General features: G+C 40.6%; 62 protein-coding genes and 1 riboswitch (1 of these 63 only partly in view). Of the genes, 40 read left to right on the top strand and 22 right to left on the bottom strand.

What is annotated here, in order from left to right; all coding sequences use genetic code 11:
• Positions 1-1081, bottom strand: partial view of a sulfate permease gene (gene sulP / locus ABJF11_RS02480; protein ID WP_348117830.1) — the 5' portion only. The gene continues 617 nt to the left of window position 1, outside the view; the window shows 1081 of its 1698 coding nt (coding positions 1-1081); its start codon is at positions 1079-1081; its stop codon lies beyond the left edge, outside the window.
• Positions 1082-1374: 293 nt separating this feature from the next.
• Here sulP and ABJF11_RS02475 point away from each other — a divergent pair, with 293 nt between their 5' ends.
• The 7 genes from ABJF11_RS02475 to ABJF11_RS02445 all read left to right on the top strand — a co-directional run bounded on the left by ABJF11_RS02475 (position 1375) and on the right by ABJF11_RS02445 (position 6671).
• Positions 1375-1917 (top strand): DUF177 domain-containing protein, encoded by a 543-nt coding sequence (locus ABJF11_RS02475; protein ID WP_348117829.1) that lies wholly within the window; start codon positions 1375-1377, stop codon positions 1915-1917.
• Positions 1918-1928: 11 nt separating this feature from the next.
• Positions 1929-2120, top strand: coding sequence for a 50S ribosomal protein L32 (gene rpmF, locus ABJF11_RS02470; RefSeq protein ID WP_348117827.1), 192 nt, complete (start codon positions 1929-1931; stop codon positions 2118-2120).
• A 192-nt stretch (positions 2121-2312) separates the two neighbouring features.
• Positions 2313-3311, top strand: a complete 999-nt coding sequence (locus tag ABJF11_RS02465) for a beta-ketoacyl-ACP synthase III (RefSeq protein WP_348117825.1) — start codon at positions 2313-2315, stop codon at positions 3309-3311.
• Positions 3312-3333: 22 nt separating this feature from the next.
• A complete protein-coding gene (gene efp / locus ABJF11_RS02460; RefSeq protein WP_348117824.1) occupies positions 3334-3900 on the top strand; it encodes an elongation factor P in 567 nt (188 codons plus the stop codon).
• Positions 3901-4076: 176 nt separating this feature from the next.
• Entirely contained in the window at positions 4077-4544 is a 468-nt protein-coding gene (gene accB / locus ABJF11_RS02455) for an acetyl-CoA carboxylase biotin carboxyl carrier protein (protein WP_348117822.1), read from the top strand.
• A 29-nt stretch (positions 4545-4573) separates the two neighbouring features.
• Positions 4574-5923, top strand: a complete 1350-nt coding sequence (accC, locus tag ABJF11_RS02450; RefSeq protein ID WP_348117821.1) for an acetyl-CoA carboxylase biotin carboxylase subunit — start codon at positions 4574-4576, stop codon at positions 5921-5923.
• Positions 5924-5993: 70 nt separating this feature from the next.
• Positions 5994-6671 (top strand): outer membrane beta-barrel protein, encoded by a 678-nt coding sequence (locus tag ABJF11_RS02445; RefSeq protein WP_348117820.1) that lies wholly within the window; start codon positions 5994-5996, stop codon positions 6669-6671.
• Positions 6672-6718: 47 nt separating this feature from the next.
• On the opposite strand, the gene ABJF11_RS02440 is transcribed toward ABJF11_RS02445, so the two are convergent.
• Complete coding sequence (locus tag ABJF11_RS02440; protein ID WP_348117819.1) at positions 6719-7060, bottom strand: hypothetical protein; 342 nt, start codon at positions 7058-7060, stop codon at positions 6719-6721.
• A 327-nt stretch (positions 7061-7387) separates the two neighbouring features.
• Here ABJF11_RS02440 and ABJF11_RS02435 point away from each other — a divergent pair, with 327 nt between their 5' ends.
• From ABJF11_RS02435 to ABJF11_RS02415, 5 genes are all read left to right on the top strand, one after another.
• Positions 7388-8629 carry a pitrilysin family protein gene (locus ABJF11_RS02435; protein WP_348117817.1) on the top strand — a complete coding sequence of 414 codons (1242 nt, stop codon included), beginning with the start codon at positions 7388-7390 and terminating at the stop codon, positions 8627-8629.
• A 60-nt stretch (positions 8630-8689) separates the two neighbouring features.
• Positions 8690-9097, top strand: coding sequence for an EVE domain-containing protein (locus ABJF11_RS02430; RefSeq protein ID WP_348117815.1), 408 nt, complete (start codon positions 8690-8692; stop codon positions 9095-9097).
• 58 nt (positions 9098-9155) lie between these two features.
• Entirely contained in the window at positions 9156-10724 is a 1569-nt protein-coding gene (locus ABJF11_RS02425; protein ID WP_348117814.1) for a hypothetical protein, read from the top strand.
• A 70-nt stretch (positions 10725-10794) separates the two neighbouring features.
• Positions 10795-11343, top strand: a complete 549-nt coding sequence (gene pyrR, locus ABJF11_RS02420; RefSeq protein WP_348117812.1) for a bifunctional pyr operon transcriptional regulator/uracil phosphoribosyltransferase PyrR — start codon at positions 10795-10797, stop codon at positions 11341-11343.
• On the top strand, positions 11340-12266 hold the full coding sequence (locus ABJF11_RS02415) for an aspartate carbamoyltransferase catalytic subunit (RefSeq protein ID WP_348117811.1): 927 nt from the start codon (positions 11340-11342) through the stop codon (positions 12264-12266). The genes pyrR and ABJF11_RS02415 overlap by 4 nt, the downstream gene beginning before the upstream one ends.
• A gap of 52 nt (positions 12267-12318) precedes the next feature.
• On the opposite strand, the gene ABJF11_RS02410 is transcribed toward ABJF11_RS02415, so the two are convergent.
• The 3 genes from ABJF11_RS02410 to ABJF11_RS02400 form a co-directional block, all read right to left on the bottom strand.
• Positions 12319-13239 (bottom strand): hypothetical protein, encoded by a 921-nt coding sequence (locus ABJF11_RS02410; protein WP_348117810.1) that lies wholly within the window; start codon positions 13237-13239, stop codon positions 12319-12321.
• A 124-nt stretch (positions 13240-13363) separates the two neighbouring features.
• Entirely contained in the window at positions 13364-14290 is a 927-nt protein-coding gene (locus ABJF11_RS02405; RefSeq protein ID WP_348117809.1) for a hypothetical protein, read from the bottom strand.
• 28 nt (positions 14291-14318) lie between these two features.
• Entirely contained in the window at positions 14319-15563 is a 1245-nt protein-coding gene (locus ABJF11_RS02400) for a CHASE2 domain-containing protein (protein ID WP_348117808.1), read from the bottom strand.
• A gap of 252 nt (positions 15564-15815) precedes the next feature.
• On the opposite strand from ABJF11_RS02400, the gene meaB reads away from it, so the two are divergent.
• Positions 15816-16805 (top strand): methylmalonyl Co-A mutase-associated GTPase MeaB, encoded by a 990-nt coding sequence (gene meaB / locus ABJF11_RS02395; RefSeq protein ID WP_348117807.1) that lies wholly within the window; start codon positions 15816-15818, stop codon positions 16803-16805.
• Here meaB and ABJF11_RS02390 read toward each other — a convergent pair.
• From ABJF11_RS02390 to ABJF11_RS02360, 7 genes are all read right to left on the bottom strand, one after another.
• Positions 16786-17508 carry a diphthine--ammonia ligase gene (locus ABJF11_RS02390; RefSeq protein ID WP_348117806.1) on the bottom strand — a complete coding sequence of 241 codons (723 nt, stop codon included), beginning with the start codon at positions 17506-17508 and terminating at the stop codon, positions 16786-16788. The two genes, meaB and ABJF11_RS02390, sit on opposite strands and share 20 nt — an antisense overlap.
• Positions 17505-18065, bottom strand: a complete 561-nt coding sequence (cobC, locus tag ABJF11_RS02385; protein WP_348117804.1) for an alpha-ribazole phosphatase family protein — start codon at positions 18063-18065, stop codon at positions 17505-17507. Before cobC ends, ABJF11_RS02390 begins: the two co-directional genes overlap by 4 nt.
• Complete coding sequence (locus ABJF11_RS02380) at positions 18050-18823, bottom strand: adenosylcobinamide-GDP ribazoletransferase (RefSeq protein ID WP_348117803.1); 774 nt, start codon at positions 18821-18823, stop codon at positions 18050-18052. The genes cobC and ABJF11_RS02380 overlap by 16 nt, the downstream gene beginning before the upstream one ends.
• Before the next feature lie 3 nt (positions 18824-18826).
• Positions 18827-19864, bottom strand: a complete 1038-nt coding sequence (gene cobT / locus ABJF11_RS02375) for a nicotinate-nucleotide--dimethylbenzimidazole phosphoribosyltransferase (protein WP_348117802.1) — start codon at positions 19862-19864, stop codon at positions 18827-18829.
• The gene (locus tag ABJF11_RS02370; RefSeq protein WP_348117801.1) at positions 19864-20367 is read right to left on the bottom strand and encodes a bifunctional adenosylcobinamide kinase/adenosylcobinamide-phosphate guanylyltransferase; all 504 of its coding nucleotides are present in this window, start codon (positions 20365-20367) and stop codon (positions 19864-19866) included. Before ABJF11_RS02370 ends, cobT begins: the two co-directional genes overlap by 1 nt.
• Complete coding sequence (locus ABJF11_RS02365; protein ID WP_348117800.1) at positions 20364-21014, bottom strand: diphthine--ammonia ligase; 651 nt, start codon at positions 21012-21014, stop codon at positions 20364-20366. The genes ABJF11_RS02370 and ABJF11_RS02365 overlap by 4 nt, the downstream gene beginning before the upstream one ends.
• A 63-nt stretch (positions 21015-21077) precedes the next feature.
• Positions 21078-22976: a TonB-dependent receptor gene (locus tag ABJF11_RS02360; RefSeq protein ID WP_348117799.1), complete on the bottom strand. Its 1899-nt coding sequence runs from the start codon at positions 22974-22976 to the stop codon at positions 21078-21080.
• 101 nt (positions 22977-23077) lie between these two features.
• A riboswitch (cobalamin riboswitch) is annotated at positions 23078-23301 on the bottom strand.
• 401 nt (positions 23302-23702) lie between these two features.
• Here ABJF11_RS02360 and ABJF11_RS02355 point away from each other — a divergent pair.
• From ABJF11_RS02355 to ABJF11_RS02330, 6 genes are all read left to right on the top strand, one after another.
• Positions 23703-24170, top strand: a complete 468-nt coding sequence (locus ABJF11_RS02355) for a hypothetical protein (RefSeq protein ID WP_348117798.1) — start codon at positions 23703-23705, stop codon at positions 24168-24170.
• A 135-nt stretch (positions 24171-24305) separates the two neighbouring features.
• Positions 24306-25349: an ABC transporter substrate-binding protein gene (locus ABJF11_RS02350; protein WP_348117797.1), complete on the top strand. Its 1044-nt coding sequence runs from the start codon at positions 24306-24308 to the stop codon at positions 25347-25349.
• A 43-nt stretch (positions 25350-25392) separates the two neighbouring features.
• On the top strand, positions 25393-26409 hold the full coding sequence (locus tag ABJF11_RS02345) for an iron ABC transporter permease (protein WP_348117795.1): 1017 nt from the start codon (positions 25393-25395) through the stop codon (positions 26407-26409).
• Positions 26410-26414: 5 nt separating this feature from the next.
• Positions 26415-27377 carry an ABC transporter ATP-binding protein gene (locus tag ABJF11_RS02340; protein ID WP_348117793.1) on the top strand — a complete coding sequence of 321 codons (963 nt, stop codon included), beginning with the start codon at positions 26415-26417 and terminating at the stop codon, positions 27375-27377.
• Complete coding sequence (locus ABJF11_RS02335; protein WP_348117791.1) at positions 27374-27718, top strand: hypothetical protein; 345 nt, start codon at positions 27374-27376, stop codon at positions 27716-27718. The genes ABJF11_RS02340 and ABJF11_RS02335 overlap by 4 nt, the downstream gene beginning before the upstream one ends.
• Before the next feature lie 99 nt (positions 27719-27817).
• Positions 27818-28489, top strand: coding sequence for an ABC transporter ATP-binding protein (locus ABJF11_RS02330; RefSeq protein ID WP_348117789.1), 672 nt, complete (start codon positions 27818-27820; stop codon positions 28487-28489).
• 53 nt (positions 28490-28542) lie between these two features.
• On the opposite strand, the gene ABJF11_RS02325 is transcribed toward ABJF11_RS02330, so the two are convergent.
• Complete coding sequence (locus ABJF11_RS02325; RefSeq protein ID WP_348117787.1) at positions 28543-29268, bottom strand: hypothetical protein; 726 nt, start codon at positions 29266-29268, stop codon at positions 28543-28545.
• 164 nt (positions 29269-29432) lie between these two features.
• Here ABJF11_RS02325 and ABJF11_RS02320 point away from each other — a divergent pair, with 164 nt between their 5' ends.
• The 4 genes from ABJF11_RS02320 (at position 29433) to ABJF11_RS02305 (ending at position 31751) form a co-directional block, all read left to right on the top strand.
• Positions 29433-30344 carry a hypothetical protein gene (locus ABJF11_RS02320; protein WP_348117786.1) on the top strand — a complete coding sequence of 304 codons (912 nt, stop codon included), beginning with the start codon at positions 29433-29435 and terminating at the stop codon, positions 30342-30344.
• A gap of 7 nt (positions 30345-30351) precedes the next feature.
• Positions 30352-30771 carry a response regulator transcription factor gene (locus tag ABJF11_RS02315; RefSeq protein ID WP_348117784.1) on the top strand — a complete coding sequence of 140 codons (420 nt, stop codon included), beginning with the start codon at positions 30352-30354 and terminating at the stop codon, positions 30769-30771.
• Positions 30772-30845: 74 nt separating this feature from the next.
• Positions 30846-31358, top strand: a complete 513-nt coding sequence (locus ABJF11_RS02310) for a DUF4199 domain-containing protein (RefSeq protein WP_348117782.1) — start codon at positions 30846-30848, stop codon at positions 31356-31358.
• A 21-nt stretch (positions 31359-31379) separates the two neighbouring features.
• Positions 31380-31751 (top strand): VOC family protein, encoded by a 372-nt coding sequence (locus ABJF11_RS02305; protein WP_348117781.1) that lies wholly within the window; start codon positions 31380-31382, stop codon positions 31749-31751.
• A 55-nt stretch (positions 31752-31806) separates the two neighbouring features.
• Here the strand turns inward: ABJF11_RS02305 and ABJF11_RS02300 are convergent, their stop codons facing one another.
• Entirely contained in the window at positions 31807-32220 is a 414-nt protein-coding gene (locus ABJF11_RS02300) for a DUF1573 domain-containing protein (RefSeq protein ID WP_348117780.1), read from the bottom strand.
• An 11-nt stretch (positions 32221-32231) separates the two neighbouring features.
• Positions 32232-33653, bottom strand: a complete 1422-nt coding sequence (locus tag ABJF11_RS02295) for an AAA family ATPase (RefSeq protein ID WP_348117778.1) — start codon at positions 33651-33653, stop codon at positions 32232-32234.
• Positions 33654-33695: 42 nt separating this feature from the next.
• Between ABJF11_RS02295 and ABJF11_RS02290 the strand changes: the two genes are divergently transcribed.
• The 4 genes from ABJF11_RS02290 (at position 33696) to coaD (ending at position 36216) form a co-directional block, all read left to right on the top strand.
• Positions 33696-34187 (top strand): NUDIX domain-containing protein, encoded by a 492-nt coding sequence (locus tag ABJF11_RS02290; RefSeq protein ID WP_348117776.1) that lies wholly within the window; start codon positions 33696-33698, stop codon positions 34185-34187.
• Positions 34188-34255: 68 nt separating this feature from the next.
• On the top strand, positions 34256-34846 hold the full coding sequence (locus tag ABJF11_RS02285; protein WP_348117775.1) for a hypothetical protein: 591 nt from the start codon (positions 34256-34258) through the stop codon (positions 34844-34846).
• Positions 34847-34854: 8 nt separating this feature from the next.
• The gene (locus ABJF11_RS02280) at positions 34855-35745 is read left to right on the top strand and encodes a DUF3822 family protein (protein WP_348117774.1); all 891 of its coding nucleotides are present in this window, start codon (positions 34855-34857) and stop codon (positions 35743-35745) included.
• A 12-nt stretch (positions 35746-35757) separates the two neighbouring features.
• Positions 35758-36216, top strand: a complete 459-nt coding sequence (gene coaD, locus ABJF11_RS02275) for a pantetheine-phosphate adenylyltransferase (protein ID WP_348117773.1) — start codon at positions 35758-35760, stop codon at positions 36214-36216.
• On the opposite strand, the gene ABJF11_RS02270 is transcribed toward coaD, so the two are convergent.
• Positions 36213-36902, bottom strand: a complete 690-nt coding sequence (locus tag ABJF11_RS02270; RefSeq protein ID WP_348117771.1) for an NUDIX domain-containing protein — start codon at positions 36900-36902, stop codon at positions 36213-36215. The two genes, coaD and ABJF11_RS02270, sit on opposite strands and share 4 nt — an antisense overlap.
• 133 nt (positions 36903-37035) lie before the next feature.
• Between ABJF11_RS02270 and pyrE the strand changes: the two genes are divergently transcribed.
• Entirely contained in the window at positions 37036-37686 is a 651-nt protein-coding gene (gene pyrE, locus ABJF11_RS02265) for an orotate phosphoribosyltransferase (protein ID WP_348117770.1), read from the top strand.
• 75 nt (positions 37687-37761) lie between these two features.
• Here pyrE and ABJF11_RS02260 read toward each other — a convergent pair whose 3' ends face one another.
• Genes ABJF11_RS02260 through ABJF11_RS02250 form a run of 3 tightly spaced genes read right to left on the bottom strand, consistent with a single transcriptional unit; the run spans position 37762 to position 40364 of the window.
• Positions 37762-38526 carry a TIGR02757 family protein gene (locus ABJF11_RS02260; protein WP_348117769.1) on the bottom strand — a complete coding sequence of 255 codons (765 nt, stop codon included), beginning with the start codon at positions 38524-38526 and terminating at the stop codon, positions 37762-37764.
• The gene (locus ABJF11_RS02255) at positions 38516-39589 is read right to left on the bottom strand and encodes a LysM peptidoglycan-binding domain-containing protein (protein ID WP_348117768.1); all 1074 of its coding nucleotides are present in this window, start codon (positions 39587-39589) and stop codon (positions 38516-38518) included. Before ABJF11_RS02255 ends, ABJF11_RS02260 begins: the two co-directional genes overlap by 11 nt.
• Positions 39579-40364 carry a hypothetical protein gene (locus ABJF11_RS02250; protein WP_348117767.1) on the bottom strand — a complete coding sequence of 262 codons (786 nt, stop codon included), beginning with the start codon at positions 40362-40364 and terminating at the stop codon, positions 39579-39581. The genes ABJF11_RS02255 and ABJF11_RS02250 overlap by 11 nt, the downstream gene beginning before the upstream one ends.
• Positions 40365-40434: 70 nt before the next feature.
• On the opposite strand from ABJF11_RS02250, the gene ABJF11_RS02245 reads away from it, so the two are divergent.
• The gene (locus tag ABJF11_RS02245; protein WP_348117766.1) at positions 40435-41784 is read left to right on the top strand and encodes an NfeD family protein; all 1350 of its coding nucleotides are present in this window, start codon (positions 40435-40437) and stop codon (positions 41782-41784) included.
• A 187-nt stretch (positions 41785-41971) separates the two neighbouring features.
• Positions 41972-42988, top strand: a complete 1017-nt coding sequence (locus ABJF11_RS02240) for a DUF3667 domain-containing protein (protein ID WP_348117765.1) — start codon at positions 41972-41974, stop codon at positions 42986-42988.
• Positions 42989-42993: 5 nt separating this feature from the next.
• Here the strand turns inward: ABJF11_RS02240 and ABJF11_RS02235 are convergent, their stop codons facing one another.
• Positions 42994-43713, bottom strand: a complete 720-nt coding sequence (locus ABJF11_RS02235; RefSeq protein WP_348117764.1) for a hypothetical protein — start codon at positions 43711-43713, stop codon at positions 42994-42996.
• An 8-nt stretch (positions 43714-43721) separates the two neighbouring features.
• Positions 43722-44354: a class I SAM-dependent methyltransferase gene (locus tag ABJF11_RS02230; protein WP_348117762.1), complete on the bottom strand. Its 633-nt coding sequence runs from the start codon at positions 44352-44354 to the stop codon at positions 43722-43724.
• A 300-nt stretch (positions 44355-44654) separates the two neighbouring features.
• On the opposite strand from ABJF11_RS02230, the gene ABJF11_RS02225 reads away from it, so the two are divergent.
• The 9 genes from ABJF11_RS02225 to ABJF11_RS02185 all read left to right on the top strand — a co-directional run bounded on the left by ABJF11_RS02225 (position 44655) and on the right by ABJF11_RS02185 (position 54151).
• A complete protein-coding gene (locus tag ABJF11_RS02225; RefSeq protein ID WP_348117761.1) occupies positions 44655-45227 on the top strand; it encodes an RNA polymerase sigma factor in 573 nt (190 codons plus the stop codon).
• Complete coding sequence (locus ABJF11_RS02220; protein ID WP_348117759.1) at positions 45227-45958, top strand: hypothetical protein; 732 nt, start codon at positions 45227-45229, stop codon at positions 45956-45958. The genes ABJF11_RS02225 and ABJF11_RS02220 overlap by 1 nt, the downstream gene beginning before the upstream one ends.
• An 88-nt stretch (positions 45959-46046) precedes the next feature.
• A complete protein-coding gene (locus tag ABJF11_RS02215) occupies positions 46047-46715 on the top strand; it encodes an HAD family phosphatase (RefSeq protein ID WP_348117758.1) in 669 nt (222 codons plus the stop codon).
• Between the two features lie 15 nt (positions 46716-46730).
• Complete coding sequence (gene pgi, locus ABJF11_RS02210; RefSeq protein WP_348117757.1) at positions 46731-48380, top strand: glucose-6-phosphate isomerase; 1650 nt, start codon at positions 46731-46733, stop codon at positions 48378-48380.
• Positions 48381-48443: 63 nt separating this feature from the next.
• Positions 48444-48809, top strand: coding sequence for a methylglyoxal synthase (locus ABJF11_RS02205; RefSeq protein ID WP_348117755.1), 366 nt, complete (start codon positions 48444-48446; stop codon positions 48807-48809).
• A gap of 107 nt (positions 48810-48916) precedes the next feature.
• Positions 48917-49579 (top strand): TIGR02594 family protein, encoded by a 663-nt coding sequence (locus ABJF11_RS02200; protein ID WP_348117754.1) that lies wholly within the window; start codon positions 48917-48919, stop codon positions 49577-49579.
• Positions 49580-49605: 26 nt separating this feature from the next.
• Positions 49606-50862, top strand: coding sequence for a hypothetical protein (locus ABJF11_RS02195; RefSeq protein ID WP_348117753.1), 1257 nt, complete (start codon positions 49606-49608; stop codon positions 50860-50862).
• Positions 50862-51893 carry a S8 family serine peptidase gene (locus ABJF11_RS02190; protein WP_348117751.1) on the top strand — a complete coding sequence of 344 codons (1032 nt, stop codon included), beginning with the start codon at positions 50862-50864 and terminating at the stop codon, positions 51891-51893. Before ABJF11_RS02195 ends, ABJF11_RS02190 begins: the two co-directional genes overlap by 1 nt.
• A complete protein-coding gene (locus ABJF11_RS02185; RefSeq protein WP_348117750.1) occupies positions 51890-54151 on the top strand; it encodes a hypothetical protein in 2262 nt (753 codons plus the stop codon). Before ABJF11_RS02190 ends, ABJF11_RS02185 begins: the two co-directional genes overlap by 4 nt.
• Positions 54152-54161: 10 nt before the next feature.
• On the opposite strand, the gene ABJF11_RS02180 is transcribed toward ABJF11_RS02185, so the two are convergent.
• Positions 54162-54839, bottom strand: coding sequence for a YggS family pyridoxal phosphate-dependent enzyme (locus ABJF11_RS02180; RefSeq protein ID WP_348117749.1), 678 nt, complete (start codon positions 54837-54839; stop codon positions 54162-54164).
• A 117-nt stretch (positions 54840-54956) separates the two neighbouring features.
• Here ABJF11_RS02180 and ABJF11_RS02175 point away from each other — a divergent pair, with 117 nt between their 5' ends.
• Positions 54957-56513 (top strand): GH3 auxin-responsive promoter family protein, encoded by a 1557-nt coding sequence (locus ABJF11_RS02175; RefSeq protein WP_348117748.1) that lies wholly within the window; start codon positions 54957-54959, stop codon positions 56511-56513.
• Positions 56514-56525 lie beyond the last annotated feature (12 nt).

Below are 56525 nucleotides of genomic sequence, written 5' to 3'. Positions count from 1 at the left end.
CCACAAATATGATTGCTCCAAGCAACGCTTGAGGCAAATAATAAAAGGCAGGCATTAGAAAGAGTAAAGTCATAATTACAACCAATACCGATACAAGCGCGGCCAAACCTGTTTGAGCTCCTGAGGCCTCATTTACGGCCGATCTACTGAACCCTGCCGTTGTCGGGAAACTTTTGAAAAAGGAACCCACTATATTTCCAGCCCCGATACCTATGAGCTCGCGGTTGGGATCAATTTCATACTCACCTTTGTGCTTTGACTGTAGCCTCTGCCCAATAGAATAAACTTCCACAAATCCCATCAGAGCTAGCGTAAATATCAAGGGTAATAATTGTCGAACAGGCAAAACTTCCCAATCAGGAATATCAAAAACCGGAAAGCCACTCGGCATACCACCGACTAGCTCAATTCCCAATTGTTCAAAATCAAATAAGAATGAGCTCAATGTGCCTAACAAAACCACAAGCAAACTCATCGGAATTCTGGGAAATATTTTCTTCCCAAAGAATAAAACCACAATGGACACAACAGACAACAGGAATGTGGACAGGTGAATCTCGTGAAAGTGAGTAAAATAAAATGCTAACTCACGAAATATGTTAGAAGCGTCCGCTTCGACCTTAATTAGGTATTTGATCTGCTTAATGGATATGAGCACGGCTGCCGCAAACGTAAATCCAAGGATAACAGGCTTAGAAAGGAAATTGGCAAGAAAGCCCATGCGTAGCAGGCCCATAGTCAGCTGGATAAGCCCTACAATTGTGGTAATAGCTACAGCCATAGCTATATACTGGTCAGAGCCTACAGCGGCTACAGCGCTGATACCAGCAAAAAGAATCAGCGAATCCATAGCTACGGGGCCAACTGATACGTGTCTTGATGATCCTAGAAATGTATAGATCAAAGAAGGAAAAATGGCCGCATATAATCCAAATACAGGAGGTAGACCAGCTATCATGGCGTAGGCCATGCCTTGAGGAATAAGCATCACGCCAACTACAAGTCCTGCAGCCAGGTCTTTGGTCAACTTGGCTCGATCATAGGACTTCATAGATGAGATGAAGGGAAATAGATTCTCCATTTATTATTTGAGATTTAGTAGCTCAATAGTAAAGTTTAAACTTTGATTGCAAAGTAACAATTGTTACACTCAAAGAATCTTTATCTCATTGATTTATACCTTCTGAATTGCCCTCTTTACTTTATTTCAGCAATTATTTTGGATTCTACTTTCGCTGATAATCGACCGAATAATTGAGTTGCAATATTCAACCCTCTTGATCATACATTAAAACCTCTCAAATTTCTCAGGAACATTTTAATTATTAATAATATATATCTAAATTTGCGCACTCATTTCCTATTTAAGGAAAAATGAAAGAAAACAGACAATACAGAATCGATATTTATGGACTCAAATTAGGAGTACACGATTTCGATTTTGAATTTGATAAAAAGCTCTTTGAAAATATTGAGGACAGTGTGATCGAGTCCGGCCATGGTCAATGTACCGTCAGGCTTGATAAAAAAGAAACACTAATCTCAATAGACTTTAAAATAGAAGGCGTAATTGAATTGATTTGTGACCGAAGTCTCGAATCGTTTGATTACTCTGTACAGATTGAAGAAAATCTTATCGTAAAATACGGTGAGGAGTTCGATGATAGCAGAGATGATCTATTGATTATCACTGATACACAGGAAAGCATAAACGTAGAATCTTTTATCTACGAATATCTAACACTGGCTGTACCAATGAAAAAAGTCCATCCTGATTTTTTGGATGATGACGAAGACGAAAATGAAATTGCGTTTGTTTACACCTCTGAAGATGAGGAGATAGAAGACGAAAAAGACAGTGAAGTGATAGATCCAAGATGGGCTGCACTTAAGAATATTAAGGATTTAAAGAAATAAAATAAAGAAAGATGGCACATCCTAAGCGTAAAACCTCGAAGCAAAGAAGAGACAAGAGAAGAACGCATTACAAAGCAGAAGCTAAAAACTATGTAGTTTGCGCTACCACTGGTGAATCACACTTGCCACATAGAGCTTACTGGCATGAAGGCAAATTGTATTACAAAGGTAAAGTTGTGATAGAAAAAGAGGTATTAGCTTAATAATTCTCTTGAAATTTATAAGATATACGGAGTCTGCTTTTCAAGCAGACTTTCTGTGTTTTATACGAGTTATGCACGCATACTATATTGATGCCTCCCAGAGGCCTACAAAGTCAATTAATTCATTAAATTGCCAACGCTTTTTGGCCTGCGCCATTAGGCTTGACCAGTACATAGATTAAACACTTCTAAATGACAAAAATAAGAGCAGCAATAACTGGTGTCCAAGGGTACGTTCCTGATTACGTACTATCTAATAAGGAATTGGAAACCATGGTAGATACCAGTGATGAGTGGATAGTTTCACGTACCGGCATCAAAGAAAGAAGAATTTTAAAAGGTGATGGACAAGGCACATCTGTAATAGGAATCAAGTCATCTAAAGCATTACTGGAGAAAACAAACACAGACCCTAAAGACATAGATCTTATAATATGTGCGACAGTAACTCCTGATATGCCGTTTCCGGCCACTGCCAATATCATTGCGGATCAGATCGGCGCAATCAATTCCTTCAGCTACGATATCTCTGCTGCATGTTCTGGATTTCTATATGCACTTACGACTGGATCTCAGTTTATTGAAACCGGGAAATACAAAAAAGTATTGGTGATCGGCGCAGACAAAATGTCTTCCATCATCAACTATAAAGATCGAACCACTTGCATCATTTTCGGTGACGGAGGTGGCGCTGTACTATTAGAACCCACCACAGAAGAAGTCGGTGTGATGGACTCAATACTAAGATCTGATGGATCAGGAGCTCAGTATCTCCAGATGCCAGGTGGCGGAAGCCGTATGCCGGCTACCGTAGAAAGTGTTCAGGCAGACAAGCACTACGCTATGCAGGAAGGATCAGCAGTATTTAAGTTCGCCGTGACCAACATGGCAGATGTAGCCGCTGAGATCATGACGAAAAACAACCTGACAGGTGATGACATTTCGTGGCTAGTACCACATCAGGCAAACAAAAGAATTATTGACGCAACAGCCAGAAGAATGGAGGTAGACGAAGATAAAGTGATGCTTAATATTGAAAAATATGGCAATACTACCAGTGGTACACTTCCGCTATGTCTTTGGGACTATGAAAAACAATTAAAAAAAGGTGATAATGTAATCCTCGCTGCATTTGGTGGTGGGTTCACCTGGGGTTCCATTTATTTGAAATGGGCATACGATTCTAAATAATACAACATTAAAAAGTAAGAAAATGGCTTCAACAGCTGACTTTAAAAATGGCATGTGTATCGAATACAACCATGGGTTGTATTTCATCATAGATTTTCAGCATGTAAAACCAGGTAAGGGCCCAGCCTTTGTCAGAACCAAGCTCAAAAACGTTAAAACTGGAAAAGTAATTGACAACACTTTTACTTCTGGACATAAAGTAACCACCGCGCGTATCGAGCGAAGAGATTATCAGTTTCTCTACAAAGATGACATGGGCTATCACTTTATGGATAGCAATACTTATGAGCAAATAAGTGTTGAGGAGGATCAGATCGACGCTCCACAATTTCTTAAAGACGGTCAGGAGGTTCAAATTATCTTCCATGCTGAAGAAGAATTAATTCTTGGTTGTGAATTGCCTAATCACGTAATCATGGAAATCACCTACACAGAGCCCGGCTTGAAAGGTGATACCGCAACCAACGCTTCCAAACCGGCCACCACTGAGACAGGAGCCACTATCCAGGTGCCGCTGTTTGTGAATGAAGGTGATGTCGTGAAAGTAGAAAGCAAAACAGGAAATTATGTAGAAAGAGTAAAGAAGTAATTCTTACTCTTTTTTTTATGGAGAGTTTTCAATTTTTAAATCAAGTGATTCTCCTTAATTTTGATTTTTAAATAATATTGGGAAATTGATATCCTAAACACCACTAACTAATAAATGAAGTCTGTTGAATGTCAGAATTTTTCAGACTAGCTTAACAACGAATAAACACTTAGCAGATGAAGGTAAAAGAAATAAGAGATTTGATTGACTTCTTATCAAGCTCAGGACTCGAAGAAGTAAACATAGAAACAGACGAATTTAAGATTAAGATCAAAAGAAGCAACGAGGCACAAGTAGTAGAAAGAATGGTAGCGGCTGCACCCGCAGCTCCTGCCGCACCTGCTGCTGCCCCGACTCCAGCACCTGCTGCTACGCCAGCTGCAGATAGTGCCCCTGCTGGCAATTATGTTGAGATCAAATCACCAATGATTGGGACATTCTACAGATCTGCAAACCCAGAGTCTCCCACTTTTGTAAATGTAGGTGACAAAGTATCAGCAGGTTCTACAGTATGTATCGTGGAAGCCATGAAACTATTCAACGAAATTGAATCTGAAATTTCAGGAACAATTGTGAAAGTTTTGGTGGACGATTCTCAGCCAGTAGAATACGATCAGCCATTATTTTTGGTTGACCCTTCTTAATTGATTTTTAGAAATTAAAGACTGACCACGTGTTTAAGAAAATACTAATCGCCAACAGAGGTGAAATCGCACTTAGAGTCATACGTACCTGTCGCGAGATGGGTATCAGTACGGTGGCCATCTATTCCACAGCGGATAAAGAAAGTTTGCATGTCAAATTTGCCGATGAGGCAGTTTGCATAGGCCCTGCACCAAGCAAGGACTCTTATCTCAACATGAAGGCAATAATCTCAGCAGCTGAGATCACGAATGCTGATGCTATCCATCCTGGATTCGGGTTTCTCTCAGAAAACGCCGAATTTTCAAAGATTTGCGAAGAATACAACATCAAATTTATTGGTGCCAGTGCTGATATGATCAACCAAATGGGTGACAAGGCCAGTGCAAAAGATACCATGAAAAAGGCCGGTGTCCCGACCATTCCGGGATCTGACGGGCTTGTAGAATCGGTGGCTGAAGGCAAGAAAATTGCGAAGCAAATCAAATACCCAGTCATCCTAAAGGCTACAGCTGGAGGTGGAGGTAGAGGTATGAGAATTGTGAAAGAAGAAAGCGGATTCCAAAAAGCCTGGGACGATGCCAGAACTGAATCTAAAGCTGCTTTCGGAAATGACGCCATGTATTTGGAAAAATTTATCGAAGACCCGCGTCACGTAGAAATCCAGATTGTAGGTGATAGCAACGGTAAGGCATGCCACCTTTCAGAAAGAGATTGCTCTATTCAAAGAAGACACCAAAAGTTGGCCGAAGAGACACCTTGCCCTGCTAAGGTCATGAACGATGATCTTCGGAATAGAATGGGAGAAGCCGCCATCAAAGGAGCTGAAGCCATCAAGTATGAAGGCGCCGGTACCGTAGAGTTCCTATTGGACAAGCATGGTGATTTCTACTTCATGGAAATGAATACTCGTATTCAGGTGGAGCATCCAATCACAGAAGAAGTAACAGACTTCGACTTGATCAAAGAACAAATCAAGGTAGCTGCAGGCATTAAGATTTCCGGTCAAAACTACTTTCCACAATTACACGCGATCGAATGTAGAATCAATGCCGAAGACCCTGAGAAGGATTTTCGTCCGTCGCCAGGGAAGATAACACATCTGCACATGCCGGGTGGCCACGGTGTACGAGTGGATAGTCACGTATATGCAGGCTATACGATTCCTCCGAACTATGATTCGATGATTGCCAAACTGATCGTATCTGCGCAGACCAGAGAAGAAGCGTTGGTCAGAATGAAACGTGCTTTGAGCGAATTTGTAATCGAGGGCATCAAAACGACCATTCCATTCCATATCAAATTGATGGATGACGAGGTTTTTAAATCTGGACAATTCACAACATCATTTATGGAAACGTTCGACTTGACTGACTTGTAATTATTTAATTCGATATACAATATTTATTTTAGTAACCACGCTATTCTAATGGCGTGGTTATTTTTTTGAAATGAAAAACATAGTATTCATTGCGGTCCTTCTTTTCTGCTTTTTAGAGAGTCAAGAAATTGTTGCTCAGGATTCGCTGAGTCAGAAAAGAAAAGAATTGCACTTAGGAATAGGCCCAGCCTCATACAGCGGTGATTTAGGTGGTAGCTACAGTAGCAGTTCTCTCCTCTTTAGTGCAGGACTAAAATTCAATAAGGATAAAAAATTCCACGGTAATGTAAGATTTTCATTGGGCACTGTGACTGGTCAGGAGTTGGATTACACTACTACAGACAATTCAGGTGTAACCGCAACCCCAAATACCTTTTTTGAGAGCTCTTTTTTTGCTATTAACTATGAGGCTCACTACAATATCGTGGACAAAAAACGTGTCAAAGTCTATATTTCTCAAGGAATTGGTCTCTTTAGGTTTACCCCGAAGGACGAATCTGGCAAGGGTCTGATAGACCAGCCAAGTACAAGGCCACTGGGCGAAAGCTATCGCAATCTCACGCTACAACTCCCTACTCAAATAGGAGCTAAATACTATCTATCCAATGATTTTGCGTTTGGTATCCAGTTTGGCCTGATCAATCCTATCACGGATCATCTCGACAATCTCGGCATATGGGGCAATAAAAATGGAAACGATAATATCCTAACTACCCAGTTTCAGCTTTTCGTGCCCGTTTCCTTCTAATTTGGGCCGATCTTATTCGATATAAACTCTGATGTCAGGCCAATATCCTATGGATTGAAGGAAAAGCGCAGTGTTCCAGAAATACCAAGTCCCACTCCTCCCGTCCAGTAGGAATTTTTACCCCTGCACCGTCCTCCACATAAGTTCCAGGTTACATGGGTCTTGGTAACAAAAAATATGGTGACCGTTCGGACAGTAATTGAATCGCCATCCACAAAACTTTCGCAGTTAGGGCAGTTGACTTCAAAACTAAAGCCATTAAGTGATACGCCTACACCAAGTGCGGCATCGGCGCTAAAACTATGATTGCGGCCATCCCACCCCTGGCTTATTCCGCCAGTACCTGCAATTATTGTGGTCGATGCGCCATTAAATGAAAATGTGCTCATGATAGGTTAGGTTTTAATTAGCTATATAAAAGTAAAAGCAATTAATTTGAATAGCAAAAAAGAAGTCCTAGTATAGATTTAACCTGAAATATGCAATAGATAATCTATTCCAATCATAAAGCACTTTGAAATAGACACTTAACATATATTTATTGAATCACCATAGCGGTGCTATGCCTCTTCAATATAAGTGCCTCTTTCTTTGCGCTTTATAGCTTTCATCACGATTCCTAATGCATAATCCAGCTTAAAAATAAGATTAGTTTCATCGAGAGCACAGTTTACAGTAGTCAAATTGTATAACTTTGTGACCTCGAATCACACTATATGATGGATTATGAATTGTGGGAATTGCCCAACGGTATTAGGGTAGTACACAGACAGGTTACAAATACTAAAATTGCCCATTGCGCTTTGATGCTGGATATCGGCAGCAGAGACGAAGGGCCACATCAACAAGGTATTGCGCACTTTTGGGAGCATATGGCGTTCAAAGGGACGCATCGTCGTAAAGCCTTTCATATCATCAACCGCCTCGAGTCGCTGGGTGGAGAGTTGAATGCATACACCACCAAAGAAAAAATTTGTTTTTATGCCACGGTTCTAGACAATCATCTAGACAAGGCAGTGGAATTGTTGACTGATATTACTTTCAATTCGGTGTTTCCTGATACGCAGATCAATAAAGAGCGTCAGGTGATTCTGGAAGAAATGTCGATGTACGCAGATAGCCCGGAAGACGCCATTCAGGATCATTTCGATGGTTTGGTTTTTAAAGACCATCAGTTAGGAAACAATATTCTAGGTACAGCCGATAGTGTCAAATCATTCACCCAAAGAGATTTCCTTGACTTCGTAAGTGAGAATTTAGATACTAATCGTATGGTACTCTCCTCAGTAGGAAACTATTCTCTAAAAAAACTAAAAAAGATCGTTGAGAAAAACCTTGGAGAGTTGGCATCTATCAGGTCTACAAGAAAGAGACTGCAAGTCAACGGATATACACCTCAATTTGATCATGCCAATCGAGACATCAGCCAGGCCCATGTGGCTATTGGATGTAGAGCATTCAATATATATTCAGATCAAAAAGTCCCATTTTTTGTGCTCAACAATATCTTAGGGGGAAATGCCATGAACTCCAGGCTAAATCTGACTTTGCGAGAAAACCATGGTATGGTTTATAATATAGATTCAAGTTTTCAAGCCTTCACTGACACAGGATTATTTTCTATTTTTTATGCTACTGAGCAGACAAATTTGGATAAATCTCTAAATCTGGTGAGAAAGGAAATCAAAAAACTAGCAGAAATGGAGCTTGGATCCAAACAGCTCCAAACTGCAAAAAATCAAATCATGGGACAGTTGGCTATGTCAGAAGAAAATAACCAGAATTTTATGCTCATGATGGCAAAAAGCATCCTGGATCATGGAATGATTGAAGGTCTCGATGTCGTGTTTGAAAAAGTAGACAAAGTTTCTAGATCACAGCTAAGGCAAATGGCCAACGAGCATCTGAACTTTGATGACATGTCTATATTAAAATATTTACCAACAGTCTCCAACTAGACCGTTTGTAAAAGCGTTTTTAATAATTATATTTCAATTGTGTAAATTGAAAGTATAAAGATGAACTACTGGCTAATCAAATCAGAACCTAATACCTATTCATGGGATGACTTCGTGAAACTGGGAAAAGACCATTGGGATGGAGTAAGAAATTATGCCGCTAGAATGCACATGATGAATATGAAGGTCGGAGATTTGGCTCTATTCTATCATAGCGTAAATGATAAATGTGTCGTCGGAGTAGCAAAAGTGGTCAAAGAGCACTATCCTGATCCTACCACAGATGACGATAGGTGGGTGGTAGTAGATCTGGTTCCGGAATTTAAGCTTGATAAAGAGGTAACTCTGGAACAAATTAAAAATGACCACCGTTTGACTGAAATGGTTTTGGTAAACAATACCAGGCTTTCAGTACAACCCGTTAAAAAGGAAGAGTTTGATATTGTTTTATCGCTTGGACAAAAATGAGCGGAATACAAGTAAGGGTTTTGTTGACTTCAGGCTTTTTTTAAGTAAGACAATTAATATGACAAGAATAGCTTACATCGCCGTATTACTTATTGTGGGATTACAGTCTCTGACGTATGGCCAGAAGAAAAAAAAGAATGCGGAGGTTGATACCACAGAGCAAGAATCATTTATAGTACAGCCTAAGCGAATTGAGTTTGAAGTAGGAAATCGAGACGAGGACTTTATAATCATCTCAGCCAAAGAGAATGGACTCCTGGTGGTGAAGGAGACTCGCAATAGAACCGAAAGCGGATTTGTCTGGGAATTGTATCTCGTAGATAGTCTGCTTAATGTGGTCTGGGAAAAAGCAATTTCAGTCAACTACGGAGCGATTTTTATGGGCTATGATTATAGTGATGAAGGTTTTTTTCTACTCTATGGCAAATCCCAATACAAACTTGATGATATGATAGTTTATCAGATGAACCTTCAAGGGGATGAAATCTATTCACACGCTGTATCACTTGCACTACCATTAGAACTGAGCCATTTTGAAGTGGTCTCCAATACATTGATCTTCGGTGGATACTCCAATATGCGTCCAGTCATCAGTGTCATCGATCTTGACGACCCTAAACCAAAGGTGATGCCGGGTATCTACAATAACAATAGCAGTATTATTGACGTGCGTACCGATAAGCGGACAAATAATTTCACTGTAGTGATGAGTGAGCGGGGACAAAACAAACAAGTGACGGTCTCACTAAAGACTTTTACGGAGAAAGGAGAGCTGGTACATACAGAAGGTATTACCACCGACTATGAAAAAAGCTTGCTCGATGGTGTTTCTACAAGTTTCGACAATGGAACCCAATATATCGCCGGGACCTACTCTAAGCGTAAGTCCGAATTTTCCAGAGGTTTGTATCTAGCTAAGTTGAATTTAGGGAAACAAGAATTTGTCAAATTCCATGAATATTCGGATTTGGATAATTTTTTCTCCTATATGAAGGCCAAGAGAGAAGAGAGGATAAAAGAGAAAATAGAACGAAAAAAGGTAAAAGGACAAAAGGCCAAATTCAATTATAGACTTTTAGTGAATGACATTATAGAGAGTGATGACGAATACATATTGATCGGAGAGGCCTACTATCCAAAATATTCCAACTATGGAAGTAGTAATTTTTATGCCTCCAATTCTTTTGGTGGTAATGATGGGTTTTCCAACCCAAATTTTATTGGTTACAAGTATACTCATGCGGTCGTGGTGGGGTTTAGTAAGTCAGGAGAACTATTGTGGGACAACAGTTTTGAAATTAATGATCTACTAAGCTATTCGCTGAAAGAAAATGTGCAGATAAGTGTAGAGAAAGATAGGATCGTATTGTTGTATGTCTATGAAAACGTCATTAGATCGAAAATTATCCAAAACGATGAGATCATCGAAGGAAAAAGCTTTGATCCGATAGAGTTGCATTTCAAATCTGATGAAGTGCGTGACAACAACAAAGAAATGGAGGGACTTGAAAAGTGGTTTAATGGCAATTTCTACACATTTGGTATCCAAAATATCAAAAACCTTAAGGATAAAGATGTCAAACTCAACCGAAGAGTCTTTTATATCAATAAGGTTCAGTATCAATAATCTGAAATCTTCTGGCAGATTACTTTTAATTATGAAAGGCTAGTTTCTATATTTGCATAATCAAAGACACATGCAAAAGAGACTCCTTCTTAATAGCCACCATCTCAGTATTACCATCTCTCGTCTTTGCTATCAATTAATAGAAAACCACAATAAGTTTGAAAATACCGTTCTACTCGGGCTTCAGCCTAAGGGTATCTATCTGGCAGAGCGCATCAAGGCTAAGCTGGAAGAAGTAGTGAAAAAGACCATTCCACTTGGGTATCTGGATATTACCTTCTATAGAGACGACTTTCGACGCAGAGATGAGCCATTGGCCCCTAATGAGACCAAGGTTCCATTTATCATAGAAGACAAAAATGTAGTATTGATCGACGATGTACTGTACACCGGGAGATCAGTAAAGTCCGCCATGGATGCTATGGGAGCATTTGGCAGACCGGCTAAAGTCGAATTTTTGGCACTCATAGATCGGTCGTATAGCCGAGACATACCTGTGGAGGCCAACTATATAGGCAAGCAGGTCAATACGGTGCTTTCGCAAAAAGTATTGGTAGAGCTAACAGAACAAGGAAAGAAAGAAGATAAAATTTGGTTGATAGATAACAATAAGAAATGAGTGAGTTGAGCAGCAAACATTTATTGGGTATCAAAGATCTCACTACAGAGGATATCCAGTTGATTTTTGAAACAGCCGACAATTTCAAAGATGTTATCAACCGACCGATCAAAAAAGTGCCCTCGCTGCGAGATATTACAATTGCTAATGTCTTCTTCGAAAATTCTACTAGAACCAAACTCTCGTTTGAACTTGCAGAAAAGAGACTTTCTGCTGACGTCATTAACTTTTCTTCCTCAGGTAGCTCAGTGAAGAAAGGGGAGACCCTCCTGGATACAGTCAACAACATCCTGGCGATGAAGGTAGATATGATAGTTATGAGGCATTCGTCTCCTGGTGCACCACACTTTTTGTCTCGTCATATCGATGCAAACATCGTAAATGCCGGCGACGGTACACATGAGCACCCCACACAGGCGCTATTGGATACATTCTCGATGAGAGAGAAATTGGGTGATTTGGCAGGCAAGAAAATTGCCATAATCGGAGATATTATTCATTCAAGGGTGGCCTTGTCCAATGTATTTGCCCTGCAGAAATTAGGAGCTGAGGTAATGATTTGTGGCCCGGCTACACTGGTGCCAAAATATATCACTTCATTAGGAGTCAAAGTAGTAACAGATATCCACGAAGCACTCAAATGGTGCGATGTAGCAAACATTCTTAGAATTCAGTTGGAAAGACAGCATATCAAGTATTTTCCTTCACTGCGAGAGTATTCCTTGCACTTTGGTGTAAACAAGCAGCTGCTGGATCAATTGGACAAAGAAATAATAATCATGCATCCAGGCCCTATAAACAGGGGAGTCGAAATCACTAGTGATGTTGCAGATTCACAACATTCTATCATCCTCAATCAGGTAGAAAACGGTGTAGCGGTCCGAATGGCCGTATTATACTTACTGGCAGGCGCCAGTAGATAAAAAAAAGCTCTGACATTCATCAGAGCTTTTCAATCTATAGTAATCTAAATCTTTACTCATCAACGGAACTCAATCCGTTTCTTAGGAGAAACTCTCCATAGAGCATTTTGAAGTCTTCAACATCAGGAGCCTGTTCTAGTATGTTTTCATATTGAGTTAGTGCATCCAGTATAAGACCATTGTCTTCAAAGTAGGATGCCAATACTAATTTGCCTAGCGGGGTGTCTCCTGAGACATCAGCTTTCAATTCTGTCAACTGAGCTTCCATTTCACTTTTTTCTTCATCACCCAATCTTTCGATGCCATAATCCGCCGAGAAGAGATCTGGATTGTCTTTCACTTTTATGTTAAGGATTATTAACCTTTCGTCCGCAAGATTTTCATCATCCAAATTGAGCTGAATATAAGGTTTGGTCGTTTCGGCTGATAACAGTTCCTCATCAAAAATATTCCTAACACTTACAATGTAGTAGGCATCATCTCCGACTGAATTCCAGCGGACAACATTTTGTGAATTTAGAACACTAACAGACGCAGGAAGCATAGCCGAAATACTTGAACCTACTGATCTCTCGACAGCACCTGTCGCCTTCATGTTAGCTCGATAGTTGTCATTTCCTTTGTCACTGCTCATCTTAGCTAAGACGTAGTTGGCGTACTTACTGGCTACAGAGCTTCTCGAATTGGCCAATTGCGTTTCCAAATCTGTGATTTTGGTTACACCTGAGGCTCTCAGCTCGATGGTTCTGCCAGAACGATGCATAAGTCCGATATATGCCCCGTTAGAGGCAATGATCTCATCATTTTGCATCAAAGTGATACCTGGACGTAAAATCACTTTATTACCATCACTGGCTTTTTTAACATGATTGACTCCCTTGCTTGCTAATACTCTAAAAACAAAAGAGCTACTATTCTGTGCAATAGACATATGTCCTAATGCTATCAATAGACCTGCAATTATTATTCTCATGGGGTATTTAATTAAGTATTAATTGTGTTAAGTGGACTAAGACGCCCACTTCAACTTGATAGTTATGAACTAAAAAGGTCATATCCTGACGACATGACCTTTTTTGTTTATAAAAATCTATTTCTTATTTCAATCCGTTGTTGATAAGGAAATCATCATAAAGAGTTTTGAAATCCTCTACATCCGGAGATGCTAATACTGCTTTTTCGTATTGAGTCATAGCATCCAGTATCAAATTGTTCTCCTCGTAGAAAGACGCGAAAATCAAATTGTTCAATGGACTGTCTTCAGAGATATCAGCTCTCAAAGCATCAAGGTTCTCATTGATTGAAGCTGCATCATCGCTAGACATTCTTTTGATACCGTAGTCACTTGACTTGATTTCATCGTTGTCTTTTACTTTTACATTTAAGATCACCAATCTTTCATTTGATAAATTATCATCATCGAAGTTGATGTTGATGCTAGTGTTACTGGTTTCTGCAGAGAAAATCTCTTCATCAAAAATGTTCTTGATACTTACGATATACGAAGCATTAGGCAATTCTTCTGAACCTTCCCATCTAACGATGGCTTCAGGATTCAAGACATCTACAGAGCTCGGAAGCAATACCTTCAGCGATGCGCTGGAAGTAGCTCTTTCTACCGCTCCGGTAGCTTTCATGTTTCTTCTATAGTTGGAAGCAAGATCGCCATCGTCGTCATTCATTTTATTCATTACGAATTTCGCGTATTTGTTGGCTACACTTGACTTGCTACTTGCTAGTTTAGTCTCCAGATCAGTGATCTTTGTGACACCAGGATTCCTTACCTCAATAGTTCTTCCTGTTTTGTGCATCAATCCAATGTATGCTCCTGAAGCAGCAATAAGCTCATCTCCAGACATTAAAGTTGCTCCTGTTTTCAAAGGCACGGTTTCACCATTTTGTGCTTTTTTTACCTGATTGGCTCCTTTACTTGCCAATACTCTAAAAACAAAACTTTGTCCGTAGCTGGTATTGATAAGAAAGAATATCAGAAGAGTAGATGTTATAAAAAATTTAGTTCTCATGATATATATAGATTTATAGATTACAAATTTACAATTTCTTTAGTTCACGCAGTTCTTTTCGACCCTCTTTTGTGAAAATATTGACAAATACGCCGAAGAATACTTCAAGTGCGTCACCTGCAATAAGTACCGCAACAATTGACAACGTAGTATCCACTTTATAGTTGAAATAGTTAAATACAACTAGGCCTATAGTAAATAACGCAGCAGCCTCTATTAATTGTATAAGTTTGGTCAAACCATCATACCACTTTGGCATGACTTTATAGATTACTGTAAAAAGAACGATATTTAGATATAGAATAATAACCGCAAGTAGGTACCCAATGTTTTCATCCATTTCGTTGATATATTCTTCCGACATGATCATGGAGAAAATATTGGCATGCACGACGCCTCCAAACATATCCGCATGAGTCTTACCCACATAATTCTTATTCAGCGGAGTGAAATACACATCATCGTTGGTTTTTCGGTCTCCAAGCTCACTTCCGAGATAGCAGAATATAACGGCCTTATCTTTAATTAAATCCGGCTCAAATTCCATATTTAATACCTGATACCAGTCCAGTGCAAAATATGCAATGGGTGAGGTCGTAGCACCATAATCAAAAATGCTACCTCTGTAGTTGATAGTTTCTACATTTTTGCCTCGAGCTAAGAATTTTTCAACATTCTCAGGAGCCATATATTGAGCGATTTTCACCGCAAATGCCAGTTGTTCTTTGCCGTTCACATATTCTCTGGTGGCAAATTGTCGACACATCTTTAAATCATCCTGATCTGCAGCGCCAGTAATGAAATTCACAAACGCTGTTTCACCATAGTTGAATAGAGGAGGGTAGGATACCTCAAGGGTATCAAAGTCGTCATCATCGTCTATGTTGATCAATTTGCTGTACATGACAAGATTTTCAACTCTTGAAAAAGCGTCTGCCAGGCTGAGATCGCCTAATGTATCTTCTTTTGGATATCTAAAGATCATATCCATGCCGATCACTTTTGGCTCAGCGGCATTAATAATGTTGATCATATCCGCTATGCCGGCTCTGGGAAGCTCGCCAATATTAACTATGATCAGGTCTTCTTCCGCTATAGGGTCCTCTCTAAGCTGAGAAAATACTATATCAGTACTTTCCATATCAGCGAATACATCACCGATAGGGTCAAATATATCGAATACTTTGAAAGCTGTGACTTGAGAAATAAGAAAAGCCAGGCAGATTATGAAGAATAAAGCATAGATAGTTTCTAGCCAGAATCTTTTGAACATTGTCAGTTATTTAAGATTAATGTGTTCTTTATTATATATTAATTCGGAACAAATGGTAACCTTTCTCTTTTTCAAAAATAAAGCTAATTGAATCTTGGATAAATTCAATTATTAATCGACCAAAGTGCCCAAATTATCTATAAACATAGGAAATCCAGCTATAAGAACTATTCGGATTACGAATTTTTTGATATTTAGCCAGTACGGCTGTTTTCTATTACTATATTTAATTTTTTCTGACTCAAAATTGGAATGAAGAGATTTACCCTTGATTATTATTTGGATGGACTGCGCTCGAAGGATACAGTGGTACTGGCACGGGCCATCACGCTGGTAGAAAGTAGCCGAAGTACAGATCAGTATTTAGCTGATCAACTGCTCAATGAGATTATAAACAATAATGCCCAATCTATTAGAATAGGCATTACGGGTACACCAGGTGTAGGGAAGAGTAGTTTTATAGAAGGGTTTGGTTCATTTCTGATCCAACAACACAAAAGAGTAGCAGTATTAGCCATAGATCCCACAAGCCAAAGGACAGGAGGCAGCATTCTTGGGGATAAGACCAGAATGGAGACTTTAAGCAAAAACCCACAGGCTTACATCCGCCCATCATCCTCTGGATCCACACTCGGCGGAGTCAACAATAGAACCCATGAGGCAATATTATTATGTGAAGCTGCAGGATTCGATGTTGTGATTGTCGAAACAGTCGGGGTGGGGCAGTCTGAGACTCTTGTCAATAGCATGGTTGACTTCTTCCTGCTGATGATCCAGCCAGGCTCTGGTGATGATTTGCAGGGAATAAAAAAAGGGATCATGGAGATGGCGCATGGAATAGTCATCAATAAAGCAGATGGAGATCAGGCCAAACTGGCCAAGCGTTCCAAATCTGATTTGCTCAACGCTCTGCACCTTTTTGCAGCCAGCGATACAGGATGGAATACCAGAGTGGAACTGTGTTCGGCGTTAGAAAAGATGGGATTTGCCGAGGTCTGGGAAATGATATCAGAATTTAGACAGCAAATGTTTGAAAATGGACTATTTCTTCAAAATCGCATAGACCAGAACTTGTCATGGTTCGAAAACAGAGTAAATTTTGGCCTGATGATGCAACTCACTAGTGATGACCGCCTGTCTGAGGTGATAGAAAAGACCAGAGGCAAAGTGAAATCTGGCGAACTCTCTGTGTCTATGGCTACTACAGAGGTACTGGATATGGTCAGACAGCTTTTGTCCTGACCAAATTCAGATCTGCGAATTCAAAAGCTGTCTCTACCGATTCACCAGAAGATAGTTTGTGCTCATAAGTATGAATTTTGATGTCATTTAATTCATATCCGATTGGACGAGTGAAAATAGGGCCGTCAAATGCGAATGAATGAAATTCACCATTTTCTCCGCATGGATCTACTTGATCGCTGAATCCTCCAAGGAGCTCGGGCGTAAGTACCTTTCCGCATATACTTTCTGGAAATAGAGATTGCTTGGCACAACAAATTACCGTTTTGAACTTTTGCTCAATAAAATCATGAACCAGATTTGAAGTTTCCCTTTTCCATAAAGGATAGATTCCAGTGAGTCCATTGTTGGAGAGTAAACTATCTCGATAAGCTTTTAGATCTTCAAGAAAAATATCGCCAAATCCTATATGAACGATGCCTTGCGCTTTCAAGTCTGAGTAATAGGTGTTTAGCGCTTTTTCATACTTACTATTCGTTGAGTCAGGAGCTATTTCAATAAAGTTTAGTGGGAGACCTATTGAATCGGCTTGAGCTTGGATTAGATCTTTTGAGATGCCATGCATAGAGACACGGTTGGTTGCTGTAGATACAGCGGTGTGTAATTCTACAATTTCATATTTGCGCTCCTGCATAAAGTGATAGAGCATCATAGCCGAGTCTTTGCCACCACTCCAGCTAATGGCCAAAGGAATTTTTTTCATTTCTTATTAATATAATCTACAGAGAAGGCGGCGTCGTGCAGACTGATTTTGGTGATACTGCCATAATCAATTTTAAGTGTGAAACTATCCTTTAGCGGTATGTTGAGTAGATAAGACAATATAGCCCGTATAGGACCTGCATGCGTAATAATCCCTGTTGTTGCTCTGTTTTGAGAAATGATTCCTTTAAATATTTCCACTACACGATTTTTTAGTTGCTCGTACGATTCACCTTGCGGTGGACCTTGTGAGATATACTTATCCATCCAAATATTGAGTGCAGGTTGTGGAATGTCTTTCCACATTTTCATTTCCCAATCACCAAAATTCAGTTCCAGAAGTCTTGATTCTTCCTGTACGGTAGACTGAAACGAGTTGGCCAATAAAGAGCAACGTTTGGAAGGGCTACTAAATATATGCTCCAGGGACTTGTCCATATTTTGATGAATTTGTTCAATCTCCTTTTCATATCCAGAAACTAAGTCTAAGTCAGTTTGCCCATAGCAGATTCCCTTAGCAATTTTTGGCGTTGTATGTCTTATTAAATATAATTCCATAGCAATAATATCATTAGATAGAACGAAATCTCCGAAACCTGCTGAACGGCTCCCAGGCAGTCTCCTGTGTAACCGCCGATCCATTTTTTGAAATAATGGGATAAATACAATTTAACTAAATAAAGCACAGGAAAGACAGCTGTCAAATAAGGATTTTGAAAATAGAGCAGGGGAATAGCGCCCAATATTAGGGCGACGACAAAACTTTCAACCTTCATCTGTTTGGCTACCGGCTTGGCTTTTGATGATGCATCTTCTCTAGCATAATTGTCAGTATAAATCATGAGAACTGCGTTGGATCGACTGATGCTATGTCCAGAGATCAGTACAAAAACGAGCTCTATGGGATTTAGCCAACTATTCAATTCCCACAACAAGACAAATTTTAAGAGTAGGATGAATATCATACCAATGGCACCATAAGCACCTATGGCTGAGTCCTTCATGATGGCGAGAATCTTTTCTTTGGTCCAACCACCACCAAATCCATCACAGACATCAGCGAAGCCGTCTTCGTGAAAAGCACCTGTCAATAAAACTCCGGATATCATGGACAGCACGATCGCTGTACTAGGGGGTAGTATTTGAGCGGCACCAAGAAAAACCAGTCCACTCACTCCGCCCACGATCCAACCTATCAACGGGAAGTATCTTGTAGACTTGTTTAGCATGCTGGCTGAATGATCCACCCAGCGAGGACATGGAATCCTGGTATAGAACATTACTGCAGTGAGAAATATGGACCATTCTTTCTTCATGGACTAGTCGTTGGTTGATATGCCGGCACTTTCAAAACTCGCCATTTTATTGATAAAATCGACACTGGATTGAATCAATGGATAAGCAAGAGCACAGCCTGTACCTTCTCCAAGCCGTAGATTCATATTCAAAATAGGGTCAACTTTTAGGAAGTCCAGCATGAGTTGATGGCCACTTTCGTCAGACTGATGACAGAAAATAGCATAATGCTCGATATTTTTATCCAGTGACCAGGCACATAAATAAGCGGCTGTAGCTATGAAACCGTCCACCATAATAATCATACCCTTGCTGGCGGCTTGTAGCATGGCACCAGTCATCATGGCGATTTCGAATCCACCCATTGCTTGTAGCAAATCATTGATGTTTGAAATTCCGTTGTGACGTTCTTGCACACGACTAAGAATGCTTAGCTTTCTTTGCCATCCATCATCATCGAGGCCGGTACCACGACCCACACATTTTTCTATTGGGAGCTTGCAAATAAGACTCATAATTAAACTGGCCGCGGAGGTATTGCCAATACCCATTTCTCCAAAGCCAATAATATTGGTGCCATTTGAGCTTAAGTCTTTTACAATTTCTGCTCCATTTTCAAGAGCTTCCTCCAATTGATGGGCAGTCATAGCTGTTTCGTTCAGGGCATTCTTTGTACCCATTCCAATTTTTGCGAAAAGGAGATCTTTGTGTTTTTCAAATTCATAATTGACCCCAGCGTCGACAATTTTGAGGTCTATTTGATGCTGATCACAAAGGACATTGATTGCTGCACCTTTGCTTAGGAAATTGAGCACCATCTGATGTGTTACTTCCTGAGGATATGCGCTGACACCTTCTTTTGCCAAACCGTGATCGGCGGCAAATACAACGATGGTGGGTTTTATCAGCTCGGGAGTAAGACGCTGCTGCGCCAGGCAAATTTGTCTGGCAATAGCCTCCAGCTGACCAAGCGCACCTAAAGGTTTAGTTTTGAAGTCAATTTTCTGATTGATTTCATCAAGCAGCTTTTTATTGGGAGTAGAGATGTTAATTTCCTTCATTATTTGATTTTTATTGGAAGCCCAGATACCATAAAAATGGCTTCATCGGCCGACTTGGCTATATATTGATTCATCCACCCTTGGAGCTCTACAAAGTCACGCCCGATTTGAGTGTCGCCGTGCAAGCCCATTCCAATTTCATTTGAAATGATAATAAGCTGACCTTTATACTCCTTGAGCTTATCGAATTCAGTTTTTGCCAATCTGAGCGCTTCATCACGATTGGATTTGGTCATCGAGAAAAAGTTGGCGAGCCAAAGTGTCACACAGTCAATCACCACTACCTTGTCAGAAGGCAAAACCTGGCTCAAATACATCGGTTCTTCGATACTTGTCCAGCGATGATCTCTCTCGGCTTGATGTCTTTTGACACGCTCCTCAAAATTACCATCGTACACTTTGGCTGTGGCCAAATACACGGGTTGATTTGATAATTCTAATGCTAACTTTTGTGCGTAGCCCGATTTCCCGGATCTCTCACCACCAGATATATAGGTCATCATGTTGATAGATTGGTTTCGATAAAACAATAGTTTCCAACTTTCATTTTTTCACCTTGCACTACTTTTATCTCATGGTCAAATAGTGGGCAATTTACCACTAGCGAATGATATTCTCCATTTTCTCCACAGACGTCTACACCTTTGGCTTCCAGCTTGTCGAGCAGCTCATAGTTGATTTCCTTACCTAGAAAATCAAAGCCTAAATCGGGTATGCATGAAACAATGATAGCTTTTATGCCTGATTGAATCATGTCTTCTACTAGTCGACGGCGATGGCCCTGCCAGAGTGGAAGAAGTGCCTTTAGGTCAGCCGCCGCTGAGACTTTCTCCTCCCAAGTCTTGTGAGCTTCAATATCAATATCTCCGTAGACGATTCCTTCCAGGTCGTAGTCTTCCTTCATCTGCTTCAGATTCGAGATGAAATTTTTCTCATAAGTAGACCATGTGGTAGAAGCTAGCTGAATTGGAACACCGAGAGCCTTGGACTGAGCATCCAACACCTCACTCGTCAGTCCATGTGATTTAGAATACTCCAGATTTTCATCCATAACATTCAATAGGACATGAAGCTTATCTCCGCCTGCGATTCTTTTCATCAAGGCAAAACAGCTGTCTTTTCCGCCACTCCATGAGCATCCTATATTCATACTTCTGCCTTTTTAAAATGAAAAACCGTCAGGCTTTTGGAACCTGACAGTCCAGTAAGATGGCTAAAATGTAAAACTGAGACCCAAAGTGGCATTTCTTCCACGATTGGTAAACCCATATACGCTGACAAATTGTTCGTCGAGGATGTTATTCACACCGCCATACAAAGAGAATTTTTTATCCATCAGTTTATAACTTGCAAAAAGATCGACTAATCCATAAGCATCCAGGTCGACCTCTGAGAAAGTCCCAAAGTCGAAAATAGTTCTCTCGCTGGTGTAATTATACTTTACCGACAGATCCAGGTTTGTAGTCGCTGAGTAGGTAAGCCCAGCTCCGAATTTGGCATTTGGGATGCGATAGAAGGTAGTTTGATCATCTGTAGTGACATAGGCATAGTTTGCATTGAAAGTTGCTTTTTCATTGATTGACCAGCGAACGTCAGCTTCGAAACCTTTGACTACTCGTTCAGAAATGGTATTGTCATAGTTGCCACCAATCCAATTGCCTCCATCATCGAATTGATTTACAAACTGTATGGGTTCTTTTTCGTCTCTACGGAAATAAACTGTGTTGAATTCTATTGAATTTCCCAGATAAAAAGAGACTCCGCCTTCGTAATTTGTTGATTGTTCGGGCTGCAAGGCAGCATTTCCATAAAACGAATAGAGCTGGTATAAACTTGGCGTTACGTAGCTGGTAGAAATAGACCCAAGGAATTTGATATTCACATCATTTGCTTGATAAAGCAAAAAAGAAGGGTTGATGTTGTATACGAACTGTGATCCATATTCACTGTGAGTGTTGAGTCTTATTCCTGCATGAATATTTAATCCGGAAGGATGATCCCAAAAAATGGAAGCAAACGGATCTAAGAGTGTAAAATCATCATATCCTTCATCCGGTGAGACGACTTGTTTGGCTGATTGTTTTTGATAGTTGATGCCTACCAGTGTCTTGATTTGCTCTGTGATTTGGTTTTCACCAATCAGCTCAGTTTGCAAGTTTTTCGATTTGAAAGTTGATGGAAAATCACTGACAAACTCTCTCCGACCTGTGTTTAACAAAACATTTAATCTGACGTTACCTCCTTCATATTTATAGCTTGGTGCAAATCCAATTCTAAATTGTTCGGCATTGTTCTGATTGTCTCCATCCGTAAAAGCACTGGCATCATAATCCGCCTCAAACTTATCATAGGCAGAACTGAATCCTAGATTGAACTGATCGGTCACTTGTAATCCTAATTTGAGTGAGCCATTTTTTTGATTCATGCCATCCTTTTGAAAGTCACCCGCGCCACTTTCGTCCAGCGCGGCAGAAAAGCCTTCTGAATCCAGAAGATTACCGCTGACCGAGTAGGTCAACTTGTCTTCCGTACCATTTACATTAGCGGAAATCTGATGTGTGTTGTATGAGCCGAAGTTGTAATCTATTTGACCATGTGTGCCTTCTGTTGCAGCCTCCTTCATTTTTATACTTATTACTGCTGCAGAAGCGCCAGTACCATAAAGTGTACTCAATCCACCTTTGAGTACCTCGATCGATTCTACCTGGCTTAGTGGTAAAAATCGAAGATCAAACGTGGCATCAATGCCCGATGGATCGTTGATCGGAACACCATCAATTAATATCAGCGTGTTTTTGTTTCTACCACCACGGACATAGTAATTGATATTAGTACCTGGTGCACCGAAGTTACCTTCCATTTGTATCCCGGGCACCTCATTGAGCAAGTCAGATATGGTTTTACCTGCATTTTTCTCGATGGATTGCGCATCTATCTTATAGATGCTTTTGCCTGATTTCTCTACAGGCAGTTCAAATTTAGTACCCGTGATCACCACATTGTCTAGTGAGTCAGTCGTTACTTCTTCATCTTGCGCTTTAGCGCAAAATCCTACCGTCAGAAAAAAACTGAGGGTACATAAAAGGTTGAGATTAAATTTTAAGATTCTCATAGTAAATTTTTAAATGGTTAAAAAAACTATGAGCCTTGTTAGAAAAAGGGAATAGCAGAATTGTTCATGCCGCATTTCACTTCACTTTTCTCCCGAAAGCTCAGATAATAGCAATTACCGGCAGGTCTCCTGGCTCTTCGACAATTTTGATCAGCCTTCCCATCACCTGGTGACAGTGGCTATTCGGGATCAAAAATGACATCCTATGACGTCTTCGAAATACAGTTGCGGGAACAGCTTCGGACTTTGTACTGTGTACAGTACCGAATTCCCTTTTAATTCTATCAGCCTATGGCTGATAGAAACCAATAATTGCCGCAAATCTAGAGAATAATATGAGGATTGGAAGCGATTGTTTGAAAATGAGTGACTCACTTCTATTCATATGTTCACCCTTACGGGTATTTAGGAGGTAGCAAAAGGTATTCGATTCAGTACGGAGGAAAGAAATAATAAGCGGTACGTTTAATTTAATTCAATCTATATCTGTTTACGTCCAAGTGAGTCTATGGCATAGTGAAGTGCAAGCCTGTTGGTCCAATTGACTACAATATGAATGGATTTAAAGGGTTGATATAAATGCATAGGATAAATAAATTAGTAATAATTTTGACTTTTGTGCAACTAAAGTGAAAAGACAATCATCTTATAGATGTGAAACCGTAAAGTTTGTTTCACGTCTTAATTGAGATAGAATAAAAAACCAAAGATCAAAACTCGACTATCATGGGATTATTATCAGGGCTGTTTAAGAAAGAGAAGCCAAAAAAGAAAGCTGCACAGTGCAGCGTGTGTAAGACACACATGGAAAGAAATGAAGGATTTGCTCTGACTACCACTCAGATTATTAACAGTAAGACATACTGGGATCACAAAATGGTGGAGCCAGAGACTATGTCATATACTACACAGCACTTTAAAGACAAGGATGAAAATGCCACTAAGATGAGAGGAATTATCTTTGAAAAAACTGCGGAAAAGGATCAAACCTGGCTGACTTGTGATACCTGCATCAAACATTTTGACGTAGATCATGGTAAAACACAAGAGCTTGCCGCCGAATGGTGGAATGCAGAAAACGGTCATAAGATCCCGAACACCGGAAAGGCGATAGATCATATGCCAAATGAGGAATATGAGTCAATTAAGAAATATGCAACGATGGAAGCAGGAGCTTCTCTGATCAGATTGTAAGAATTCCCTGACGGAATTTTCGAAGGATAAGTGTTTATTTGCGCGATGAATAAATGCTTATCCTTTTTTTTGTGCCTTTTCGTAGGTAGCTCCTGTTCTATCAATAATGAAAGTGTTTCACAAGTGGATATAGTTGTGGAACCATTAATCAAGCATGCTCAAAGGTTTCAGATTATTGAGAAGGAGGGATATTCTGTCATTTCTATTGACAAACCCTGGCAAGGCAGCTCAGCTCCGATTAAGTATCTTTTATATGAGGATTCACTTCCGGCTGTCCTGAAATCAGACCCATCCTACGTAAAAGTGAAAATACCTGTGCAGCGAGTAGTATGCAATCTGACCACTCAATTGGCTTTCATGGAAGAATTAGGTGTTCAGAATCGGCTCATTGGGTTTGCGCAGACACAATATATCTATTCACCGGATTTGGCTAAGGATGTGGAAGCTGGCCGAATTCGTGAAGTTGGCCCAGATGGCAGTCTTGATATTGAAAGCATATTGGATCTGAATCCTGATATTGTTTTGGCCTTTAATGCAAGCGGTGAGAATCGCCAATTGCAAAAACTGCAAGAGTTGGGACTTACAGTAGTCATGAACGCTGGATACATGGAAACTTCCATACTTGGGCGATTCGAATGGATCAAGTTTTTGGGTCGATTGACTGGGAAGTACGAAGAAGCATCCGAGATCTTTGATCAAAAAACTATTATTTACGATTCGCTTACACAACTGGTCGTAGGCAAAGATTCACCCAGCGTGATAACGGGCACTCTCTATGGAGGTACATGGTTTATGCCTGCAGGAGATAACTATGGAGCCAACCTTATTCATACTGCAGGTGGAAATTATCTCTGGAGTAAGAATGAGACATCTGGTTGGTTAAGCATGGATTTTGAGTCTGTTTTTGAGAAAGGATATGATGCTGATTATTGGATCGGAGCGGCTAGCTACACTTCTCTGGATCAACTCATGGAAGCGGACGAACGATACGCTGAATTTGAGGCGTTTAAGAATGGCAATGTCTATTCCTATATGGCACGTGTCAATGAAAGTGGTGCAAATGACTACTTCGAATCTGGAGCGGTCAACCCCGAAAAACTTTTGGCGGATCATATTAAGATTTTGCATCCTGAGCTTTTACCTGATTATGAACTCTATTATTATATGAAGTTGCAATAGGCTGGGCTTTTGCCTTAATTTCGTACCAAACAAAGCGCTTAGCTTGAATAAATCAGTTCTTATACTCGTCATAGTTTTCATCGTTGCATTTCTTTTAGATGTGACTTTTGGCTCTGTACTCATTCCGGTGGAGGCACTATGGAACATCGTAATCGGCGAGCCAGTAGATCACCCGGCGTGGGAAAGAATAGTACTCAACTACAGACTGCCTAGAGCCATTGCAGGAATTTTGGCTGGGAGCAGCCTTGGACTTAGTGGCCTTTATATGCAGACCTTTTTTAGAAATCCATTGGCTGGCCCGTACGTTTTGGGTATCAGTGCAGGTGCCAGTTTGGGTGTAGCCCTAGTTGTTTTCGGTGAGTCCTTATGGATGATTTTAGGCTTAAATCTGACCTCAGGTTTTTCAATGGCTTTTGGTGCAATATTGGGCTCATTTCTAGTATTTGCAGTTGTGCTTTTTTTCTCTACCAAAGTCAAAGACAATACCTCTCTACTCATCATAGGCTTGATGTTTAGCAGTGCAACCAGCGCTGTGGTAAGTATCTTGCAGTTTTTTAGCAATCCAGAAGATGTACAATCCTATCTAGTATGGACTTTTGGCGATTTGGGCAGTGTTACTCTAGCCGAACTGGAAGTATTATTTCCGTTGGTGGCTATAGGATGGATTGGCTCAATTTTGCTTATCAAACCGCTTAATATATTTCTCCTGGGCAATCAGTATGCAAAAAATGCCGGATTGAATATGACCCTGGCTAAGTACGGTGTGATTAGCATTACCGCTTTGCTCTCCGGTTCGATCACAGCCTATTGTGGACCAATTGCCTTTATTGGACTAGCCACACCGCATATAGCTAGAATGATACTCAACACCTCAGACCATCGTTTGCTGATTCCATTTGTTGGTCTCCTGGGAGCCATAATATTGATGTGCTGCGATGTGATCTCAAGAATGCCCGGCTTTTCACATTCTCTTCCATTGAACGCTATTACGTCCATTTTGGGAGGTCCTTTGGTTGTCTGGCTCATTGTAAAACGTGGTAATATTTCCAATAGCTTTTGACAACTATGTTAAGCACTCTGGCACTCGATATAGGATACGGATCCAAAACAATAGCAGCAGATATTAATTTGTCACTGGCATCTGGACAGTTGGTATGTCTATTAGGTCAAAATGGTGTGGGAAAGTCAACCTTACTGCGCACCCTTTCCAATCTTCAGGAACCATTGTCTGGTGAAATCAGGCTCAAGGATAATAACATTAACGAGTTGGATAGAAGAGACCTTGCTACGCAACTTGGCATCATTACTACCGAAAAAATAGGCACGTCAAACATGACGGTAAGGGAGCTGGTTGCACTCGGGCGGTATCCATATACCAACTGGATTGGCCAGGAGTCAGTACAGGATTCGGAGAAAATTGAGGAGGCTATCTCGCGTTGTAAAATCAACTATATAGCCGAGGCCAGATTGTCGGCGATAAGTGACGGGCAGTTTCAAAAGGCCATGGTGGCTCGGGTTTTAGCTCAAGACACAGAAGTCATTCTCATGGATGAGCCCACCGCGCATCTGGATGTGGTTAATCGTGTTGAAATGTTTCAGCTGCTCCAAACAATAAAGGAGGAAACCGGGAAATCAATTTTAATCTCTACGCATGAGCTGGATTTGTCCATGCAATTTGCCGATTCCCTCTGGCTGATGAACTTTAATCAATCAATGGTAACAGGTACGCCTGAGGATCTGGGATTATCTGGCGAACTAGAAAAGGTATTTTATCATGACGACTTCATTTTAGATAGTCGTACAGGACGCATCAAGATTAGACAATCATCGAAAGGAAGCTTTACATTGTCCGGAGATCAAACTGCGATGACCTGGGTAGAAAAGGCCCTTGTACGCAAGGGGTATCATGTGGCTGTTGGAGGAGAATCTATAAATGTTGGATTAGGTGAAGCAGGATTGGAGTGGAGCTATAAGAATCATACTGGAAGTACTATTCAGGAGTTACTGGTTATATTACAAATTGAATGAAGCAAATCAGAGCCATAAAAGAGGCAGAAGTTGAGCTGACGAAGCATCTTCTTGTGCTTGCAAAAAAAGATCCAGATCAATTCGAATTACCTGAGAAGGTTGATGAATATGAGGGTGGTGTTATGGGTAGTATCAACTTTACATTGGGTAGTTCTGGTGATTATGCTGGAGACGTAATCCAAGTAGAATACATAGATACTGATGGTATACGCGTGCTTATCACGCTCACTCAAAATAGCAAAGGAGAATTGTTGGACCTTGATTTCTGGAAAGAAAATTTTAGCAAGTTGCTAAGATACCCACAGCCAGATCAGGTCACAATCAATACTCATGGAATATAGTCATATCGACGGCATTCAAAACCCATGTGATAGACTTTCGTTTGTCAGTATAATTTCTATATTTGAGAAAGAGTCAAAAACAACCTCAAAATAAATCTAATGATCAAATTACAAGACATAGACAAGTTCGTTGATTCGAAATTTCAACGATTGTTCATACTCAAGGGTATTGACCTGGAAGTGAAACAAGGCGAATTTGTGAGTATAATGGGACCTTCTGGTTCAGGTAAATCCACTTTGCTCAATATCATCGGCATGTTGGACAAACCGTCGGCTGGGGAGTACTACTTCCTAGATGAGCCAGTCCATAAATTTAGCGAGCGTAAGACCTCTAAACTTCATAAAGAATACATTGGGTTTGTTTTTCAGGCCTATCACCTGATCGATGAGCTCAACGTATATGAGAACATCGAAACACCACTGCTCTATCGTGGGGTAAAAGGAAAGGAAAGAGCAAGTATGGTAGCTGAAATGCTTGATCGATTCCAAATGGTGGCTAAAAAGGACTTGTTTCCTGAGCAACTGTCCGGGGGGCAGCAGCAGCTGGTTGGTGTAGCAAGAGCGCTCATCGGTGGCCCTAATCTACTTCTCGCGGATGAGCCAACAGGCAACCTACATTCAGAGCAGGGTGAAGAAATAATGCAACTGTTCAAAAAATTGAATGATGAAGGTATGACTATTATTCAGGTAACACACTCTGAGAAATGTGCTGAATATGGATCACGCATTATAAGACTGGAAGATGGTGCCGTTGTTAGCGATGGAAAATAAACCATCATCTCATTAAAAAGATTCTAAACCGAAGTCACTCGCTTCGGTTTTTTTTATTCCAGTGAATTATAATATTTGAATACAGCCATCAAGTCTTTTGCCTCCGTTGGATCGATTTTATTCAATTTTACGAATTCAGCCACTTTCTCAGTAAATGCCGGCATTGATTTAACCAAAGCCTTTTTCGAACCTTTAATCTGAGTAATTCTCCCATTTTCATTCCTTAAAAAAAACTCAGCGGATCGACTAAAACGATCTTTAATCTGGCCATCACTATTGACCATACTGTTTTTAGTGGCTCTTTTAATTTTCACCTCCGGTCGAGCTAGTAAGGACAGCTTGCCTTCCGATAAAATTAAGTAGAAATCCTGCGGCCTAATCTTGGCGTCAGAGTCACCTTTGGGTGTCACATAATGAAAATTGTAAGTAGTGTCTTTATTTCTTAGGGTAAATGATTGCAAGTATTGGATGAGTATAAGGGTAGAATCCTTTGTAAAAGGATTTCTATAAATCAGCTGATCTGAAAACAGGTTTAATTTAAGGTCTACCTCGACATGCTTTTCACCTTTGATAGTTGTGATCTCACCTTTGCTCCAATCGTCTAGCAAGTACGGACTACCGACTATTGCCTGATTACCAACCTCGTCATCAACTTCTGACGCCCATTGGCTGAAAATGGATTGGTCGATGGGATTTAATGCCACCCCTTGAACGGGTACTACTTGCGCATAACTGAGTATGCAGCAATACAAGAATATTAAAGACAGAAAGTATCGCATTTTAGGTTGTATTTGATGCTATAACAAGTCTTAGGAAAGCTTCCACTAACTATAATTAGAGATACTGCAATATAATAATTGTCAATCGGCGACATGATTTACTTTGGCCTGGCTATATTTGATTTGGTATTAATTAAAGGAAGAATTTTAATAATTCTATGGCTATGAAACGAATTAGTTGCAGATTGTTTTTATTAGGTGTAATTGCCCTGGCTGTACTTCCGAGCATGGTTAAGGCCCAGATGCCAGAAGAGGACAAAGCTCAGTTTGATTCGTCAATAAAGTGGCTTGAATCAAATTTGGCCTATGTATATGAGAATAAGTCTACAGGTGTGTGGTGGAATAATAATTTCTTTTATAGCCCAAGCGAACAGCAAATCAACATTAAAAATGCCAGTTCTGACGTGCCAAATGCGACTGATAAAAACGTCTACTTCGATAGAATAGTTAAACTCAACGAATTGGATATAGCCTCACTCCGCGTTGAAAATATGAGGACCGATAAGGGAAGAATAGTCAAAGGTAAGGTGCTTCATATTGACGCAATAGGAAAGCAGAAAAGGATACAAAAACTATACAATCAAAAACCTTCCTTCAAAGAGTTTTTTCTTCAAATTTCATTTCCAGAAAGCAATGACAGCCTGATAGCCAAAGCCGAAGAATGCAAAGAGCATTTTGAAACCATCCTACGGCTGTCCGCTAAAGTATATCCTACTCAAGACTCATTGGTAAATACGAATTATCTATTTGATCTGATTCCTGGTACATATGAAGGATCAGACAAAAGTATTTGTGTGATTGAGGAGCTGTTTCCTCATTCACTTGAGCTGAAATTCTCAAGGAATGGTAAACTGTATAAGAAAAGCGTGATCAGTTACGATGAATCTAATCATCATTTTATCTACTGGATGGTAAATGTAGCTGGAAGTAGTCATTTTGAACTCAATTTTAGTTTTGATACAACGCTCAACCTTGAAGCCAACGCTCAAAACTATCGCCTAACTTTCCCTAGCAGCAATCTATTTTCAATTGAAGATGAGGGCGTTAGTGTAGCCTATAGTCGAACGGATTTTTAAATAAGTTGTGAAGAAGTCTGCCATATGGATTGGATTGGGAATAGGCTTATTGATGACATTTCTCAATTTGCTTGACTACTTTCATTTGGTACGAATGTTTTCATTCGAACTCTATGGTGCAGCCATAGGGCTGGTATTTATGATTCTAGGCATTTGGGCAGGGATCAAGCTCACCAATAAGACCGATGTGAATCTTTCTGATATGGCGGTTTCCATTGAAAATGGCAAAAGGTACAATTTGAGTGACCGTGAACTTGATGTGCTGTTGGAAATGCACCACGGCTTATCCAATCAGGAGATTGCCGATAAACTATTTGTCTCTCTGAATACTGTGAAGACGCATATTAGCAATCTCTACATCAAACTTAATGTAAAGAGAAGAACTCAGGCAATAGCCAAAGCTAAGACCCTCAGAATACTAGAATAGACTAATATCATACTTTCGGGTGAAGTGCATTTTGATCTAATTCTCTACATTTGGATTGAATCAAAAAAATAGCAATGAAAAATCTTGCATTAAAATATGGCGCATGGTCAGCACTGATTATGTGTGTGACTGTAGTTATCCCACTACTGATATGGGACGCTCCGGCTGAAAATCCGTACGGTGAAATCCTCGGATATGCTTCAATGATTCTGGCGCTTAGCGCGATTTATTTTGGTATCAGACGCCAAAAAGAAGAATCTGGCGGCACGCTTACCTTTAAGGAAGGATTTATGTTTGGTACGCTAGTCAATTTTGTAGCCGCTGTGGTTTTTGCAGTTTTTTCCTATGCATTATATGCCTGGTTGATGCCAGATTTTCTCCAGAGCTACATGGATATGTCTATTAATAAGGTGATGGAGGATAGCTCATTATCCGATTCTCAACGTTCTCAGCAGCTGGATTATATCAACGACAACAAGGATATCTGGCTGAGCCCGGCGATCGGTGGTGCAATGATGTTTGGGACTGTCTTTCCTATAGGATTGGTGATGACTCTAATATCATCCATGGCATTAAAATCTAAGTAAACTCAACTCATAAATAATAATATGAAATTAGGTGCATTTTCAGTAAGTCTCAATGTGAAAGATATCCATGCCTCAAAGACATTTTATGAAAATCTCGGATTTAAAGTTTTTGCCGGAGATATTAAAAGAAACTACTTGATCATGAAAAACCAGGGAACACTGATCGGGTTATTCCAGGGCATGTTTGATGGAAACATGATGACGTTCAATCCTGGCTGGGATCAGGAGGCGAATACTTTAGACTCATTTGATGATATCCGAGCTATTCAGAAACACATGAAGGCCCAAGATTTGAGCCCCCTCCAGGAGACAGATGAATCATCAGCCGGGCCTGCTAGCCTCATGGTGGAGGACCCCGATGGCAATAAAATCTTTATTGACCAGCATGTTTGATCAAAAAAAGCCTTCTTATGATTAATAAGAAGGCTTTTTTACTTTTTAATTATTCTTAAGAATCTGACTTAGGAAGAATGTTTGTTACAATCTTAACTCTTTCAGGATTGTTGGTTGCATTGCTCATAATGGTCACCACCTTGTTTTGATGGCCAATTTTACCAGCGCTATTGAATGTGACTTCTATTTTGCTTGATGCCCCTGGGAGAATTGGCTCTCTTGGCCAGCTTGAAGCGGTACAGCCACATGTGGTCAGTACATTTGAAATCACGATCGGAGCATCTCCCGTATTGGTAAATTCAAATGTGTACTCCACTTTATCACCCTGCTCAATATCACCAAAGTCATACGAGCTTTCTGCAAACTCGATGAATGGTCCCGGAGGAGTTGGTTCAGGAAGCTCTGCATCCTGTGCTGATGCGGCTATTGAGAAGAAGGAAAGCGTGATAATTGCTATTATATTTTTCATTGCTAGTTTAATTAATTTTCTTGCTTAACGTAATTTCCGAAGAATTTGGTGTCAAAATTAACCAGAAAAAGTTCATTTTTTGCTCTGGTTATCGCTGTGTAGACCCAGCGGATAAAATCGTCATCGATTTCAGCCTCACCCAAATACCCTTGATCTACAAATACCGCATCCCACTGTCCGCCTTGGCTTTTATGGCAGGTAAGCGCATAAGCATACTTTACCTGAAGCGCATTTAAGTACTTGTCCTCTTTCATGGCTTCTTTTTGTTTTTTTCTTGGTAAGTCGGCATAGTCGATCAGCACGCTCTTATATAGGGCCTGATTTTGCTCTTGTGACATCGCCGGGGTATGAGTATGCAATCCGTCGAGGATAATTTTGGCCTCAAACGGTTCAGCGTCAGGATAGTCAGTGAGCCTTATTTCCACGTCTGCAAAGCGTAATCCATGTAGCTCTTCAAATTTTTTGATTTTCAGCACTTCAATAAAATCTCCATTTGCCAGAAATCCGGAAGGCACCTGGTCGGTGGCAAAATTGTAGTTGTTGCGCGCAATCATTAGCAAGTCTCCTGCATCTAATTCTTCTTCTTTGAAAAAGAGTGTATTCCTGATATAGTGATTGTACATCACCGCGTTCTTGTTGGAGCGACAAATAATCAGCGTGTTCTCCAGACCATATTTGTCATAAGAGTAGCGCAAGCCATCCTCAAGGCGCTCTCCTGTCATTCGATAAATATCGGGATGCGATTTGGTATTAAACCTAATGACTTTTTCCTTCTGCGTGAGCGAATTTCTGAGACTGGTAGCGTTGAGTAAGATACCACTGTTCTCTGCTTGACGTGTGATTTCCGTCAAGGTACTTTCCGTAGCATCGAGCCGGTACACCTCTGAGAGGTGAGCACGATCCAGGGCCATACTTCTGTCTTGATGTACAGGAGGCAGCTGAGCGGTATCTCCTACGAGTAAGAGCTTGTTTCCCTCTTTTTCAAATACATATTGAATCAAATCATTGAGTAAGCTTTTATTTTTGTAGTCTGCTTCGGAGTTAATCATTGAGGCTTCATCTACAATAAATATGGTATTGGACTGATAGTTTTTTGTTTGGCTAAAAACCGGCCCACTTGATTCTTGACCTGACTTGGCTTTATATATTCTTTTGTGAATCGTAAAGGCAGTTCTCTTTGCATATTGGCTAATAACCTTAGCTGCACGGCCTGTGGGTGCAAGGAGGACAAACTTATAGTTGAACAGTGGCAATACTTTTACGAGCGTGGCCACTATAGAAGTTTTGCCTGTTCCTGCGTATCCTTTGAGAATCATAGTAGGCTTGCCAGTCTTGGTCGCGACAAATTGGTCTATTGCCAGGAAAGCTTTGCTCTGACTTGCCGTCGGTTCATGCTCAAATTTGTTCCGTAATATTTCTGAGGGTAGTGGCAATTGTATAAGTTTATTCCAGCGCAAGTATAGCCATGCTAAAGAATGGGATCAGAAGAAATCAAAAGTATTTTTGGGAATCGGGTGAGGGTACGGGTCATGGGTCTGATGGTACAAGAGCAGAAATTATTATTGCTTAATCACACAGGTCTCAATGATGAGAATGAGCTTTGGCTGCCGCCGGGAGGGGGGATTGCGTTCGGAGAATCAGCAGTAGAGGCCTTGATTCGAGAATTTGAAGAAGAAATAAATATTTCTATAAAAGTTTGTGACTTTTTGAGAGTAGGTGAATTTATAAGGGGTGGATTGCATGCTGTAGAATTATTCTTTGCGGTGAAGCAAATCGGTGGTAAATTACAGTTAGGGATCGACCCTGAAATGGGTAATAAATCTATTTTGAAGGAAGCTCGCTGGATGGATATTTCCATGATAAAACAATTAGGTGAAAACCGACTTCATGGAATGTTTAAAGGCATTGAATCCATTGATGATCTATTTGAGAAACAGGGATTTTTTAATATTGGAAATAATCCTTAAAATAGCATTTGCTTAAAGCAGAATTACTCTAAAAAATAATTATACTTGCAAAAAATCGAAATTCAAGCATGGAGAAGACAAAAATAATATCAATTGGTTTTTTCGTCCTATCGCTATTATTAGCGGTGTTTTTAGGCAGAAGTATCTACACTTCTATCAATGAAGCTGACAGAATTGAAAGGATGGAAGCAAGGATCATTAACAAGTTAATCATGATAAGAGAAGCTCAGATTGCTTATCAGGCGGTGAATGGTCAGTATACCAGCGATTGGGACAAATTGAAAAACTTTATTGATTCGGGACAATTCTTCCTGACTTCTAGAATTGAGACTATTATTCCGTTGTCATATGGCGCAGACAGTGTGGTAGTTACAATCGATACTTTGGGAACAGTTGCCGTGAGAGACTCTTTATATTCTCCAGCTAAGTATCCAGATTTTGATTTGGCTACTCTGCATATCGTTCCTGGTACTAAGGACAAGTCATTTGATATGTGGGCTGACAAAATCGAAAAGAGTAATGTCAGGGTGGATGTAGTCGAGGTATGGAATACCGCACCAGTCGACCCTAAAAGAAAAGAAGAGAACGAAGCCAGAACCAAGAAGCCTTTGAGGTTTGGTTCTAGAACAAGTATTACTACTGCCGGAAACTGGGAATAACATAAGATTTGGAAGCTGTACAAAGCGCAACATACAAACTGGTAAAAAGAATCAAAGACAGTAATTTTGATGTAGATCAACTACATCATTACTGTCTTTCGATGCAAATAGGCATTCGTGACTTTCAACTTTGTATCACTGATACCCGAAATCAGACCTGTCTACTACTAGAAGACTATATCCTCCAGGATGTAAAAACTATCAATGCCAGATTACAGGTATTGGCAAAGCTTTTCGAAAATCATCATTTACTGATGGCCGGGTTTTGGCATTCTATCAAATTATCACTCAAAAGCCATAAGTTTTCTCTGGTGCCAGCTACTCATTTTGTAGAAGAATCGGTAAGAGACTACCTGCTGCTCAACTGTACGATCAATGAGGCGGTAGAGGGTGAGTACACGTATAAGCATAGTGCGTCCAATGTAGTTAATGCTTTCGCTGGAGATAAACGCCTTGTGAGCTGGCTAAACTCACTCTATCCAAATAAAGAAATTGAAGTCATTCATCAAGGCAGTGCTTTGATTGAAGGCATTTTAAAGTACAATACTCAGAGCGAATCGAAAATTGTGTTTTGTATTCTGGATCGTGGAATCATGCATGTTTTTGTTTCAGAAAATCACAAGTTGCATTACTATAATCAGTTCTCAATCAAAGAGGCTAAGGATTATATCAAGTATGTCATGTTGGTATTCAAAGAGTTTAATCTGAGCCAACGTACTCAAAAGGTTGTTCTTTGGGGGAATTTGACTCAAAATTCTGAGCATTATAAAATGTTCTCCAAATACATTGGAAACATTACTTTCGGAAAACGTCCTTCTAACCTCAAATTCAACTATCACTTCGATGAACTCGCAGACCATCAATATTTTGATTTGATGAGTGTTTATCTATGTGACTAAAAAACCAATTTCATGTCGGACAAAAAAATTGCTCTATTCCCGGGTTCATTTGACCCTTTTACAAAAGGGCATGAAGATATTGTTCGACGATCACTCAAACTTTTTGATGAGGTCATTATCGCAGTAGGCTACAACAGCGCCAAAAAGAGATACTTCGAAGTCAATTATATGATGGAAAGAATCAGTTCGGCTTTTGGCCCTGAGGATAGTGTATCTGTGGTGACGTACAATGAACTCACGGCAGATTTAGCTCAGAAGACAGGCGCATCATTTTTGATCAGGGGACTCAGAAATACAACCGACTTTGAATACGAAAATAGTATCTCACAGGTAAATAGATATCTCAATGACAAACTGGAGACTGTTTTTCTGATTACAACACCGGAATATGCGCACATTAGCTCTACTATCATCCGGGAAGTTCATAAGTATGATGGAGATATTAGTCCCTTTATTCCGTACGACCTTTAGTTGTCGAGTTCCTTCAAACCCTTTTCTAACGCACGATACTTTTTAATCACCCTTCCTATAGTTTTGTAGGAGTGCAGCACGGCCACATCCACCTCGTTCTCATTCATCCATACTACCTTTTGAATGTTCTCTTCCTTTTGAGGTTTCATATTCATGTCGTCGAGGCAGACCATTCTATACCAGGACGTCTTCTTCAAAACATATTTTTTATTTCGGATATAGGTGTGCCATGTAGAGCAGATCAGTTCTTCAGATTTGACCTTGACACCAGTTTCTTCTTCCACCTCGCGAACCGCCCCTTCTCGCCGTTTTTCTTTTTTCTCCAGTTTTCCTTTTGGTATGTCCCAGAGGTCATTTCTTAGAATGAGTAAAATTTTACCATCTTTTTCGACTACACCCCCAGCCGCTTCAACGATGTTGAATTTAGATTTCAGGTATTGCTGAGCCTTAGTTTTATTTTTTACCCTGATTTCTATTTGCTTTATTTTGCTGTACTTTTTATCAGTCATTATGTGAAGAAGACGATTGATAGCTTCATGCGACCCTTCCTTGATCAGCACTTTACCTTTTAGCTTTATGGCTAGGATGTCTTCCACTTGATTGTCCAACACTACATCAAATTTTTTGCTTGTCTTGTGCTGTTTGTCGCTAATCCTGACGGGAATGTCGTTTATATAAATCTTCATTGGAATAAAAAGTACATAGCGAACATGAACAAAAATCACTGAGATTCACAATTTCAGGGATTATTTTTTTTCCAAATTTTATTATTCATTAAACTGCTGGAATCTTGATTTAAAATATTGCTAATTTCGCTTCATGATAAATGATGAGTCGAACCTTCCGCTAAGCGCGCAAATCGCCACAGAGCTATTAGAAATCGAGGCAATTAAGCTGCAGCCAAAAGATCCTTTTACCTGGGCTTCCGGTTGGAAATCTCCAATTTATTGTGACAACAGGATGACATTGTCCTACCCAAAGCTCCGTACACTGATCAAAAATGCTTTCGTCAAGGAGATCAAGTCCAGATACCCCAATACACAAGTGATCGCGGGAGTAGCTACGGCCGGAATACCTCAGGGTGCTTTGATAGCTGAGGAAATGGGTCTGCCTTTCATCTACGTACGAGACAAGGCAAAATCACATGGCCGAACCAATAGAATAGAAGGGCAGGTGCAAGAGGGAAAAAATGTTTTTGTGGTAGAAGATCTAATCTCAACAGGAGGTAGTTCTATCAAAGCCATAGAGGCGCTCAGGGAAGCCGGAATGACGGTTGTTGGGTTGGGAGCTATATTTACTTATGGTTTTCCACATGCAGATAGAAATCTGATGCAGGCCAATGTTTCTCATTTCACACTTTCTGACTATCACTCCTTGTTGGATATTGCAGTATCTAGCGAATTGATCAATAGCAGTGAGCTCGAATCGCTCAATTCATGGCGAATGGAGCCTGAAAACTGGAGAGGTTAGGCGTAGAATAGTTTTGGACAGTGTACTGAAAGCGAGTCATTGTTTTTGGCCGCAGTTTGTGGTTTCAACTTTCGACTAATTATGCTTCTCCATTACACCCAGAGCGAATAGCGCAAAATCATATTTCACCGGGTCGTTTGGGTCTAGTTCACGCAAATTTTCTGTGAGCTCATTTGCCGCTTGCCAGTCCGTTTGTCTGCGGTGCAAAAGGTCAAGTCGCCTTGCAACCCGGTCTACATGTACATCCAAAGGGCAGATCAGTTGACTACTTTTAATATTATCCCAAATACCGAAATCTACTCCGCAGTTGTCTTTTCGGACCATCCATCTCAAAAACATATTCAGTCTTTTGCACGCAGATTTTCTCAATGGTGTCGCCACATGCTTTCTAGTGCGATCAGGAGCATCGGGCCGATCAAACAAGTAATTATGGAAATTGCTCAGATAAGTTTTTAACTCGCCTTTTTGACCTTGTGTGAACGCGAATTCGAGCGAATCATGATCCTTGTAGTGCTGATTGAGAAACTGGATAAAAAAAAGCGTATCCGTAGCATTAAAAGTGCGGTGTTTGAAATCCAGAAACCTTTTGAGATCCTCATCCTGATGATTGAGAATAAAGTCATACGGAGCACCGTCCATCAGACCAATTAGTGTATGACATTTGTTTATTATGGTTTTTCGCTGCCCCCAGGCTAGTGTGGCGGCAAACAATCCAGCGATTTCGATGTCTTGCTTTTGTTGAAAAAGGTGCGGAATAGAAATTGGATCCTCCGAAATGAATTCTGGTCGATTGTACTTTTCTACCTGGAGGTCTAGAAACTCCTTGATCTCAGTGTTCATCTATGGTATAGCTCACAATGACAGGAGTTTTCAAATCACGTGCTCCTAATGCCTTGTATGCCGCTGATGAAAGCCTCATGAGCAGCTTATTGTTTAGAGCACTTTCTGGTAGTTTGCCCACCACTCTTGCCTCGATTTCCAGATTGGTCATTTGGTTGGTAATCTTTATCATCGATCCTAATGGTGCTGTTCGATGAAGCGCTAGGTATTTTTGTGTATAATCGGTGTCTTCGATTTTCATCATGAATCCCTCTTCGGTGGTTTCTTTTTTACCCTCTGATTTGCTGGTTTTAGTTTTGAATTGGCTATTGTCCGTACGCACGTATAGTGTATCCAATAGGGGGGTAGCTGGCTTATTTTGCAAGGTGTCTTTGATTGTCTTTTCAGAAGAAATTGCCGAAATGCTGTCCAGTTGTATTTTTTGAGTACCAGCAGATATCACAAGTTGTTGACCTATTGAGATTGTGTAATCCGGTAAGCCATTCCATTGCTGCAATTCTTCAATTTCGACCTGATACTGACGCGAGATGCCGAATAGAGTTTCAGACGCTTGTACGATATGATATCTGGCACTATCAATGACCAGAGGATCGCTCTGATCCTGCCGTATTATTGGTTGGAAACTTAATAGTAACGTATCACCAATACTGAGATTTGCATTTTCGAGCTTATTGATTGCTACAATTGAATCCAACTTAAGGCCATAACTTTGGGAAATAGAGAATAGTGTTTCTCCCTTTTTTACGATGTGGATATTTTGCTCATCTAATTGCGGTAGCACTACTTCTGCATCTGCCTTCTTTCTTTTCTTAATCAAAGGAATTTGTATCTCATCAAACATTTTCAGACCATCTGGGAGCGAAGCATTGGCCGCCTTTATATCGTCTACGGTAACGCCATATCGTCTGGAGATCGAGTATAAGGTTTCTTTGGGTTCGACGCGATGAATGATATACCGCTTGCCTTTGTTTTTTTCCAATCTCAGGCTATCCATCGGAGATGCAGTGGCGGCTAACGAGGCCAATCCGACGATTATCAAAAATAAGAGCAGTCTAGAGATCATAAATATTCAATGTTCCTTTATGGGTAACAAATATGGCTTTATTTCCCATGACAAAGAAGTTGTCTTTGCCAATTCCGGGAAGTTTTTCATCCAGCAAAATACATTCCAGTAATTGTCCTTCTAAGTCGAGTATGGCCAGTGAATGCATCAGGGATGAATCTTTTTCATGGTAATAGGAAATAAATATTTTCTCTTTCGTTTTGAGATATTCTACTTTCCTACAAGGGTAAATGTCATGTGGTCTGAAATATTGTTTGAACCAATCGAAATATTCAGAGGACTCTGGGTAGCCCACCGCAAAGGTGCAGAGTTCTTTCGGGTCGGTGTAGTCAGCTGTGGGCTCATATTTAAGTACTTCTCCCGATTGTAAGTCAAAGTAAGCATGCTTGCCAACAAAATGTGGATGTGGAACCTGAACCCAGTCAGGCCCTAGCTTGACAATTCTGGAATCGTTGAGTTGGAAAATCGGCGCCCCACCATTCCAGCTAAAAAGATAAATGTTGGTTAGATCAGGATTGTTTTCACTAGAATATTGGATAAGTAAAAGTCGATTGTTGGTGTATGATTTCACCACCATGCCATTGTAATCCTCACCTAAAGAAATGGCTTGGATGATTTCCATTTTGACCAATGATACCAGAAAGAAGGTTTGTACTTTAGTCGCGAGATCGGCAGTTTCGATGAGTAGCAGGTCTTTGTCAGTACCAGGGATTATTGATTTGATTGGGGCGTCAAAACTTACCTCGTTATGGTGGTTTGATTTTAGAACCGTCAAAAACTACTATTCGTTTAATGGATATGACAAATTATAAATAACTTTCAGGCAAATCTAAAAGTAATCTTTGATGTACAATCGTCTACTTCTGTTATTATTGATATTTATCTGTCTGAGTGATCGATTAGCCGCTCAGGAGGAGACTCAGACCAAGCCTTTGGTTTTTCTGATGAAACTAGATGCTGACATAGACCCACGTACCAACAGATACACAGAATTGGCACTGCAAGATGCCATAGAAAGGGAGGCAGACTATGTCGTGATAGAGATGGACACCTATGGTGGCGCACTCAACGACGCTGACGATATTCGAACTCGTGTATTGGAATTTGAAAAGCCGATTTACGTTTTTATCAATAAAGATGCGGCCTCTGCGGGTGCTTTGATTTCTATAGCGTGTGATAGCATTTATATGGCTCGAGGGGCCAGTATTGGAGCTGCTACAGTGGTAACTCAAGATGGAGCCGCTGCGCCTGACAAATATCAGTCCTATATGAGATCTATCATGCGATCTACAGCCGAAGCTAACGGTCGTGATCCGAAGATAGCAGAAGCCATGGTAGATCAGGATGTAGAAGTGGACAGTATATCTACGGAGGGCAAGGTGATTACATTTTCTACCTCTGAAGCCATCAGATTTGGCTTTTGCGAAGCACAAGTCGAGGATTTGGGTGAAATCATGGCTCGATCCGGCGTAGAGGAGTATGAAGTATTTGAATATGAACTGACGGCGTCAGACAAAATTATTGACATATTTATCAATCCGTTCGTGAGCGGCATCCTGATTTTAATTATCCTTGGCGGAATATACTTTGAGCTGCAGACCCCAGGAGTAGGCTTCCCGATCTTGGCTGCATTAATCGCACTCGTCCTTTATTTCACCCCCTATTATTTAAATGGATTGGCAGAAAACTGGGAGATCATCTTATTCTTTTTAGGTGTTGTTCTTCTGGCTTTAGAAATATTTGTAATCCCTGGATTTGGCCTGGCCGGGATATCCGGGATCGCACTGATGATGACTTCGCTCATTCTGGGCATGCTCAATAATGATTGGTTCGACTTCTCTTTTGTTCCCGAAGAAAACCTGACCACTGCCTTACTGGTTACATTTGTGGGATTGATCGGTGCGTTCATTGTCATGTTTATAGGTGGTGTTCGCCTTGTGGACTCCCATCTATTCAAAAGAGTGGCGCTAGAGACCACGCTGGATAAGGCTGCAGGATATACATCCAATTTTAGAAAGGAGAGCCTCATTGGACAAAAAGGTAAAGCCTATACAGTGCTACGTCCGAGTGGCAAAATCATCATCAACGAAGAAATTTATGATGCCTATACTCGGGGAGGGTACATTGAAGAAGGTGTTGAGGTAGAAGTGATATCAGAAGAAGGTACTTCTCTCAAGGTCAAAGCCATTTCATAATCAGATGACAAAAAACAAATTTTTCAAAATATTATACTGGACCTTATTCGCCGGGGCTGTGATATTTTTATACTTCAGCCTGCGTACACAAATCTATCAACTCGAATATTCGCTTACGGCATTAGCCATGTGGGGAGGGGCCTTTTTTTTAAACAGGTTCGTTAAAAATAGTGACACATCTGAATAAATGAGAACACTGCGCAAAACCAAGAAGTGTTTGAATTGTGGTACCCCATTGGCTGAAGTCTATGACTATTGCCCGATGTGTGGTCAGCAAAATGACGATAAAAATGTGTCATTTAAGGAGATTTCACGGGATTTAGTGGAGAATTTCTTCTCCTTCGACTCTAGACTGGCACAAACCATCTTCCCTTTCTTTTTTAAGCCTGGTCATCTCACCAACGAATACAATGCAGGCAGACGATTTACCTATGCAAATCCAATCCGGTTGTATATCATCGTTAGCGTATTCTACTTTTTTGTATTGAATTCTATGGTAGGTGATGCCACACGAGACTTCAAATCAGCCATGTCCACTCCGGAAGCCGATGAGGTACAGTCAGCCATATTAACCGAGTTGGATTCTGCCGAATTAGAAGTCAATATTGGCCCTCAATTTATCGCCGGGAATGATAGTAGTAACCTGTGGCCCATGAGCAATGCACAATGGCATACCTTTTTTGAGCTAAAGGATAAGGAGGGCCTAAACGAACAACAATTCTTCGATTCGCTCAAGTTAGATGATCGTCACGCATTTACTCAATATACGGTCAAACAAATTATTAGAGTTTATAAAAAAGACAAAGAGCATCTCACTTCCAAGATCGTTCATAATATGTCGCTCATGATGTTCGTAATGATACCAGTATTCGCACTCCTGTTGAAACTCTTATATGTGCGCAGGAAAATCCTCTACATTAATCATCTTATCCATACGATTCACATTCACACCTTTGCATTTTTAGTCTATGGGCTGAGTATGGCATTGCTCTACTGGCTGGTAGATAATGAAGAGATTGCGAGCTGGGTATCCATAATTTCTGTTGTATTGGTTTCAACACATGCCTACCTTTCTTTCAAAAAAGTATACAAGCAGTCATGGCTCAAGACATTGATCAAGTTTTGGCTCACCGGATTTATTTATTCTTATGTTTTGATCGCGGCTCTCTTAATTGAAATGTTTGTGTCTTTTTTAATTATATAATGGGACTAATCAATGTTTTTTGGAGGTAAGGGATTCCATCGGCTAAATAGAATTCCATAAAGAAGACAAAGTAAATGAATCATGGATATGTGGATGCTTGTACCTAGTACGAAGTGGTTAATTAATTCGAATGCAGCAGCTGTGATGAATAAGATCCAGCCTTTCTGATGGAGAACCGAGAAAGCGCCAATCAACGCGAAAAAGCCAACCGATCCACCCATCCAGTTGCGTTCAAAACCATAACCTATAAAAGTACTATCTGGCCACCACGTGAGTCCAATGTTGAAAATCAAAGCATAAGTAATACCTATAAGCGTGTGACTCGCAAAAAATATCAATACTGTACGTCTGGTTCCGTAGTGTGCTTCGAAGGATTGAACAATAAGTATCACGCCAAAAAAAGTGACAAACAGAAGGTGTTCGAGGCCGTTGTGTATCCATGCTGAGGTGATCAGGCTTTGCATAAATGTAAGCGGCTCCGTCTTGAGTTTGATCAACCAAATGGCCTGATCACACAGGAGACTGAGCTGCCAGCTCGTATCACAATCTCTATTAGAAGCAAATCCAAAAAGGGCGACTAACGTCCAGCTTATCATGAGATAAAATGATGAGTATTTTCTGGACCATAGTACACCCTTAAGGGACGCTTTTTTATGACCAGGAATCGACCATGGCCATAGGAGAATCGTCCTCTCCTGATGAGTACCCAGTTTTGATTGAGCCACAAATTGAGCTATTTATTGACCTTCAAAACATATATTTTCCGCGTGACAGGATAGATCGGGTAGGTCCAACGGGAAATGTTGACTGTCTCCACCAATTCCAGTTTGTGTTTGTCAAAAAAATCTTTCCACTGCGCATGAGTTTTGAAAGAGTCATTGCCTCTGTCCCATGGAGAAGAGTGCAGATGTATAGCACCTAAGACTAAATCAAACTGGTTTCTGATGATGTCCTCTGCGATGATAATGTACTTACGAGTCACCCTAATGCAATCTTGGATGAGCTGGTTTTGCACATTCGTATGATGCAAGACAAACATGAGTAAGGAAGTGTCAAATGTCTTATCGAGAAATGGGATATCCTTACCGTTGAACAGTTGAATGTCTCGTGCAAGATCATGATTGGATTTGTCTACCACATCCAGCGAGGTGACGTCATGCTGCCGACTTCTGAGGTATTCAGAATAGCTACCATTGCCTGCACCTATGTCCAGACACTTTTGACCATAGTACTGTTTGATCATTTCATATTTATATGGAAGAAAGTAATCCTTCTTCTGACCCAATATTTTTGAGTATGCGATGTCTAATAATTTTTGACTAGACGAAATCTCAGGGTAATTCAGTGTTTCAGTTGATGTTTTCATTTGTGAAAAGACATTAGGGTTCCAGGCTCCTAAGAGCATCGGAGTAGTGTTGAAAGAATATTTTTGATTTTAATTAATCAATACAAGTGATGAAGGAGCCACCCTGCTGATGGCACACTTCAGCACTTATAGTTGATCCTGACCTTGTACATAGGTCAATCCGGCCGGTTCGAACGACGATTCGAATCATTTAATCAGGTAGTGTACAGAAGGGGCAAAGCGTAAACAGTTTTTTGAGAAAAAATTATTTTCACCTAGACCTTAGAGGAAATATCAAGAATTATTGTCCTACGAGTATAAATGGAAGTACCTAACAAAAACTACGAGGCCTACACGCTGTCTGAAGCCGATTTGTTTATTCGAAGCTGGGAAAGCGAGGCCATATCCTATATCCAGCACTTTTTGTATTGGGAAAAAGAAGAAGCCCAGACGCTATACCACGATGCTTGTATACTGGTACTGGATCAGCTCAAAAAAGGTCGAATCGAGTCCATCGCCAAAGGATACCTTTTCAAAACCTGCAAAAACCTGGGAGCCAACACCTGGCGAAAGGCACATCGGCGTAAGTTGAGCTATGAAAAGTATTGTAAGGAAGAGCGTACATTGCTGGAAGATGCTGTCGCAAATAAGTACGACATCGCTATTTTTGAGGACGAGGAGGAAGATTTTTTACTCGAGTCGAAAAAGGCGCTCCGGGCTTTTAGTCTACTAAAGTCTAAATGCCAGGAAATAATCAATTTGAAATACGTAGAAGGCAAATCCCATCAAGATATTGCTGATGATCTGGGACATTTGGGCTCCGTAAATAGTGCAAAGACGACATTGAGCAGATGTTTGAAATATTGGAAGAAAATACTTAAAGATTTATCCTGATGTCTGAGCGAGAAAAAAAGAATATACTAATTGAGAAGTTTCTCAAAGAAGAGCTCAGCCAAGAGGAGCTGGTAGAATTTCGTGCATACTGGGATAGTGACCCTGCTTTTGTCAAAGAAGTACAGGACTATTCCCGCCTCACAGTAGCGCTAAAAGCAGCCAAGAGACTGAAAGATGATGAGAAAAAAACCAGCACAGGAGTAATATCACATTTCAAGAAAGCATTCTTCAAGTATCAATCAGTAGCGGCCATCTTTTTGATAGCCATTATGCTTCCGCTATATCTATTGTTACAGGGACAAAAAAGAGTCATTACTCCCGAGAGTCCTGAAGTAAGGCAGCTGGCAAAATCCAACTATATCCGCAAAAATCTGGCTAGCAAGCTGGCTCAAGATTCTTTATTCAAAGAAGTGAAGGTGTACTTTGATCAGGGCAAGACAGCAGATGCTATTTTTATACTAGACCAAATGGAACAAGAAAACAAGATGGATTATGCAGCAATCAAGGCTGGCTTATTCTTCGAATTGGATCAACACGACAGCGCGGTTTATTATTATAAAATCGGATTTATTAGTAACCCCACGGACTCTACTATCTATTGGAATGCGCTCATGTCGCAGCTTTGGATGGGGGAATTGGAAACAAGCAAAATTGAACTTAGAAAGCTTATTAAAAAACCTGGCGGACAATATTTTGATACTGCCAATCAGCTGTTGCTGGAATTGGAATAAGTTTGGACGATTTCATTCCAATACATAATTCAAAATCCGCTTTTATATCGGGAATAGTTGAATAGATTTGCCGCCTAATACCAATACAATGTTGCAAGCAGTTATTTTCGATATGGATGGCGTGATCATGGACAGCGAGCCCATTCACTATGATACAGAATTCGAGATTCTCAAAGATTTTGGAGTACACGAATACCCCGTCGAAGAGCATTCAAAATATGTGGGTATGAGAACCCGTGACCTCTGGGAGGGACATATTCAAAAGTATGGTTTGTCCAGCTCTATTCAGGAATTAACACTTAAGGGAGATGAGGCTTATATTGATAGATTGCGAACCGGCTCGTTTGATCCTATAGCTGGTGTGGTTGATCTTATTGAGCGATTATATCAAGCCGGTGTGAAAATGATTGTAGCTTCTTCTGCCTCCAGAGAGAATATTAAATTGGTTTTAGATAAATTCGCCATTGGTAACTTCTTCGAAGGCTATGTGAGTAGCCAAGACGTAGAAAGGACTAAACCCAATCCAGATATCTTTTTATTGGCCGCCAAAAAATTGGATGTTGATCCAGCGCATTGTGTGGTTATTGAAGATGCCAAACATGGAGTGCAGGCAGCCATATCTGCCGGTATGAAATGTATAGGATACAAGAACCCAAATTCTGGTAATCAAGATCTCAGTAAAGCAGATTTGACCCTCGAATCCCACAACAACATTGACCTGAAATTGTTAGAAAATTTAACAATTGACGCACTATAATAAGAATAAGAAGCTATGTTTCCGAAAGTTAATCCGGTAGAAACCAAAACCTGGGATGCTCTAGAAAATCATTATGAGCACATTTCGAAAGACCCAATCATTGAAATGTTTGAGAAGGACCCTAATCGGTTCGATAAATTTTCCATCAAGTGGAATGATTTTCTGCTAGACTATTCTAAGAACATTTACTCAGACAAGACTCAGACGTTGCTGATGCAACTGGCTAAGGAATGCCAACTGAAGGAGGCTATTGAGGCCATGTTTGAAGGTGAAAAAATAAACGAAACTGAGGATCGCGCAGTTTTGCATACCGCATTGCGCAGCAGTAGTACAGATCCACTGGTGGTGGATGGTCAGGATGTGCGACCGCTTGTACAAACGGAATTGAAAAAAATGGAGGCCTTTACTCAGCGCCTGCATGCCGGAGAACTGAAAGGCTATGACGGCAAAGTGATCAAAAATATCGTCAATATCGGAATCGGTGGCTCAGACCTGGGTCCATACATGGTGACCGAAGCACTCAAGCCCTATCAAAAAGAAAATATTGAGTCATATTTTGTTTCCAATGTGGACGGCTCACACCTGCATCAGGTGCTAAAAGGACTGGATGCATCGGAGACACTTTTTATCGTAGCCTCCAAGACTTTCACCACACAAGAGACGATGACCAATGCACATTCCGCTAAGGACTGGCTGCTGAAAAGTGCTAAGAATGAAGACGCTGTTGCTAAACATTTTATTGCGCTCTCCACCAACAAAGCAGCAGTAGAGGCTTTTGGAATTCATTCAGAGAATATGTTTGAATTTTGGGATTGGGTGGGAGGCAGATTTTCGCTGTGGTCTTCCATAGGTATGTCGATAGCTTGTGCTGTTGGGTTTGAAAATTTTAAATCTTTGCTAGAAGGAGCTGAGGCCATGGATATTCACTTTCGAAACACAGATTTTGAAAATAACATGCCAGTAATTCTTGCTATGCTAGGTGTTTGGTACAACAACTTTTTTGGGGCGGAGTCGCACGCAATTTTACCCTATGATCAGTATTTGCACCGTTTTGCCAGCTATTTGCAGCAGGGAGATATGGAAAGCAACGGTAAATTCATTGATAGAACGGGAGAGCCTATCGCAATCCAGACTGGCCCCATTATCTGGGGTGAGCCCGGTACCAATGGACAGCATGCATTCTTTCAGCTCATTCATCAGGGAACCAAACTGATTCCGTCTGACTTTATAGCAATGGCACAGAGTCAAAACCCAATGTCCGATCATCATGAAAAGCTTCTGGCCAATTTTTTTGCTCAGACTGAGGCTCTGATGAAAGGCAAACTCGAAGATCAGGTGATCAATGAGCTCCTGAGAGAAGGTAAAGAGGAAGAAGAAATCGAAGCATTGCTCCCATTCAAAATTTTTGAAGGCAACCAACCGACCAATTCTATGTTGATCAAGAAACTGACCCCTTATAATTTGGGGGCATTGATCGCTATGTACGAGCACAAGATTTTCGTTCAAGGTGTAATCTGGAATATTTTCAGTTTTGATCAATGGGGCGTAGAACTCGGCAAGCAGCTTGCAGGCAAAATCCTTCCCGAGTTGAAGGACGAGAAACAGGTTGACTCACACGATCAATCGACAAATAATCTGATAAATCAGTGGAAGGAGTGGAGGTAACATATCAAATGCTGTCATAATTCACTTTAGTTAATAACTTTATGGTCACCATAATTAATTGATATGAGACTTGCAATAATCGCACATGATGGAAAGAAGGCAGAAATGGTCGCTTTCCTTTTGGAAAACAAAAAAAGGATCATAAATGCTGATATTGTGGCTACAGGGACTACAGGCTCGCATGCAGAAAATGCTGGACTAAAAGTACATAAGTTTCTCTCCGGTCCGATGGGTGGAGATGCACAGATAGCCACTATGGTGGCAGAAGGCAGATTGGACCTAATATTTTTCTTTCGAGACCCACAAGGCAAGCACCCGCATGAGCCTGATATACAAATGCTTATGAGACTATGCGATGTGCACAATATCCCGTTTGCAACTAATCCTGCCGGAGCACAACTACTACTCAATGCCTGGGCAACAGAGTAATCCCAGTAATTGAATAGAAAATAACATCCTTTTAATTACCTGTAATCTGGGATTGATACTCAGGGAGTTTTAGTTTATCTTGTACTTACAAACCCAAACTAACCTTCATGAGTAAGCTTTTACAAGTCGCATTCAAAGAACTGGGTACAACCGAGATCCGAGGAGACCAACACAATCCTCGAATACTTGCCTATGCGAAAGAATCAAACATACCAGGAATACAAGATGATGAAACTCCGTGGTGCAGCATATTTATCAATTTCTGCTGTGATCAAGTAGGTTTTGAGAAAAGCGGATTGGCCAATGCCAGAAGCTGGATGCAAATAGGATTGGCCACAAAAGACCCAGTCCCTGGAGATATTGTGGTATTCTGGCGAGAAAGCCTTCATTCCTGGAAGGGACATGTTGCCCTATATCTAGGCCATTCGCCTGACAACAAGAAAATATATTGTATAGGAGGCAATCAGGGCAACACCGTATCGGTAGGAGTCTATGATGCAGCTAAGGTGCTAGGATTCAGAAAAGTAGGTACTGAAGTACAGCTCTCATTGCCGGAAGTAGATCTGAAATTAGGTGACCGTGGTGCGGATGTAATTGCCTTGCAACAAGTACTAAACCATCTTCAGTATGATTGCGGTGATGCTGATGGGATATTCGGCCCTAAAACTGATCATGCCATTAGATTGCTTCAAGCCAATGTGCAGATAACGGTCCATGGAGTTTATAACAATGACTCTAGAAAAAAATTAGAATCTTTACTACAATCTTAAATATTCAGCCCTAAACCTGAACTACTATGACTGGAAGTGTAGCCCTTGATGTTGTGATCGGACTGGTATTCATTTACCTACTCTATAGCTTGTTTGCTTCTATGATCGCCGAAATCATATCTAACATCCTTACCCTTAGAGCAAAAAATTTACGCGAGGCACTCAATCGTATGATTAATGATGAAGATGCAGACGGTGACGTGAAATATCCACGGCTGGCTGCACTTATGGATGTAGCTCCAAAAGAATATGTTAACAATCTGATCAATAATTTCTACAATCATCAGGAAGTTAAATACTTGGGTAGGAAATCCCAGTTGAGCCCATCAGCCATCAAGGCATCCAATTTTTCTAAGGTGCTTCTGGATAAAATTAAAAAACTGGGGAGTGGAAAGACGGAGGTTGAACAAATCAGATCAGGTCTGAATAAACTGATCAAGACAACAGATATCAAACCGAAGGACTTAGAACATGTAATACTTGGATCGAGTACAGCCGAGTATGTCGAGAGCCTCTTGGACGATTGTCAAAATGACTTAGAAAAATTTCGAGGTCAACTCGAAAATTGGTTTGATCGAACCATGGAGCAGACCACAGAGTGGTACAAACAGCGAATGCAAAAAATCTTACTGATCATCGGTTTCTTTATTGCGTGGTTTTTTAATGTTGATACATTTTCGATTGTCAAAAAATTATCTGTAGATCAAGATGCCAGAGACAAAATGGTACAGATGGCTAGTGCCTACATAGAAAACAATTCGCATCAAAAGTATGGGGATATTTTACCAACTGGAGTCAAAGTTGGAACGGATACGTTGAAGTTAGACTCAGCAACTAAGGCTGCACTGGTTGACTACAATACCCGACTGGAGGAACTGCAAAAAGTAAATGATGAGCTCAGAAAAGACATGGAAGCTGCAAATTCTACTTTGGGGCTTGGATCCTGGCTTCCAGATTCTTTAAAAATAAACAAGAAAGGAAAAATAATATATCCGGAATACGTCAATGCAGCTATTGCCTCTAACCTCATAGGTCCCTATGATAGATCCGCCAAAGGTATAGAAGTACGTACCTGCTGGAAGTGGCAATACTTATTCAGTTTACTACTCGGCTGGCCTCGAATCCTCGGTTATTTTATCACTGCGTTGGCTATCTCGCTCGGTGCTCCGTTTTGGTTTGATATGCTAAATAAGCTTATGAAACTCAGGGGAACAGTCAAAGAGCCTACCGGAACAGTAGCCGCTGCAAGCCCTCAAAACCAAAAACCAAAAACCGTAGGTTAATGAAAGTCACAGTCACAAAATACTTGAATGTAAGAGTAGGAAGCCCCAGTGTAAATGCCCCGACCTACCAATACCTCGCACCAGGAAGCGAACTTCAGGTCGATGGCCAAAAGTATACTGGAGACCCCTATGAGGGAATAGATGTTTGGTTGAGAGATGAAGCCAATAACTACTATTGGAGTGGAGGATTGTCTATTCCACAAGAGAACGAAAATGAAATCGAATTAACCGAGCTAGCTAGATTTCAGGACTATATCACTTTGTTTCCCGGCACAGGGCAAGGTGTAGGAGTCGCAATGCTCGATAGCGGGGTCAATTCAGCTCAGCCGACGTTAGCCGGTTTGCTTAAGGATAATATAAGCTACCTGGAAGGAAAATCACTGAGCGACCTGCATTCTCATGGTCAAAGAGTGGCTGGATTGATAAGCTGTAATAAAGCGGTACTCGGCAGAAACACTTCTGATTTGTATAGCCTTCGGGTATCAGATCAGGAAAATGCTATTGACGATTATGCTGTGATTCTTGCTTTGGAAGAGCTTGCAGATCCGTCAAAAAATCTTCGTTCCAATATAGACGTGGTGAATATGAGTATTGATATTTCGCGTAAAACGGTTGCTAAAGCTCAGCCGCTAATAGACCAGCTCAATGCGGATGGAATAGTGACAGTGGTGGCAGCTGGGGAAGGGCTTAGGGTAAATAATATTAGTGGGTTGAAAAATGTACTCAAGATTGGAGTTTTCGACGTAGACTGGCTTAAAAACGTAACTAACTACTCATTTTTGGACTTGTATGATACTTGTTTTGTAAATGCGGAACTTGCCTCATTTGCGTCACTTAGTACAGATCTTGATGGTCGAATCAAGGATGACAGCGCTTATGCAGCAGTTGTCACTTCGATAGTCGCACGATATATCGAAAAAAATAAGATCGCAAAAGATAAAAATCGATTCGCAGCAGTAAAAAAATATATAGAATCTCTCAATGTTCCATTGAGCAATCAACCCGAACCACTCAAAAACTATAAATCATGAATCCAATAAGCAAACTAATCGCTTGTGCACTTTTCTTATCCAGTACGGTCGCACTTAGCCAGAATGCCTACTACGATGCTTTTTATCTCCAATCTCAAAGTACAACCGACCGCAGTGGTGAAATAAGGATTAGAGTTAATGCTGAGAATATCCGTTCATTGGAAGAGGTCTTTAGAAGATACGGATTAACGGGTGATTATTCCAGCGACGAAGAATTATACAACGCGATGTCAGACTTGCTCAACAAGGAAGAAAATCCTCTCATTTCCTTTAAAAGCTATGGGCAGAGTAATTTTTCCGATCGTTCGATATCTGGTGTTTCTGAGAAAGCCAAGTCTATTGGAGCTTCTGTATCCGGGTTCAACGTCTCCACAGTCGCCGATGGGTTAGCCAAGTTTTTAGTGAAAAGAGCCAAACAGGAATTGACCATGGCATTTTTTGAAAAGTTCAAAGAAGACCTGGAGAACTATGCAGAGCTCAAAATTTTATTTCCTCAAACGTTTGACCTTCTTGAAGTAATAGGTGAGGAGATATACAATTTCTCTGGGTATCTAAATATGCTGAGGGAGGCCTTTCAGTTTGATTTGCAAAATCTGATTCCACATTTGAAGCAGCTCATAAACGAGGAGAATATGGCGGCTTATCTAAAAACTAATCCGACGGTAGATTTTATTCTCGGAAATGCGCTACTGATCGCAGATGATTTGCAAAATGGAGTCCACCCGGGCGACATGTTGACCAATATTTCAAATGAAAACCTCAACTATTCTACAGTAAGAAATTTGAGTCCGAGTCTGCAAGTGATGAATCTTATATCTCAATCTTTGACATCCAAGCAGGCTGATCAGTATTGGATTTCCTCAGATTCATTGCAGCTGCTATTTCGAAATGAGACTACCATGAAAGTTTACCTTGGCCTCATTTATCAACTAGGCAAGAATATAACTTTCGAAAACAAAAGAGATCAGAGTTATAAACTTGGAACCTATTTAATGGCATTGAGTGAAAATTACAATGAATATATTCCTGCTCTTAGTGCTTATATCAAAAAAATAAATCAGCAAACAGAAATAGTCGATCGCAATCTAAAAACCATAAATAGGCTAAATGAGATGGTTGGACAAAAATCAGGATATGCGGATCATTACGCCTTTTATACCTCCGTCATTGATATGGTAGGTCTTACTGTTTCTATCAGTCAAGTCCAGGCAATAGCTAAGGAGGCCTATTTTGACTTGGCCAAATTTGATCAATTCATTGAGATTGCTCGACAGATGGGAAATCTCTATTTGGATGTACAAGAGAAGAATTATTTCGGTGCGGTGATGAGCTTAAGTGTTATTCTGGATAAAACGATCCCGAAACAAAAAGAAAAGCTTGATGAAGCTGTAGTTGAGATACAGAGATGGACCAATCTGGTGAATATTTATGAAGATAATGATCTGACTGTAGTAATTGACAATATTAGAAGGTTTGCCGAAGAGCAAGACCAAAGTGCAGAAATCGACGAATTGCTCAACGCTCTTACCATATTGAGCGCTACTGTCAATGGAAACAATAGGGAGGCAGTCAAAAAAATTATGGAGACCATCAAAGGTCGAATTGCCAATCGATCAGGGCAGCTGGATAGAAAGATACTTGAGCGATACACCGTACTGCTAAAGAAAATAATGAAGTATGGCAATCTGGCGTCAAGTATTGCAAAGGCTGAGAACTCTGATGAGGTAGAAAAAATAATAGAGACTATTGCACTGCCAGCAGGAAGTGCATCCATCAAGAAGAAGACAGATTTTAGTGTTGGACTCAATGCATACGTGGGTTTGTCGCCTGGGTATGAGTACAGCGGAGATACCGAGGAGTGGGCTGTGATTTTTGGTGTTCATACTCCGGTAGGAATAGCCTTCAATTGGGGAAAGAATAAAAACGAGAACGAAGAGGGTGTAAAGGCCAAACATGTTTCTAATTCACTCTTTCTATCCGTCATAGATGTCACCGCCTTCTCAGTGCTACGATTCAATGACAGCGAAACATCCGAACTGCCTGAAGTCTCGCTCAGTAATATCTTTGCCCCCGGACTATATTACGTACGTGGTGTGGCTAAGCTACCCGTATCCTGGGGGATTGGTGGGCAGCTAGGTCCACAATTGAGAACGATAGAATCTACCACAATTACTACGGGGGATGGAGTGACATTTAGTGGCAAGTTTTTTATCGCAGTAGACATACCGATTATCAACTTCTATAGTAAATCTAAATAGGGAAAGACAACTATTGGGGATAGTTTCGAGCACCGAAGATGGTGCTTCCAATCCGTACCATAGTGCTGCCTACCTCTATAGCCAATAAATAATCACCACTCATACCCATAGAAATCTCTTTTAGATCCAATTGGGTATGCTTATACTTTTGGTTTATTTCATCAAAGAGCGACTTTAGGCCTTCAAATTCAGATTTTACTTGTGCCTCATCAGGAGTATTAGTAGCCATACCCATTAGTCCTTTAATAGAAACATATTCAAGTTCGTCGAGAACAGATGAGCTCAATATTTCGTGCAGTTCCTCGGTACTAAATCCAAATTTGGTATCCTCTTTGGCAATATGCACCTGAAGTAGGCAAGGAATTACCCGATCGTTTTTCCGCCCTTCTTTATTGATCTCGCGAAGAAGTTTTAGCGTGTCCACCCCATGGATAAGACTGACAAATGGAGCCAGATACTTCACCTTGTTGCGCTGGAGATGACCTATCATGTGCCACTCGATATCTTTGGGCAGACTGGCCTGCTTATCGACAAGCTCCTGCACCTTGTTTTCCCCGAATATTCGCTGTCCAGCCTCATAGGCTTCCATTATTAGCTCGTTAGGCTTGGTTTTACTCACGGCCACGAGGGTAGTGCCACTTTTCTCAAGGGTCTTGTTGATCGTATGGAGAGACTCGGTTATAGACATATTTGTTGCTTATTTCTTAATCGTGAATTAACAAAATAACAATTAACTTAGAGTAGTTCAATTCATTATTTCTACTAATTTGATGCAACTATTTTATCAATCAGTTGTTGAACTAACATGGCTATATTAGGAAATCTACTGAAACGTGGCATTCGCTTGCGCGAAAGTCTGGAGCAGGACTACGCCTCACCCTTCGACCTTCAGAAAACCGAGCTGCGCAAGTTGCTCATCACAGCCAAGGATACTTATTTTGGACGATATTACTATTTTAAAACCATACTCAATGGTTTCAAAGATCAAGATCAGGATCTCTTCTATAAGTATTATAAAAGCAACGTACCCATCCATGACTATGATTCCATCAATAACGAGTGGTGGTCCAAATCAAGAGAAGGGATCAAAGATGTAACCTGGCCGGGAAAAGTGAAGTACTATGCGCTGAGTTCTGGCACGTCTGGCGCTCCATCTAAGCATATACCTGTCACAAAAGACATTCTCCGTTCCATGCAAAAGACTGGCGTACGACAGTTGCTTGCACTCTCGAAGCTTGAGATTGATTCCAAGTACTATGAGACAGACATTCTTATGGTGGGAGGTAGCACAGACCTCAAGTTCAATGGGACCTACTTCGAAGGAGATCTCAGTGGTATTACCACCAGTCAGATACCAATCTGGCTTCAGCGGTTCTATAAGCCGGGCAAAAAAATAGCTAAGGCCCCAGATTGGAATTCAAAGTTGGATGAAATCGTACATAGAGCCAAGGAGTGGAATGTGGGAGTTATTGTAGGTGTACCCGCATGGATCCAGCTGCTCATGGAGAAGATCATAGCACAATATGGAGTAAGTACGATTCATGATATCTGGCCCAATCTCAAAATATTCGTACATGGTGGAGTCTCTTTCAAACCATACAAAAGAGGCTTTGAGAAATTGTTAGCCGAGCCCATGTTCTATATGGAGACCTATCTTGCATCAGAGGGCTTTATTGCCTTTCAGGACAAACCAGAACATTCGTCAATGAGACTGGTGCTAAACAACGGGATATTCTATGAGTTCATTCCATTTACCAATCGCAACTTCGATATGAATGGAGAGCTCAATAAAAACCCAGAAACCTTCAAAATAGATGAGGTGAAGGAAGGGATTGAGTATGCCTTACTGCTAAGCACTAATGCTGGAGCGTGGCGCTATTTGATAGGAGATGTTATCGAATTTACCAACAAGAAGGATGTTGAAATTATCATTAAAGGCCGAACCAAACACTTTCTTAGTCTTTGTGGAGAGCATCTTTCGCTTGATAATATGAACGAAGCTTTAGAGCTGGCGGCTAATGATCTTAATATCACTGTTAAAGAATTTACAGTTTGTGGAGAATCTTATGAGTCTCTTTTCGCCCATCGATGGTATATCGGTACAGATGACCCTGTGAACAAAGGAAGGTTTCGAAAGCTGCTCGATAAATATCTCATGCAGCTAAATGACGACTATCGAGTAGAAAGGTCTGCAGCATTGAAAGAGATATTCATTGAACTGTTGCCATCAGAAATGTTCTACTCTTGGATGAGTAGTTTGGGTAAAGCCGGGGGACAGCACAAATTTCCAAGAGTGCTAAGTGGAGAAAGGCAGAAACACTGGACAGATTTCCTAAACTCAAAACGAAGGGTTAATGATTGATAAAAGCGAAGT

The organism is Reichenbachiella sp. (assembly GCF_039941815.1).
In the GTDB taxonomy this organism is placed as follows: Bacteria; Bacteroidota; Bacteroidia; order Cytophagales; family Cyclobacteriaceae; genus Reichenbachiella.
Note: the sequence above shows the minus strand (reverse complement) of the source record. Positions and strands in the feature narration are given on the sequence as shown.

Excerpts from the sequence above, each read along its gene's own strand:
- ABJF11_RS02475 (WP_348117829.1), top strand. The coding sequence starts at position 1,375 with ATGAAAGAAAACAGACAATACAGAATCGATATTTATGGACTCAAATTA.
- rpmF (WP_348117827.1), top strand. The coding sequence starts at position 1,929 with ATGGCACATCCTAAGCGTAAAACCTCGAAGCAAAGAAGAGACAAGAGA.
- ABJF11_RS02465 (WP_348117825.1), top strand. The coding sequence starts at position 2,313 with ATGACAAAAATAAGAGCAGCAATAACTGGTGTCCAAGGGTACGTTCCT.
- efp (WP_348117824.1), top strand. The coding sequence starts at position 3,334 with ATGGCTTCAACAGCTGACTTTAAAAATGGCATGTGTATCGAATACAAC.
- accB (WP_348117822.1), top strand. The coding sequence starts at position 4,077 with ATGAAGGTAAAAGAAATAAGAGATTTGATTGACTTCTTATCAAGCTCA.
- ABJF11_RS02445 (WP_348117820.1), top strand. The coding sequence starts at position 5,994 with ATGAAAAACATAGTATTCATTGCGGTCCTTCTTTTCTGCTTTTTAGAG.
- ABJF11_RS02440 (WP_348117819.1), bottom strand. The coding sequence starts at position 7,060 with ATGAGCACATTTTCATTTAATGGCGCATCGACCACAATAATTGCAGGT.
- ABJF11_RS02435 (WP_348117817.1), top strand. The coding sequence starts at position 7,388 with ATGATGGATTATGAATTGTGGGAATTGCCCAACGGTATTAGGGTAGTA.
- ABJF11_RS02430 (WP_348117815.1), top strand. The coding sequence starts at position 8,690 with ATGAACTACTGGCTAATCAAATCAGAACCTAATACCTATTCATGGGAT.
- ABJF11_RS02425 (WP_348117814.1), top strand. The coding sequence starts at position 9,156 with ATGACAAGAATAGCTTACATCGCCGTATTACTTATTGTGGGATTACAG.
- pyrR (WP_348117812.1), top strand. The coding sequence starts at position 10,795 with ATGCAAAAGAGACTCCTTCTTAATAGCCACCATCTCAGTATTACCATC.
- ABJF11_RS02415 (WP_348117811.1), top strand. The coding sequence starts at position 11,340 with ATGAGTGAGTTGAGCAGCAAACATTTATTGGGTATCAAAGATCTCACT.
- ABJF11_RS02410 (WP_348117810.1), bottom strand. The coding sequence starts at position 13,239 with ATGAGAATAATAATTGCAGGTCTATTGATAGCATTAGGACATATGTCT.
- ABJF11_RS02405 (WP_348117809.1), bottom strand. The coding sequence starts at position 14,290 with ATGAGAACTAAATTTTTTATAACATCTACTCTTCTGATATTCTTTCTT.
- ABJF11_RS02400 (WP_348117808.1), bottom strand. The coding sequence starts at position 15,563 with ATGTTCAAAAGATTCTGGCTAGAAACTATCTATGCTTTATTCTTCATA.
- meaB (WP_348117807.1), top strand. The coding sequence starts at position 15,816 with ATGAAGAGATTTACCCTTGATTATTATTTGGATGGACTGCGCTCGAAG.
- ABJF11_RS02390 (WP_348117806.1), bottom strand. The coding sequence starts at position 17,508 with ATGAAAAAAATTCCTTTGGCCATTAGCTGGAGTGGTGGCAAAGACTCG.
- cobC (WP_348117804.1), bottom strand. The coding sequence starts at position 18,065 with ATGGAATTATATTTAATAAGACATACAACGCCAAAAATTGCTAAGGGA.
- ABJF11_RS02380 (WP_348117803.1), bottom strand. The coding sequence starts at position 18,823 with ATGAAGAAAGAATGGTCCATATTTCTCACTGCAGTAATGTTCTATACC.
- cobT (WP_348117802.1), bottom strand. The coding sequence starts at position 19,864 with ATGAAGGAAATTAACATCTCTACTCCCAATAAAAAGCTGCTTGATGAA.
- ABJF11_RS02370 (WP_348117801.1), bottom strand. The coding sequence starts at position 20,367 with ATGATGACCTATATATCTGGTGGTGAGAGATCCGGGAAATCGGGCTAC.
- ABJF11_RS02365 (WP_348117800.1), bottom strand. The coding sequence starts at position 21,014 with ATGAATATAGGATGCTCATGGAGTGGCGGAAAAGACAGCTGTTTTGCC.
- ABJF11_RS02360 (WP_348117799.1), bottom strand. The coding sequence starts at position 22,976 with ATGAGAATCTTAAAATTTAATCTCAACCTTTTATGTACCCTCAGTTTT.
- ABJF11_RS02355 (WP_348117798.1), top strand. The coding sequence starts at position 23,703 with ATGGGATTATTATCAGGGCTGTTTAAGAAAGAGAAGCCAAAAAAGAAA.
- ABJF11_RS02340 (WP_348117793.1), top strand. The coding sequence starts at position 26,415 with ATGTTAAGCACTCTGGCACTCGATATAGGATACGGATCCAAAACAATA.
- ABJF11_RS02335 (WP_348117791.1), top strand. The coding sequence starts at position 27,374 with ATGAAGCAAATCAGAGCCATAAAAGAGGCAGAAGTTGAGCTGACGAAG.
- ABJF11_RS02330 (WP_348117789.1), top strand. The coding sequence starts at position 27,818 with ATGATCAAATTACAAGACATAGACAAGTTCGTTGATTCGAAATTTCAA.
- ABJF11_RS02325 (WP_348117787.1), bottom strand. The coding sequence starts at position 29,268 with ATGCGATACTTTCTGTCTTTAATATTCTTGTATTGCTGCATACTCAGT.
- ABJF11_RS02320 (WP_348117786.1), top strand. The coding sequence starts at position 29,433 with ATGAAACGAATTAGTTGCAGATTGTTTTTATTAGGTGTAATTGCCCTG.
- ABJF11_RS02310 (WP_348117782.1), top strand. The coding sequence starts at position 30,846 with ATGAAAAATCTTGCATTAAAATATGGCGCATGGTCAGCACTGATTATG.
- ABJF11_RS02305 (WP_348117781.1), top strand. The coding sequence starts at position 31,380 with ATGAAATTAGGTGCATTTTCAGTAAGTCTCAATGTGAAAGATATCCAT.
- ABJF11_RS02300 (WP_348117780.1), bottom strand. The coding sequence starts at position 32,220 with ATGAAAAATATAATAGCAATTATCACGCTTTCCTTCTTCTCAATAGCC.
- ABJF11_RS02290 (WP_348117776.1), top strand. The coding sequence starts at position 33,696 with ATGGGATCAGAAGAAATCAAAAGTATTTTTGGGAATCGGGTGAGGGTA.
- ABJF11_RS02285 (WP_348117775.1), top strand. The coding sequence starts at position 34,256 with ATGGAGAAGACAAAAATAATATCAATTGGTTTTTTCGTCCTATCGCTA.
- coaD (WP_348117773.1), top strand. The coding sequence starts at position 35,758 with ATGTCGGACAAAAAAATTGCTCTATTCCCGGGTTCATTTGACCCTTTT.
- ABJF11_RS02270 (WP_348117771.1), bottom strand. The coding sequence starts at position 36,902 with ATGAAGATTTATATAAACGACATTCCCGTCAGGATTAGCGACAAACAG.
- pyrE (WP_348117770.1), top strand. The coding sequence starts at position 37,036 with ATGATAAATGATGAGTCGAACCTTCCGCTAAGCGCGCAAATCGCCACA.
- ABJF11_RS02260 (WP_348117769.1), bottom strand. The coding sequence starts at position 38,526 with ATGAACACTGAGATCAAGGAGTTTCTAGACCTCCAGGTAGAAAAGTAC.
- ABJF11_RS02255 (WP_348117768.1), bottom strand. The coding sequence starts at position 39,589 with ATGATCTCTAGACTGCTCTTATTTTTGATAATCGTCGGATTGGCCTCG.
- ABJF11_RS02245 (WP_348117766.1), top strand. The coding sequence starts at position 40,435 with ATGTACAATCGTCTACTTCTGTTATTATTGATATTTATCTGTCTGAGT.
- ABJF11_RS02240 (WP_348117765.1), top strand. The coding sequence starts at position 41,972 with ATGAGAACACTGCGCAAAACCAAGAAGTGTTTGAATTGTGGTACCCCA.
- ABJF11_RS02230 (WP_348117762.1), bottom strand. The coding sequence starts at position 44,354 with ATGAAAACATCAACTGAAACACTGAATTACCCTGAGATTTCGTCTAGT.
- ABJF11_RS02225 (WP_348117761.1), top strand. The coding sequence starts at position 44,655 with ATGGAAGTACCTAACAAAAACTACGAGGCCTACACGCTGTCTGAAGCC.
- ABJF11_RS02220 (WP_348117759.1), top strand. The coding sequence starts at position 45,227 with ATGTCTGAGCGAGAAAAAAAGAATATACTAATTGAGAAGTTTCTCAAA.
- ABJF11_RS02215 (WP_348117758.1), top strand. The coding sequence starts at position 46,047 with ATGTTGCAAGCAGTTATTTTCGATATGGATGGCGTGATCATGGACAGC.
- pgi (WP_348117757.1), top strand. The coding sequence starts at position 46,731 with ATGTTTCCGAAAGTTAATCCGGTAGAAACCAAAACCTGGGATGCTCTA.
- ABJF11_RS02205 (WP_348117755.1), top strand. The coding sequence starts at position 48,444 with ATGAGACTTGCAATAATCGCACATGATGGAAAGAAGGCAGAAATGGTC.
- ABJF11_RS02200 (WP_348117754.1), top strand. The coding sequence starts at position 48,917 with ATGAGTAAGCTTTTACAAGTCGCATTCAAAGAACTGGGTACAACCGAG.
- ABJF11_RS02195 (WP_348117753.1), top strand. The coding sequence starts at position 49,606 with ATGACTGGAAGTGTAGCCCTTGATGTTGTGATCGGACTGGTATTCATT.
- ABJF11_RS02190 (WP_348117751.1), top strand. The coding sequence starts at position 50,862 with ATGAAAGTCACAGTCACAAAATACTTGAATGTAAGAGTAGGAAGCCCC.
- ABJF11_RS02185 (WP_348117750.1), top strand. The coding sequence starts at position 51,890 with ATGAATCCAATAAGCAAACTAATCGCTTGTGCACTTTTCTTATCCAGT.
- ABJF11_RS02180 (WP_348117749.1), bottom strand. The coding sequence starts at position 54,839 with ATGTCTATAACCGAGTCTCTCCATACGATCAACAAGACCCTTGAGAAA.
- ABJF11_RS02175 (WP_348117748.1), top strand. The coding sequence starts at position 54,957 with ATGGCTATATTAGGAAATCTACTGAAACGTGGCATTCGCTTGCGCGAA.